General features: G+C 73.1%; 47 protein-coding genes and 1 pseudogene (2 of these 48 cut by a window edge). 26 read left to right on the forward strand and 22 right to left on the reverse strand.

The features are described from left to right. Together ABEA15_RS03800 and ABEA15_RS03805 are read left to right on the forward strand one after the other, a co-directional pair. On the forward strand, window positions 1–1,368 hold the 3' portion of the coding sequence (locus tag ABEA15_RS03800) for an ATP-binding protein (protein WP_345555505.1). The gene continues 267 nt to the left of window position 1, outside the view; only the last 1,368 of its 1,635 coding nucleotides appear in the window; its start codon lies beyond the left edge, outside the window; it ends in the stop codon at window positions 1,366–1,368. Beyond that, the gene (locus ABEA15_RS03805; protein ID WP_344140914.1) at window positions 1,365–2,066 is read left to right on the forward strand and encodes a response regulator; all 702 of its coding nucleotides are present in this window, start codon (window positions 1,365–1,367) and stop codon (window positions 2,064–2,066) included. Before ABEA15_RS03800 ends, ABEA15_RS03805 begins: the two co-directional genes overlap by 4 nt. A 55-nt stretch (window positions 2,067–2,121) precedes the next feature. Here the strand turns inward: ABEA15_RS03805 and ABEA15_RS25610 are convergent, their stop codons facing one another. Then, window positions 2,122–2,607 (reverse strand): MarR family winged helix-turn-helix transcriptional regulator, encoded by a 486-nt coding sequence (locus tag ABEA15_RS25610; RefSeq protein ID WP_425579354.1) that lies wholly within the window; start codon window positions 2,605–2,607, stop codon window positions 2,122–2,124. Window positions 2,608–2,711: 104 nt separating this feature from the next. Then, window positions 2,712–3,389, reverse strand: coding sequence for a hypothetical protein (locus ABEA15_RS03820; RefSeq protein ID WP_345555506.1), 678 nt, complete (start codon window positions 3,387–3,389; stop codon window positions 2,712–2,714). Between the two features lie 602 nt (window positions 3,390–3,991). Between ABEA15_RS03820 and ABEA15_RS03825 the strand changes: the two genes are divergently transcribed. From ABEA15_RS03825 to ABEA15_RS03870, 10 genes are all read left to right on the forward strand, one after another. Continuing rightward, window positions 3,992–5,464, forward strand: coding sequence for a helix-turn-helix domain-containing protein (locus ABEA15_RS03825; protein ID WP_345555507.1), 1,473 nt, complete (start codon window positions 3,992–3,994; stop codon window positions 5,462–5,464). 659 nt (window positions 5,465–6,123) lie between these two features. Then, window positions 6,124–7,071, forward strand: coding sequence for a CPBP family intramembrane glutamic endopeptidase (locus ABEA15_RS03830; RefSeq protein ID WP_344140910.1), 948 nt, complete (start codon window positions 6,124–6,126; stop codon window positions 7,069–7,071). 309 nt (window positions 7,072–7,380) lie between these two features. Further along, window positions 7,381–9,246 (forward strand): PhoX family protein, encoded by a 1,866-nt coding sequence (locus ABEA15_RS03835; RefSeq protein WP_345555508.1) that lies wholly within the window; start codon window positions 7,381–7,383, stop codon window positions 9,244–9,246. Window positions 9,247–9,654: 408 nt separating this feature from the next. After that, a complete protein-coding gene (locus ABEA15_RS03840; RefSeq protein WP_344140907.1) occupies window positions 9,655–10,212 on the forward strand; it encodes a histidine kinase in 558 nt (185 codons plus the stop codon). A gap of 81 nt (window positions 10,213–10,293) precedes the next feature. Next, window positions 10,294–11,088 (forward strand): DUF4097 family beta strand repeat-containing protein, encoded by a 795-nt coding sequence (locus ABEA15_RS03845; RefSeq protein ID WP_345555509.1) that lies wholly within the window; start codon window positions 10,294–10,296, stop codon window positions 11,086–11,088. Between the two features lie 109 nt (window positions 11,089–11,197). Continuing rightward, window positions 11,198–12,160, forward strand: coding sequence for an ATP-binding cassette domain-containing protein (locus ABEA15_RS03850; protein ID WP_345555510.1), 963 nt, complete (start codon window positions 11,198–11,200; stop codon window positions 12,158–12,160). Window positions 12,161–12,162: 2 nt separating this feature from the next. Beyond that, entirely contained in the window at window positions 12,163–12,990 is an 828-nt protein-coding gene (locus ABEA15_RS03855) for an ABC transporter permease (protein ID WP_345555511.1), read from the forward strand. A 450-nt stretch (window positions 12,991–13,440) separates the two neighbouring features. Continuing rightward, entirely contained in the window at window positions 13,441–13,920 is a 480-nt protein-coding gene (locus ABEA15_RS03860) for a GbsR/MarR family transcriptional regulator (RefSeq protein WP_345555512.1), read from the forward strand. Continuing rightward, window positions 13,917–14,783: an SAM-dependent methyltransferase gene (locus ABEA15_RS03865; RefSeq protein ID WP_345555513.1), complete on the forward strand. Its 867-nt coding sequence runs from the start codon at window positions 13,917–13,919 to the stop codon at window positions 14,781–14,783. Before ABEA15_RS03860 ends, ABEA15_RS03865 begins: the two co-directional genes overlap by 4 nt. A 391-nt stretch (window positions 14,784–15,174) precedes the next feature. After that, window positions 15,175–17,862, forward strand: a complete 2,688-nt coding sequence (locus ABEA15_RS03870) for an ATP-binding protein (protein ID WP_345555514.1) — start codon at window positions 15,175–15,177, stop codon at window positions 17,860–17,862. A 131-nt stretch (window positions 17,863–17,993) separates the two neighbouring features. Here ABEA15_RS03870 and ABEA15_RS03875 read toward each other — a convergent pair whose 3' ends face one another. After that, window positions 17,994–18,896: a MerR family transcriptional regulator gene (locus tag ABEA15_RS03875; RefSeq protein ID WP_345555515.1), complete on the reverse strand. Its 903-nt coding sequence runs from the start codon at window positions 18,894–18,896 to the stop codon at window positions 17,994–17,996. Between the two features lie 490 nt (window positions 18,897–19,386). Between ABEA15_RS03875 and ABEA15_RS03880 the strand changes: the two genes are divergently transcribed. Then, window positions 19,387–19,845: a MarR family transcriptional regulator gene (locus ABEA15_RS03880; protein WP_344140894.1), complete on the forward strand. Its 459-nt coding sequence runs from the start codon at window positions 19,387–19,389 to the stop codon at window positions 19,843–19,845. Then, window positions 19,842–21,233: an MFS transporter gene (locus tag ABEA15_RS03885; protein ID WP_345555516.1), complete on the forward strand. Its 1,392-nt coding sequence runs from the start codon at window positions 19,842–19,844 to the stop codon at window positions 21,231–21,233. The genes ABEA15_RS03880 and ABEA15_RS03885 overlap by 4 nt, the downstream gene beginning before the upstream one ends. Before the next feature lie 58 nt (window positions 21,234–21,291). Here the strand turns inward: ABEA15_RS03885 and ABEA15_RS03890 are convergent, their stop codons facing one another. From ABEA15_RS03890 to ABEA15_RS03910, 5 genes are all read right to left on the reverse strand, one after another. Next, window positions 21,292–21,609 carry a DUF4387 family protein gene (locus ABEA15_RS03890; RefSeq protein WP_344140892.1) on the reverse strand — a complete coding sequence of 106 codons (318 nt, stop codon included), beginning with the start codon at window positions 21,607–21,609 and terminating at the stop codon, window positions 21,292–21,294. After that, window positions 21,602–22,978, reverse strand: a complete 1,377-nt coding sequence (locus ABEA15_RS03895) for an acyclic terpene utilization AtuA family protein (protein ID WP_345555517.1) — start codon at window positions 22,976–22,978, stop codon at window positions 21,602–21,604. The genes ABEA15_RS03890 and ABEA15_RS03895 overlap by 8 nt, the downstream gene beginning before the upstream one ends. Before the next feature lie 31 nt (window positions 22,979–23,009). Continuing rightward, window positions 23,010–24,659, reverse strand: a complete 1,650-nt coding sequence (locus tag ABEA15_RS03900; RefSeq protein ID WP_345555519.1) for an FAD-binding dehydrogenase — start codon at window positions 24,657–24,659, stop codon at window positions 23,010–23,012. Window positions 24,660–24,747: 88 nt separating this feature from the next. Continuing rightward, window positions 24,748–25,701 (reverse strand): NAD(P)-dependent oxidoreductase, encoded by a 954-nt coding sequence (locus tag ABEA15_RS03905; RefSeq protein ID WP_345555520.1) that lies wholly within the window; start codon window positions 25,699–25,701, stop codon window positions 24,748–24,750. A 7-nt stretch (window positions 25,702–25,708) separates the two neighbouring features. Next, window positions 25,709–26,986: an MFS transporter gene (locus ABEA15_RS03910; protein ID WP_344140888.1), complete on the reverse strand. Its 1,278-nt coding sequence runs from the start codon at window positions 26,984–26,986 to the stop codon at window positions 25,709–25,711. A gap of 980 nt (window positions 26,987–27,966) precedes the next feature. Between ABEA15_RS03910 and ABEA15_RS03925 the strand changes: the two genes are divergently transcribed. After that, window positions 27,967–28,896, forward strand: coding sequence for a LysR family transcriptional regulator (locus ABEA15_RS03925; RefSeq protein WP_344140886.1), 930 nt, complete (start codon window positions 27,967–27,969; stop codon window positions 28,894–28,896). Window positions 28,897–29,129: 233 nt separating this feature from the next. Continuing rightward, window positions 29,130–30,296, forward strand: coding sequence for an NAD-dependent formate dehydrogenase (locus ABEA15_RS03930; protein ID WP_344140884.1), 1,167 nt, complete (start codon window positions 29,130–29,132; stop codon window positions 30,294–30,296). Between the two features lie 77 nt (window positions 30,297–30,373). On the opposite strand, the gene ABEA15_RS03935 is transcribed toward ABEA15_RS03930, so the two are convergent. Together ABEA15_RS03935 and ABEA15_RS03940 are read right to left on the reverse strand one after the other, a co-directional pair. Next, complete coding sequence (locus tag ABEA15_RS03935) at window positions 30,374–31,630, reverse strand: NAD(P)/FAD-dependent oxidoreductase (protein ID WP_345555523.1); 1,257 nt, start codon at window positions 31,628–31,630, stop codon at window positions 30,374–30,376. 60 nt (window positions 31,631–31,690) lie between these two features. Beyond that, complete coding sequence (locus ABEA15_RS03940; protein ID WP_345555524.1) at window positions 31,691–32,941, reverse strand: M24 family metallopeptidase; 1,251 nt, start codon at window positions 32,939–32,941, stop codon at window positions 31,691–31,693. A 181-nt stretch (window positions 32,942–33,122) separates the two neighbouring features. Here ABEA15_RS03940 and ABEA15_RS03945 point away from each other — a divergent pair, with 181 nt between their 5' ends. Continuing rightward, complete coding sequence (locus tag ABEA15_RS03945; RefSeq protein ID WP_345555525.1) at window positions 33,123–34,466, forward strand: NAD(P)-binding domain-containing protein; 1,344 nt, start codon at window positions 33,123–33,125, stop codon at window positions 34,464–34,466. A 307-nt stretch (window positions 34,467–34,773) separates the two neighbouring features. Here ABEA15_RS03945 and ABEA15_RS03950 read toward each other — a convergent pair whose 3' ends face one another. Both ABEA15_RS03950 and ABEA15_RS03955 read right to left on the reverse strand, forming a co-directional pair. After that, window positions 34,774–35,643, reverse strand: a complete 870-nt coding sequence (locus ABEA15_RS03950) for a cytochrome c biogenesis CcdA family protein (RefSeq protein ID WP_345555526.1) — start codon at window positions 35,641–35,643, stop codon at window positions 34,774–34,776. Window positions 35,644–35,647: 4 nt separating this feature from the next. Then, window positions 35,648–36,220 carry a redoxin domain-containing protein gene (locus tag ABEA15_RS03955; protein ID WP_345555527.1) on the reverse strand — a complete coding sequence of 191 codons (573 nt, stop codon included), beginning with the start codon at window positions 36,218–36,220 and terminating at the stop codon, window positions 35,648–35,650. A 436-nt stretch (window positions 36,221–36,656) separates the two neighbouring features. Here ABEA15_RS03955 and ABEA15_RS03960 point away from each other — a divergent pair, with 436 nt between their 5' ends. Next, window positions 36,657–37,559: a CPBP family intramembrane glutamic endopeptidase gene (locus ABEA15_RS03960; protein WP_345555528.1), complete on the forward strand. Its 903-nt coding sequence runs from the start codon at window positions 36,657–36,659 to the stop codon at window positions 37,557–37,559. 153 nt (window positions 37,560–37,712) lie between these two features. Further along, window positions 37,713–38,300 carry a helix-turn-helix domain-containing protein gene (locus tag ABEA15_RS03965; protein ID WP_345555529.1) on the forward strand — a complete coding sequence of 196 codons (588 nt, stop codon included), beginning with the start codon at window positions 37,713–37,715 and terminating at the stop codon, window positions 38,298–38,300. Between the two features lie 123 nt (window positions 38,301–38,423). On the opposite strand, the gene ABEA15_RS03970 is transcribed toward ABEA15_RS03965, so the two are convergent. Together ABEA15_RS03970 and ABEA15_RS03975 are read right to left on the reverse strand one after the other, a co-directional pair. Continuing rightward, complete coding sequence (locus ABEA15_RS03970) at window positions 38,424–39,068, reverse strand: response regulator transcription factor (protein ID WP_344140875.1); 645 nt, start codon at window positions 39,066–39,068, stop codon at window positions 38,424–38,426. Beyond that, window positions 39,059–40,312 carry a sensor histidine kinase gene (locus tag ABEA15_RS03975; protein WP_345555530.1) on the reverse strand — a complete coding sequence of 418 codons (1,254 nt, stop codon included), beginning with the start codon at window positions 40,310–40,312 and terminating at the stop codon, window positions 39,059–39,061. The genes ABEA15_RS03970 and ABEA15_RS03975 overlap by 10 nt, the downstream gene beginning before the upstream one ends. Before the next feature lie 771 nt (window positions 40,313–41,083). Here ABEA15_RS03975 and ABEA15_RS03980 point away from each other — a divergent pair. Then, window positions 41,084–41,983, forward strand: coding sequence for a DUF5829 family protein (locus ABEA15_RS03980; protein WP_345555531.1), 900 nt, complete (start codon window positions 41,084–41,086; stop codon window positions 41,981–41,983). Window positions 41,984–42,264: 281 nt separating this feature from the next. Further along, entirely contained in the window at window positions 42,265–42,867 is a 603-nt protein-coding gene (locus tag ABEA15_RS03985; protein WP_345555532.1) for a TetR/AcrR family transcriptional regulator, read from the forward strand. A 171-nt stretch (window positions 42,868–43,038) separates the two neighbouring features. Here the strand turns inward: ABEA15_RS03985 and ABEA15_RS03990 are convergent, their stop codons facing one another. Both ABEA15_RS03990 and ABEA15_RS03995 read right to left on the reverse strand, forming a co-directional pair. Continuing rightward, window positions 43,039–43,431, reverse strand: coding sequence for an ester cyclase (locus ABEA15_RS03990; protein WP_345555533.1), 393 nt, complete (start codon window positions 43,429–43,431; stop codon window positions 43,039–43,041). Window positions 43,432–43,546: 115 nt separating this feature from the next. Next, window positions 43,547–44,233 (reverse strand): SDR family NAD(P)-dependent oxidoreductase, encoded by a 687-nt coding sequence (locus tag ABEA15_RS03995; protein WP_345555534.1) that lies wholly within the window; start codon window positions 44,231–44,233, stop codon window positions 43,547–43,549. 140 nt (window positions 44,234–44,373) lie between these two features. Between ABEA15_RS03995 and ABEA15_RS04000 the strand changes: the two genes are divergently transcribed. Next, entirely contained in the window at window positions 44,374–45,258 is an 885-nt protein-coding gene (locus tag ABEA15_RS04000; RefSeq protein WP_345555535.1) for a helix-turn-helix domain-containing protein, read from the forward strand. Between the two features lie 168 nt (window positions 45,259–45,426). Beyond that, a complete protein-coding gene (locus ABEA15_RS04005; RefSeq protein ID WP_345555536.1) occupies window positions 45,427–47,862 on the forward strand; it encodes an alpha/beta fold hydrolase in 2,436 nt (811 codons plus the stop codon). A gap of 114 nt (window positions 47,863–47,976) precedes the next feature. On the opposite strand, the gene ABEA15_RS04010 is transcribed toward ABEA15_RS04005, so the two are convergent. Continuing rightward, window positions 47,977–48,603, reverse strand: coding sequence for a class I SAM-dependent methyltransferase (locus tag ABEA15_RS04010; protein ID WP_345555537.1), 627 nt, complete (start codon window positions 48,601–48,603; stop codon window positions 47,977–47,979). 453 nt (window positions 48,604–49,056) lie between these two features. Between ABEA15_RS04010 and ABEA15_RS04015 the strand changes: the two are divergent. Beyond that, a pseudogene (locus ABEA15_RS04015) lies at window positions 49,057–49,272 on the forward strand (NAD(P)-binding protein); the annotation flags it as partial. A 203-nt stretch (window positions 49,273–49,475) separates the two neighbouring features. After that, window positions 49,476–50,624: an MFS transporter gene (locus ABEA15_RS04020; RefSeq protein ID WP_425579355.1), complete on the forward strand. Its 1,149-nt coding sequence runs from the start codon at window positions 49,476–49,478 to the stop codon at window positions 50,622–50,624. 284 nt (window positions 50,625–50,908) lie between these two features. Here ABEA15_RS04020 and ABEA15_RS04025 read toward each other — a convergent pair whose 3' ends face one another. Continuing rightward, window positions 50,909–51,988 (reverse strand): flavin-containing monooxygenase, encoded by a 1,080-nt coding sequence (locus tag ABEA15_RS04025; protein WP_345555539.1) that lies wholly within the window; start codon window positions 51,986–51,988, stop codon window positions 50,909–50,911. Between the two features lie 60 nt (window positions 51,989–52,048). On the opposite strand from ABEA15_RS04025, the gene ABEA15_RS04030 reads away from it, so the two are divergent. Continuing rightward, a complete protein-coding gene (locus ABEA15_RS04030; protein WP_345555540.1) occupies window positions 52,049–52,402 on the forward strand; it encodes an ArsR/SmtB family transcription factor in 354 nt (117 codons plus the stop codon). A gap of 72 nt (window positions 52,403–52,474) precedes the next feature. Here the strand turns inward: ABEA15_RS04030 and ABEA15_RS04035 are convergent, their stop codons facing one another. The 4 genes from ABEA15_RS04035 to ABEA15_RS04050 all read right to left on the reverse strand — a co-directional run. Continuing rightward, window positions 52,475–53,632, reverse strand: coding sequence for an MFS transporter (locus tag ABEA15_RS04035; RefSeq protein WP_345555541.1), 1,158 nt, complete (start codon window positions 53,630–53,632; stop codon window positions 52,475–52,477). Continuing rightward, window positions 53,629–53,988, reverse strand: coding sequence for an ArsR/SmtB family transcription factor (locus ABEA15_RS04040; protein WP_345555542.1), 360 nt, complete (start codon window positions 53,986–53,988; stop codon window positions 53,629–53,631). Before ABEA15_RS04040 ends, ABEA15_RS04035 begins: the two co-directional genes overlap by 4 nt. A 306-nt stretch (window positions 53,989–54,294) precedes the next feature. Next, window positions 54,295–55,815, reverse strand: coding sequence for a serine/threonine-protein kinase (locus ABEA15_RS04045; RefSeq protein ID WP_345555543.1), 1,521 nt, complete (start codon window positions 55,813–55,815; stop codon window positions 54,295–54,297). Window positions 55,816–55,848: 33 nt separating this feature from the next. Further along, on the reverse strand, window positions 55,849–57,490 hold the 3' portion of the coding sequence (locus tag ABEA15_RS04050) for a type I restriction endonuclease subunit R (protein WP_345555544.1). It continues 1,460 nt past the right edge of the window; 1,642 of the gene's 3,102 nt are visible here — the last part of the coding sequence; its start codon lies off the right edge, out of view; the stop codon is at window positions 55,849–55,851.

The raw sequence follows: 57,490 nt of genomic DNA on the forward strand, positions 1-57,490 counted from the left end.
ATCGCCGGGACGGACATGCGCACGCTGGCCTCGGCCGACCCGCGGCTGATCGGGCAGGAGCTGCCGCGGGGGGACAGCCCGGTCCTCGCCGGGCGCGCGTGGGTCGGCGTCGTGACGCTCGGCGAGCGGCGGGTGCTGACCGCGCACGTTCCGGTGATCGACGACAGCGGCCGCGTGATCGGCGTCGTCGCCGGCGTCCGCGACTACCCGGGGCCGGTGGAGCTCATGGCCGAGGCCGCCCCGACCCTGCTCGTGTACCTGGGCATCGCCTGCGTCCTCGGCGTCGCCGGGTCGCTGCTGCTCTCCCGCCGGATCAAGCGCCAGACCCTGGGCCTGGAGCCCGCCGAGATCGCCGGCCTGGCCGAGCACCGCGAGGCCATGCTGCACGGCATCAAGGAGGGCGTGCTCGGCCTGGACAGCGACAACCGGGTGACCCTGGTCAACGACACCGCCGCGGAGCTGCTCGGGCTGCCCGCGGAGCCGGAGGGGCGCCGGCTCACCGAGCTGGGCGTGGACCCGCAGCTCGTCGAGGTGCTGACCGACCAGGTCCCCGAGCCCGACCGGGTGACCGTGATGAACGACCGCCTGGTGACCCTGAACTGGACGCCGCTGAAGACGCGCGGTCGGCGCATCGGGTCGGTGACCACCATGCGCGACCGCACCGACCTGGTCGCGCTGCGGCACGAGCTGAACATCACCCGCACCACGACCGAGGCGCTGCGCGCGCAGGCGCACGAGTTCAGCAACCGGCTGCACGTCATCAGCGGGCTGCTGAGCCTGGAGGAGTACGACGAGGTGGAGCGGTACGTGGCCAGTGTCGGCGGCGCCCGCGCCCAGTTGGCGGCCGACGTCACCTCGCGGGTCGCCGACCCCTCGGTGTCGGCGCTGCTCATCGCGAAGGCGAGCCTGGCCGCCGAGCAGGGCGGCGAGCTGCGCGTCTCCGAGCGGACCGAGCTGGGCGAGCAGGACGAGCGGCTGTCGGCCGACCTGGTGACCGTGGTCGGCAACCTGGTGGACAACGCGCTGGAGGCCGTCCGCGGCGAGGGCGAGGAAGGCTGGGTCGAGGTCGAGGTGGCCGGGGCCCAGGACGCGGTGCGCGTGCGGGTGCGCGACTCCGGCCGCGGCGTGCCCCCGGAGCTGGCCGAAGAGGTGTTCCGCAGCGGGTTCAGCACCAAGGAGTCCGGGGCGGGCGCCCGGGGCGTGGGCCTGGCGCTCACCCGCCTGGTGTGCAGCCGCCGCGGAGGCGGTGTGGAGGTCGCCGGGTCGGAGTTCACCGCCTGGCTGCCCTGCCGCGATGCCCCGGCTGCCGATGACGCGGACGGCGCGGCCGGAACCGGAGCCGGCGGCGCAGAGGAGGACGCGCGGTGATCCGTGTGCTCGTCGTGGACGACGACTTCATGGTCGCGAAGGTCAACCGGCGGCTCGTGGAGCGGGTGCCGGGGTTCACCGTGGTGGGCGAGGCGCGCACGGGAGCGGAGGCGCTGCGGCTGGCCGAGGAGCTGCGCCCGGACCTGCTGCTGCTGGACATCTACCTGCCCGACATCAGCGGTATCGACGTGCTGCGCAGGCTGCGCGGCGGCGGGTCGCCGCAGGTGGACGCGCTGATGATCACCGCCGCGCGCGAGGCCGCGACCGTCCGCCAGGCGCTCCACGGCGGCGCGGTCCACTACATCATCAAGCCCTTCGACGCCGCCGCGCTGCGGGAGCGGCTGACGCGGTACCAGGAGGCCCGCCGCGCGCTGGAGGGCCCGGGCGTGCCGGGGCAGGACGACGTCGACCGCGTGTTCGGCGGGGCCGCAGCCGCGCCGTCGGGCGCCGGCGCGTCGGGCCCGGCGATGCCGAAGGGCCTGACACCGGAGTCCGCGCGCCTCGTCGAGGGCGAACTGCGCCGCGCCGGCGAAGCGTCGGCCTCGGAGTGCGCCGGGCTGACCGGGCTCTCGCGTGTCAGCGCACGCCGCTACCTGGAGTACTTCGTGCAGGCGGGCAGCGCCGAAGTGCGTCTGCGCTACGGAACCGCAGGCCGCCCGGAGCGCCGCTACAGGTGGGTCGGGCCGCCGGTGGGGTGACGCCGGCGGAGGCCGACCGCGGGGAGGCGGCTCGGGGCGGGCGGCCGGGCAGGCGCTACCCGTTGACCTCGCGGGCCCAGGCCTCCAGGCCCGCGGCGAAGCCCTGCAGCTCACTCGGCGAGAGCCGCTCCAGCACCCGCAGCAGCGGGGCGGCGCGGGAGGCCATGAACCGCTCCATCGGCTCCTGGTAGTCCCGGCCCAGCGCGACGAGCACGCGCCGGCGGTCGCCCGGGTCCGGTCGGCGCATCACCAGTCCGACGCAGGCGAGGTCGCCGACCAGCTCGCTGGCGGTCGACAGGCGCACGCCCAACCGCTCGGCGAGCTCGGTCACGGTCAGCTCCCGGCCGTGGACGAGCTGGACCAGGACGCCCCCGTGCCGACCGGTGAGGCCGTGGCTCCGGAACGTCCGCTTAAGCTCCTCGGGCATCTCGTCGTGCGCGCGCCGGTAGTAGTTCTCCAGCAGCGGGACGAAACGGAGTACCCCCTCGACCAGGTCGGCGTCGGGGAGCCGGGCGTCGTCGGAGTCCTCGGCACCGTGCATAACCCGATACTAGCCTGTTCGGATGTCCGAACTTCTGTTCGGAAACGGGAGTCGGAGGTGCGGGGACCCAGGATTCGGTGCCCCCTTCCGCGGCACCGCGTATTTCACCGAGGGCGGCAGATCAGCGGCAGGGCCGCCATCCCGTTCTCCTTGAGCCGGCCGCGCACGAACCTGTGGAAGCTCGGCCGCAGCAGTTGGTCGGCCATGAAGGCCGCCGCGCCGCCCGGCAGGCGCACGTAGTTGACGAACGCGAAGCGCGCGTCCTCCAGCGGGACGAGGGGCGCGGAGTTGTCGACGCCGGCCTTGGCGGTGTACCAGCCGGCCAGGTCCTCCCACGCGCGGAGCGCGGCCTCGCCGTCCGCGGCGGTGAAGTGGTTGAACAGGTAGGTGCCCGACGCCGGGTCCTCGGTGTCGCCGATCCGCACGCTGTTGTAGGCGGGCATCACCAGGTCGGCCCCGATTTCCTGGAAGGCCTCGTCCGCCCGCACGCCGGGGAGCGCGTCCGGCGCCGCGGCCTCCACGAGCACCAGGACGTCGAACCGGGGCACGCCCTTGAGCGGCGGGATGAGCACCGTCTCGAACACGCGCGCGCGGACCACGTCGGTACGGGCTTCGAGACGCCCGGCCAGGCTGCGGCAGTGCTCCAGCGCGTCGTCGCGTTCGGCGCTGCGCCGCACCAGGGGTGCGCGCGGCGGGTCGACGGAGAGTCCCGCGTAAAGGTAGCCGTACGGGTAGGGATCGGTGAACTCCGGGCTCGGGTAGCCCTCCGCTGAACGGTTCATGGCTTCGCCTTCGGTATTCCAGGAAAAAATACTTCGGACACCCGAATATACTGACCTGAGGGAGCCGTGCAAAGGCCGCGGTGCTCCGCGGTCGGCACCGTCCGGAGGTGCGGCCGCGCTCCGGCCGCGGCTCCGCGGCTCCGCGGCTCCGGGGCGGCGGGACGGGCGCCGGCGCCGATGCGGCGCGGGCGCGCGGAAGTCCTGAGCTGGTCCGGCGCGCGAAACTGCGGGCAGGACGGCTCCTCCGGCGGCGCCGCGCAGGACGCCCGCCGGCCGGTTCGGCGATCACCGGGGCACGCGTCGCGATGCGCACCCGGTCGGCGGTTCCCGCCCGATGGCCGATGATGGCGGAGGGCGCGTCGCGGCCGCGCCCGCCACTGGTGGGGCACGCGGCAAGGTGGTGCGGGACCGCAGCCGTGGACGCCGCGGATTCCGGCCGGTCGCGCGGCAGGGCGCCCCGCCGTCCGCCGCAGGCGGTAATCACGGCATTCGCCGCATTCTCCGTATTAAGTAACCTTTAATCTGAAAGTCTGCCGACGGAACCCGGGGCCGGTCCGCCCGCATCCGACAGGGGCAGCACGGGCCGACGGGTTGGGAGTGCCGTGTCGACATCGCGGATCCTCGACGATCTGCTGCGCCATCTGCGGCTCAGCGCGTCCCAGGACACCGAATCCGAGTCGCGGCGGCTCGCCGACCGGTTGCGGCGGCAGACCGGCGCCGACATCGCCCTGGTCGACGGTGAAGGCGCGGTGGACCTGGCGACCCCGGGGATCACCGCGAACGTGCTCGCGGCCCTCCGGCCGGTGCTGGGGCAGCTCGCGGGCGGGCGGCTCGCCGCGGCCGCCACGCAGACGGGCGAGCTGCACGTGCGGTGCGAGGTCCTGCGGCGGGAGTCGCCGCGGACGGTGCTGGTGGTGGCGGCCCGATCGCCGCTGACACGCGAGACGATCACCCTCGCCTCGCACACCGGGACCGTGATCGACGCGCTGCGCCGCGTCCGCTACGCCGACGAGCTGGCCCACCGCTACAACCGGGCGGCGAGACGGCTGCGCCTCGCCGTCTTCATGGCCCTGATGGCGGGCGACCTCGCGCTGGCCCGCAGGATGACGACCGGCGCCGTCCCCCCGCTGCTGGACGCCGAGCGCGTCCGGCTCCACGTGCTGCACTGCCCGCCCCCGGACCGCGACCGGATCGCCGAGCGCTACCAGGACTCCTCCGGCTACCACGGCCGCAGCCTGATGCTGCGCTGCCCGGTCTACGACTCCCACCTCATCTGCCTCATCCCCGACGGCGGGCGCGAGGACGGCGAGGACGGACTGGGCGGGCTGCTGCGTTCCCTGGTCGGCGACGAGCCGCGGTACGCACTCGGTATCAGCGAGCCGCGGCCCCTCGCGGCGACCGCGGAGGCCTACGAGCAGGCCCGCCACGCCCTGGCCGCCGCCCGCCACACGCCGGACCGCGCCGCCCCCTACCACGGCAGCGCGCCGCTGGCCCGACTGCTGCCGCGCGAGCAGGCCCACGCCTGGGCGCGCACGCTCCTGCGGCCGCTCGAATCGCTCCCCCGGCTCACCGTCGACGTCACCCGCCTCGCGCTGAGCTTCCCGCGCTCGGGGGTCGCGCGCCTGCTGGGTATCAGCCGCAACACGGTCACGGCGCACCTGCGCCGGGTCGAGGAGGCGCTCGGCTCGGACCTGCACGACGTGCACTGCCGCGCCGACCTCACGCTCGCCCTCACCGTCAGCGGACTTCCGGCACCGGGCGGCGCCTCGGCAGGCGAAGGCCCGGCGCCGTCCCTGGACGCGCTGCTGGCCACCGAGGAGGCCGCCACCTGGGCGCGGGCGTTCCTCATGCCCCTGCACGACGGCGGGCAGCGGCACCTGCTCCAGACGCTGCGGGCCTGGGTCGACTCGGACACCGACGCGCAGCGCACGGCGCGAACGCTCGATATGAGCCGCACCACGGTCCGCACCCACCTGCGTGCCGCCGAACGCCTCCTGAACCGGGACCTGCTGGCGTCCGGGCCCGGCACCCACGACCTCGTCCACGCCCTGCGGGTCACCGACTGTGCACCGTGACTAGCCGCCGCCCTCCTGTTGTGCACCGTGCGCATTGCCCAGGCCCGGCCGCACGCTTACTGTCTGCAGCGTCCGTCGGTGGCGGAAGTCGGGCGGCAGGCGGGAGGACGGGGTGCCGTCCCCGGCAGGAAGGGGCTGGGGAGGGGCCGCGGCCGACTCGCCCACGGACCCGGCATCGCCGACTGGCAGCGAGGCGAAGCGCCGGAGTAGCCGAGGTGCCGGACTAGGACGGAGTCCGGCACCTCGGCCGCAGCCGACCCGATTCGACGAACGGATCGCATCCGGCGCGAGTTCCCCCTGCCTCCCCTCCGCGTGCGCCGCACCCGCCTCGCCTCCGCGACCGGGCACGGGTCCGGCGGGACACCTCCCTGCCGCGTCGACCCCCCGCGCCCGCACGCCGCCTCTGCGCCCGCCCCTTCCGGGCCGTCGAGCCGCGCCGCGCCTTCCCGCGGGGCCGCGGAGGGCGCTTCGCGCCCGTCGACCTGGCGGTGGCCGCCTCCTGCCCAGGGCCGTGTGCAGCCTGCCGGACAGAAAGCGGCCCCTTTGCTGGATCGTGGCCGCGTATGCGGTCTCCGTAATGTCAGGGCATCGCGACGGGCGGTTTTCCCAGCGCCCGTCAACCCCTGGTGCGAAGCCGCCCCTGACTCCGAGGACGACGCATGCCCGATTTCCCGCATCCCGACCGCACGCCCGCGTGGCGCCGCTTCGTCAAGCGCCACCCGATGGCGAGCTTCTTCACCTCGGCGATCACCCTGAGCTGGATCGCCTGGACGCCCTACATCCTCTCCGACCACGGCCTCGGGCTGGCGGACATCGAGATCCCCGGCCTGTGGTCCCAGCTCCTGCTGATGCTGCCCGGCGCCTACCTCGGCCCGATCTTCTCGGCGTTCCTCGTCACGGCCGCGGCCGACGGCCGCGAAGGGCTGCGCGTGTGGGCGGGGCGCCTGCTGAAGTGGCGGATCAACTGGCGCTGGTACGCGCTGTCCCTGCTGGGCGTCCCGGCGGCGCTCATCCTCTGCGGCATCCCGTTCTCCGGCGGCGATGTGCAGGTCCCGCCGCTCGTGGTGCTCGCCGCCTACATCCCCGGCCTGGTCCTGCAGTTCCTGACGACCGGCATCGCCGAGGAGCCGGGCTGGCGCGACTTCGCGCTGCCCCGGATGCAGCCGTACTTCGGCCCGCTGCTCGGCACCGTCATCCTCGGCGTCATCTGGGGGATCTGGCACCTGCCGCTGTTCATGACCGAGTGGGGCGGGTTCCCGAACGTCACCTGGGCCCAGCCCGTCGAGTTCGTCGTCTCGTGCGTCGCCATCAGCGTGGTGATGACCTGGGTGTTCAACCGCACCGGCGAGAGCCTGCCGATCGCGATCCTGCTGCACGCCAGCGTCAACAACTTCATGTCGATCGTGCTCTCCTTCCTGTTCCCCTCGATCGGCGACTCGCACGCCGCCGCAGGCCACGTCGTGCTCCTCGCCTTCGGCCTGGCGGCCTGCGCGCTCATCGCGGCGACCCGCGGCAGGCTCGGCTACGACCCCGCGGCGGCCGTCCCGCGGAAGGCGGAGGCCGCGCCCGAGGACGCCCGGGGCACCGGCACGGGAGCCCCGGCCTGATCCTGCGCGTGCGGGCGGCCGGTCCGCGGACCGGCCGCCCGCACGCGGCGGTGGACAGCACCGGCTGGAACGCCCGGCCCCGGCCCGAGCGCTCCGCCCTACCGGCGGCCCGGGCACCGGCGCCGACCCGCGGGCCGCATGCGGCCGCGCGCCCCCGCACGGGGGCGGGCGCCGCACAGGTCGGACGGGGACGGCTCCGCTCGGCGTTCACGTCCGTGTGGCGGGCAGGCCACCTCGGCTCCCTACCGTTGCCAGCGCCCCCGGCCGCGCTGACCTGCGCGGTCCACCTCCCCGCGGTTGGAGCCCCTCGTGCACCCTGAAACGCCGAACACACCCCCGCTCTCCGAGCTCGCCGAGCGCCGGCTGTCCCGCCGGACGGCCATGGCGGGGGGCCTCGCCGCCGCGGCCGGGGCCTTCTTCGGTACCGCGGCGCCCGCGGCGGCGGACGCCCCCGGCGGGGCGGGCGGCGCCGCCGCCCACGGCCCGCGGCGGCGGCTGCTCGGGTTCGAGCCGGTCGAACCCGGCGTCGCCGACGAGGTCGTGCTGCCCGACGGGTACGAGTACCACGTGCTCTTCCCGTGGGGCCACCCGATCGTCCCCTCCGGCCCCGCGTTCTCCGAGGACGCCGGCAACAGCGCGGCCGACCAGGCCCGCCAGGCGGGCGACCACCACGACGGCATGTGGTACTTCCCGCTGAGGGGCAGCCGCTCCGGCCTGCTCTGCGTCAATCACGAGGCCACGACCGAGCGGCTGCTGCACACCGGCGGCGAGGCCGACTGGACGCCGGAGAAGACGGCCAAGTCCATGGCCGCGCACGGGGTCTCGGTGATCGAGGTCGAGCAGGGCCGCCGCGGCGAGTGGAGGCTGGCCGAGTCGCGCTACGCCCGCCGGGTGACCATGTCCACGCCCGCCGAGATCACCGGCCCGGCGGCGGGACACGCCCTGATGCGCACCGGCGCCGACCCCGAGGGCGTGCGCGTGTTGGGCACGCTGAACAACTGCGCCAGCGGGCCGACGCCCTGGCACACCTACCTGACGTGCGAGGAGACCACCAACAAGTACTTCTACCCCGGCGAGGAGGCACCGCCCGCCGGGTCGCCCCAGGAGCGCTACGGCATCGGCTCGGAGAGCCCGTACCCGTGGTACACCACCGACGAGCGGTTCGACATGCGGGCGGAGCCCAACGAGTACCTCCGGTTCGGCTGGGTGGTGGAGGTCGACCCCTTCGACCCGGAGTCCGCGCCGAAGAAGCGGACGGCCCTGGGCCGGATGGAGCACGAGAACGCCGTCGTCGTCCGCGGCCGCCGCGGCGAGGCCGTCGTCTACATGGGCGACGACAGCCAGTTCGACTACTTCTACAAGTTCGTCGGCGCCGAGCCGATCGGCAGGGCGCGCGCGCACGGCCGGAGTCCGCTGGACGAGGGCACCCTCTACGTCGCCAGGTTCGAGGAGGACGGTTCGGGCGCGTGGCTGCCGCTGGTGCACGGCGAACCCGGCCTGACCGAGGCCGACGGCTTCGCCGACCAGGCCGAAGTCCTGGTCTACACCCGGCTGGCCGCCGACGCGGCGGGCGCGACGCCGATGGACCGCCCGGAGTGGTGCACCGTGCAGCCCGGAACCGGAGCGGTGTTCTTCACCTGCACGAACAACACGGCCCGGACCGAGACGGTGAACCCGGCGAACCCGCGGCTGGACAACCGCTACGGCCACATCATGAAGATCGACGAGCACCGCGGCCCCGCCGCCGAGAAGTTCGACTGGGACGTCTTCCTGCTCGCCGGCGACGAGGCCAGCGGCGCCACCGTGCCGCCGGACCAGGCGTTCGGCTCGCCGGACGGGCTCTGGTTCGACGCCGACGGGCGGCTGTGGATCCAGACCGACGGCACCCAGCCGCAGGTCGACGGCGCCGACCAGAACAACCAGATGCTGGCGGCCGACACCCGCAGGGGCGACATCCGCCGGTTCCTGGTCGGCCCGCCCGACTGCGAGATCACCGGCATCACCGCCACGCCGGACGGCCGGTCCCTGTTCGTGAACATCCAGCACCCCGGCGACTCGGGTACCCCGGAGGACCCGCGGGCGGGCTCGAACTGGCCCGACTTCAGCCGGACCGGCCGCCCCCGCTCCGCGACCATCGTCATCACCCGCGAGGACGGCGGGGTGATCGGCGGCTGACCCCGGACCGCGGAAGCGGGCCCGCGCACCCGAAGGGGCGTGCGGGCCCGCACCCGGACCGCCGGCGGTCCCGCCCGGCCGAGGGCTCGGGCGCCGGTCCGCAGGTCCGCGCGCCCGATGTCCATTCCGGGCAGGACGCGGTCCAGCAGGCGCGGTGGCCACCAGGGCGCTCCGCCGATGAGCGCCATCACCGCCGGAACGAGTCCTGGCGGGGAACGCGTCCGCCGGGTCGCCGACCGCCGGGACGCCGTCCGCCGGGGCGAAGGCCGCGGGCTGGATCGCGGCGTCGTCGCCGGCGACGAACGACCCGGCGTGGGGCGAGGCCGGCGCAAGGGTGGCGCCGGGATGGTGTCATATTCATGGGAATGACGCTTGACGTGACGTCATCCATGACGTCATTATGAGGTCATGGATTTGATGCCGTATGTGGACACCCTCCGCCGCCAGCTCGTGGCGGCCGCCGAAGCCGGGGGCGAGGACACCCGGGCGATCGCGGAGCGCCTGACCGCGGCGCTGGAGCCGGCTGCGCGCCTGGCCCTGATGGACGCGCTGTCCGACGCCGCGGACGAGATCACCCGCGACTTCGCGCCGGGGTCGGTCGAGGTCCGGCTGCGCGGGGGTCAGACTGACTTCATCGTGACGTCACCCGCGAACGAGGAGTCGTTCGGCGACTCCGGCCTCGGCCCCGCAACGGCACAGCACTCTCCGGCGGACGCCGCGGCCGAGGCCCGGCCGCCCGCGGGCGCGCTCCCGCCGGACGCCGACGAAGGCGGCACGTCGCGCGTCACCCTGCGGCTGCCGGACCACCTCAAGCCGCGCGTCGAGGAGGAGGCGCGCCGCGAAGGGCTCTCGGTGAACGCCTGGCTGGTACGCGCGGTGTCCGCCGCGCTCGACCCCGGGCCCCGCCGCACCGCTCCGGGCCCGAGCCGCCCGGTCGGGCGCGGCTACACCGGCTGGGTCCGCTGACCGCACCCGGCTTCACCCACCACCACTGACACGTCTCCCACCAGCGGAGACGCCCACCAGCGCCATGAGCGGGAGACACCCATGCCGAATTTCGACACCCCCGAACCGATCACCGCCGAGATCGACCTTGCGGTCGGCACCGTCCAGATCAACGCCGGCGACCGCGGCGACACGAACGTCGAGGTCCGTCCGCGCGACCCGGGGAAGGACGCCGACGTCCGCGTCGCCGAGGAGATCCGGGTCGAGTTCGCCGGCGACGTACTGCTGGTACACGACCCCGGGACCACCGGCCTGAGCCGGCTGCTGCGCAAAGGCGTGGTCGACGTGACTGTCGACCTGCCGGCCGGCTCGCGAATCCAGGCCGACCTCCGCGACGCCGGCCTCCGCTGCGAGGGCCGGCTGGGCGCGGCCAGGATCACCGCATCCACCGGCAACGTCACCCTGGACCGGATGACCGGAAACGCCGAGATCACCTCCACGCACGGCCGGGTCCGCGTCCAGGAGATCGACGGCGCCGCCGCGGTGCGGACGTCCAACGGCGCCATCGCCCTCGGCACGGTGACCGGCAGGCTGCGGACGAACTCCGCCCACGGCGACATCACCGTCGAGCGCGCACTGTCCTCCGTCACGGCCAGGACCGCGCACGGCAGCGTCCGGATCGGCGAGGTGGTCCGCGGCGAGGTCGACCTGGAGACCTCCTACGGGGAGGTGGAGGTCGGCATCCGCGAGGGCACCGCCGCCTGGCTGGACACCGGATCCAAGCACGGCAGCACGACCAGCTCGCTGGAAGCGGCCGAGGAGCCGGGCCCCGCCGAGGAGACCGTCGAGGTCCGCGCCCGCAGCACCTACGGCGACATCGTCGTCCGGCGCGCCTGAACGCGCCGCCGATCCGCCCCGCACGCCGGTGCGCCCCTGCGCACCGGCGGCCCCACACGAACCCGATCACCCCGTCCCGCACCCGCGGGAACCGAGAAGCGAGGCAGCAATGACCCCACACCCGCCCCCGGCGGCCATCACGGCCACCGGCCTGCGAAAGACCTTCGGCGACCACGTCGTCCTGGACGGCATCGACCTGGACGTCCCCGCCGGGACGATCTTCTCGCTGCTGGGGCCCAACGGCGCCGGCAAGACCACCGTCGTGAAGATCCTGTCCACGCTGACCGCCGCCGACGGCGGTCGGGCGCGCATCCTCGGCCACGACCTGGCCGCCGAGCCCGACGCGGTGCGTGCCGCGATCGGCGTCACCGGCCAGTACGCGGCGGTGGACGGGCTCCTCACCGGCGAGGAGAACCTGATGCTGATGGGCAACCTGCACCGGCTGGGCCGCCGGCGCGCCCGGCGGCGCACGGCCGACCTGCTGGAGCGGTTCGACCTGGTCGACGCGGCCGGGAAGCCGGCCTCCACCTACTCGGGCGGCATGCGCCGCCGACTCGACCTGGCGATGACCCTGATGGGCGAGCCCCGGCTCATCTTCCTCGACGAACCGACCACCGGACTGGACCCCCGCAGCCGCCGCGGCATGTGGGACATCACCCGCGAACTGGTCGCCGACGGCGTCACCGTCTTTCTCACCACCCAGTACCTGGAGGAGGCCGACCGGCTCGCCGACCGGATCGCGGTCCTCGACCACGGCAGCATCGTGGCGCAGGGCACGGCCGACGAGCTCAAGCGCCGCATCCCCGGCGGCCACATCCGCCTGCGGTTCGCCGCGGCCCACGCCCTGGACGCGGCATCCCGCACCCTCGGCGGGGCGCGCGACGACGCCGCGCTGGCGCTCCAGGTTCCCAGCGACGGCGGCGTCGAGTCGCTGCGGGCACTGCTCGACCGCGCCGACGCCGCGTCGATCGAGATCGAGGAGCTGTCGGTGCACACCCCCGACCTCGACGACGTCTTCCTCGCCCTCACCGGCCACTCCAGCACCGCGGACAACGAAGCGAAGGCGGCCTGACGATGAACACCCTCACCCGCGCCACCAGCGACTCGGCCACGATGGTCGGCCGCCAGTTGCGGCACATGAGGCGCTACCCCTCACTCACGATCATGCTCGCGGGCATGCCGATCGTCATGCTGCTGCTGTTCGTCTACGTCTTCGGCGGCGCCATGGGCGCTGGACTCGGCGACGCAGCCGCCGGCCCGGGCAACTCGGGCGGCACGGGCGGCGCCGGCGGACGCGCCGCCTACCTCGACTACATCGTCCCCGGGATTCTGCTGATCGCCGTGGCGATGGTCGCCCAGGGGACCGCGATCGCGGTGGCCACGGACATGACCGAAGGCGTCATCGCCCGGTTCCGCACCATGGACATCGCCCGCGTCTCCGTGCTGACCGGACATGTCGTCGGGGCACTCGTGCAGACGGTGGTCGCCGTAACGATCGTCGTCGGGGTGGCGCTGCTCCTCGGGTTCCGGCCGAGCGCCGGCCCCCTGGACTGGCTCGCGGCCGCCGGTCTGCTTGCGGCGGTCGCCTTCGCCCTGACCTGGCTGACGGTCGCGCTGGGCCTGGTCTCCGACAGCGTCGAGACCGCGAGCAACACCCCCATGCCGCTGATGTTCCTGCCCTTCCTCTCCAGCGGGTTCGTGCCCACCGACACCCTGCCGACGGGGCTGCGGTGGTTCGCCGAGTACCAGCCCTTCACCCCCATGAGCGAGGCCCTGAGAGGGCTGCTCATGGGCACGGGGGCCGGCGACAGCGCGGTGCCGGCCCTGGCCTGGTGCGCCGTCATCGCGCTGGCCTCCTACATCTGGGCCAAGCGCCTCTACAACCGCCGCTCCGCCGGTTAGCGGCACACCGCCGGGCCGCCCGCGAACACGGCGAGCGCCCCCGGCCGCGACGGCGGCCGGGGACGCTCGCCGCGCGTTTGCCGGTCGTCCGCGGCCGGTCGCCGCTCCCGCCGGTCACCCGCCCGTTTCCGGGCCGGACGAGGACCTCGGGCACACGCCGTCCGTCCGTCGCCCGACGGCCGGGCGCGGCGCCGGGCTGGAGCGCCCGGGGCTCCGGCGGTTCCGGTCGTTGCGCTCCCTGCGTACCGGTGATGGCGGCTCTCGCCACGGACACCCGCACGCCGGTCCGCTCGGAGGGAGCTTCCGAACCGAGGCGAGGGCTCTTTCATGCGGCCGGGTCCCGTCGGGTCGGCGGCCGGTGCACGCGGTCCGGTGGCAATGCCAGTGGTTGCAATGCCAGTGGTTTCAGCACATACTGAAATTCCTGGCATCTTGAAGGAGGAGAGCGCGGTGTCGGAAAGCGGCTCACCCGGCTGGGAGGACACGCTCGCCTGGGTCGAGCGGGTCGCGACGATCTTCAGTGCGGACGGGATCCCGCCGATCGCCGGGCGGACCCTGGGGTGGCTGATGATCTGCGACCCGCCGGAGCAGTCCGCCGGGCAGATCAGCACCGCGATCGGGGCCAGCCGCGCCTCGCTGACCACGAACCTGCGCATGCTGACGACGATGGAGCTGGTCAGCCGGCGCACCCGCGCCGGCGAGCGCACGGTCTACTACCGCGTCGACGACGACGCCTGGTACAAGGTCGTCCAGCGGCAGATCGCCGGTGTGGCGTCCTATGTGGAGGTCGCCCGGGACGGCATGGACCTGGTCGGCCCCGACACCCCGCGCGCCGCGCGCGTCCGCGAGTCCCACCGGGTCCTGTCCTGGCTGGTGCGGGTGTTCGCCGACGCGCCGCCGCCTCCTTCCGAAACGGAGGACCGCTCATGAGCAGCCCGGAGGCCCAAACCGCGGACGGCCCTATGGCGATCGTCGCGGCCGAGCAGTTCGAGGAGCGCCCGCTGATCCGCGACCCCCTCGCGTACCGGTTCCTGACCGGCGGCGCGCGGTGGTTCGCCGCCGCCAACCGGTGGGGCCCTGTGCGCCGGTGGACGATCCGCAGCATGGAGAAGCGAATGCCGGGGCTGTGGGCGAACATCGTCTGCCGCAAGCGCTACGTGGACGACCGGCTGCTCGAAGCCGCGGAGTCGGGCGTCGACGCGGTGGTGATCCTCGGCGCGGGCTTCGACGACCGCGCCTACCGGCTGGCCGCACTCGAGGGGACGCCGGTCTTCGAGGTCGACCTCCCGGAGAACGTCGACCGCAAGCGGGCCGCGCTGCACCGGGTCTACGGCGCGGTCCCCGCGTCGGTGACCCTGGTCCCCGTCGACTTCCAGACGCAGGCGCTCGCCGACGTGCTCGCCGAGCACGGCTACCGGCCCGAGTGGCGCACCTTCTTCGTCTGGGAGGCGGTCACCCAGTACCTGACCGAGGAGGGCGTCCGGGCGACGTTCGGCTTCCTCGCCGCCGCCCCGGCGGGCAGCCGGCTCGCCTTCACCTACGTGCACCGGGACTTCCTCGACGGGACCGACGCCTTCGGCGCCGGGGCCGCCTACGAGAAGTGGGTGGTGCGGGAGCGGATCTGGCGCTTCGGCATGCGCCCGGAGGAGGTCGGCGGGTTCCTCGCCGAGTACGGCTGGCGCGAGCTGGACCAGGCGGGGGAGGAGGAGTTCGCCGCCCGCTACGTCGCACCGACCGGGCGCGCACTGCGCACCACCGACGTGGAGCGCTCGGTCGCAGCCGAGAAGGCCTGAGGCCCGCCGGGGCGAGCCGGCCGCGTCCCCGACCGCGCTTGCCGGGTGCGGCGCTGCCGGTGTACCCGCCGAGGTCGGATATCAGCTTGGTCAGCTCGGGGTCGGCCTCGTAGCGGCGCCGGTGCAGCGCCGCGATCCTGGCGCCCATCCCGGGGTCCGGGCCGGTCGGCGAACGCCTCTTCCATCGCCGGAAGGCCGGGGCGATGATCGCCGGCGCCATGACCGCCAGTGCGGCCGAGGCGAGGATCGTGCCGCGGGCGAGGGAGGCGGCGGGAGCCGCGCGGTCGGCTCGGATCGCCATGCCCCGACGATCGCCCCGGCGGACCCGCCTTCGCGTCGGCGAGGATCGCCTATCCGCCCGCGCGTCGGCGATCCGCATATCGTTTTTTCTATGCCAACGCCGCCTTCCCCCGCGCTCGTCGGCAGGCGCGAGGAGACCGCCCGCCTCGACACCATGCTCGACGCGGCGGACCGCGGTGCGGGCGGCGTGCTCGTTCTCCGCGGCGATCCGGGCATCGGCAAGAGCGCGCTGCTGGACCACGCCGTCCACACGGCCTCGACGGGCTTCCGGTTGATCCGCGCCTCCGGATCGGAGTTCGAGAGCGAACTGCCGTTCGCGGCGCTGCACCAGCTGTGCGTGTCGGTGCTCGGGCACCTCGACGAGCTGGAGGAGCCCTACCGCAACGCCCTGCGCGTCGCGTTCGGCCTGGCCGGCGGTGCGCCGGACCCGTCCCGCGTCGGCCTCGCCGCACTCGGCCTGCTGGGCGCCGCGGCGAAGGAGCGTCCGCTGCTGTGCGTCGTCGACGACGCGCACTGGCTGGACACCGCCTCGGCGAGGGCGCTGGTGTTCTTGGCCAGGCGCATCGCGGCGGAGCCGATCGCGATGGTGGTCGCGACCCGCGGCGAAGGCTCCGCCCGCGCGCTCGACGAGCTGCCCGAACTGGCGGTCGGCGGTCTGAGCGACGCGGACTCGCGCGCGCTGCTGGCCGCCGGGAAGGCCGGGACGCTCGACGAGCGCGTGCGCGAGCGCATCCTCGCCGAGGCGCGCGGGAACCCGCTGGCGCTGATCGAACTGCCCAAGGCCGGCGGCTTCGCGCTGCCGACCCCGTCGCCGGTCGCGAACCGGATCGAGGCGAGTTTCCAGGCCAGGCTGGCGGGCCTGTCCGCGCAGACGCGGCTGCTGCTGACCCTCGCGAGCGCCGATCCGACCGGCGATCCGGCCCTGTTGTGGACGGCGGCCCGGCGGTCCGACATCGACGTGCCCGCCGCGAGCGGCGCCGCCGAAGCCTCCGATCTGGTGCGGTTCGACACGCGCGCACGGTTCTGCCACCCGCTGGCGCGCTCGGCCGTATACCGCGCGGCCGACCCGGAGTGGCGCCGCGCGGCGCACCTGGCCCTGGCCGACGCCGTCGACCCCGTCGCGGCACCGGACCGGCGGGCCTGGCACCGCGCTCAGGCCGCCGGCGGGCCGGACGAACAGGTCGCCGCGGAACTGGAGTCGTCGGCCGCGCGGGCGCAGTCGCGCGGGGGCGTCGCGGCCGCAGCCGCCTTCCTCGAACGCGCGGCGGCGCTCTCCCGCGACCCCGGCAAGCAGACCGAGCGCGCACTCGCGGCCGCGCGGGCCGCGGTCGAGGCCGGCGAGCCCGACTCGGCGGCGGATCTGCTGGCCGGCATCGGCACCGAGGCGCTGGACGACCTCCAGCACGCGTCCGCCGATCTGCTGCGCGGGCAGATCGCGCTCGTCTCAGGCGCGGACGGGGCCGCCAGCGGGCCGGAGTTCATCCTGCGGGCGGCGCGGCGGCTCGCCGAGGTGGATCCGGAGCGGTCGCGGGCGTGCTACGTGTCGGCGCTGGAGACGGGGCTGGTCGTCAGCAGAGCCGACGGGGTGATGGAGCGCGTGCTCGACGCGGCCCGCTCGGCGCCGCCGGCGTTGCGGCCTCCGGACCTGCTGGACGCGCTGGTGCTGCTGAGCACCGAGGGCCACCACGCGAGCGTGCCGGCGCTTAGGCGGGTTCTCACCGGCGGCGACGCCGGCTGGAGCCGAGTTCCGGCGCTGGCCACGATGGTCGCGGGCGAGCTGTGGGACCTCGACCTGCACGCGTCGATCGTCGAGTGGCTGGTACGGACCGGGCAGGACACGGGATCACCGCTCACCGTCCGGCTCGGTCTGTCGCAGGCGGCGATGTCCGCGGTGCTCACCGGCGACTTCGGCCGGGCGATGGGCGCGATCGCCGAGGAGGAGGCGATCGCCGACGCCCTCGGCGACGTGCCGCAGCTGTATCCGCGGGTGCAGCTGGCGGCGATGCGCGGCCGCCGCCGAGAGGCGCTCGACCTGTTCGCCGACGCGGCGAGGCGGGGGATCGGCCAGCTGGCCGCGAACACCGACGGGGCCGCAGCCGTGCTGTACAACGGCCTGGGCGACTACCCGGCCGCGCTGGACGCGGCCCGGCGCGCCGTGGCGGGCGGCGAGCTCTTCCGGGCCGGCTTCGCGCTGCCCGAGCTGGTGGAGGCCGCGGTCCGGTGCGGCGAGGCCTCCGTCGCGGAGTCGGCGCTCGCGTCCCTGACGGAGCGCACGACGCCCTCGGGAACCGACGTCGCCCTCGGCGTCGCCGCCGGCGCGCGGGCGCTGGTCCGCGGCACGGAGGACGACTACCGGGAGTCCGTCGAGCACCTGGCGCGCAGCCCGCTGGCGCCCGATCTCGCGCGGGCGCATCTGCGGTTCGGTGAGTGGCTGCGCCGTGCGGGCCGCCGCCGCGACGCGCGCGAGCACCTGCGCACCGCACACGAGCGGCTGTCGCGGATCGGCATGGAGGCGTTCGCCCGGCGGGCGGCCACCGAGCTGCGCGCCACCGGAGAGGTGGTTGCGGGCCGCTCGGAGCACGCCTACGACCGCCTGACCATGCAGGAGATGCACATCGCCCGCCACGTCGCCGCGGGAGCGACGACGAAGGAGGTCGCCGCGCGCCTGTTCCTCAGCCCGCGGACGATCGACGCCCATCTGCGCAGCATCTTCCGCAAGCTCGGTATCACCTCCCGCAGGCAGCTCAGGGGCATGCCGGACATCGGAGCAGCGCACTAGAGCCCGCACGACCGGCCGCAGCCCTCACCGAGGACCGCGACCCGCACGGCCGCCTCGCAGCGGACGGCGAACTCGACGCCCCGCCGACCGGCGGCGCGGCCGGCACCGCCGTCGGCGGACTAAGCCGTGTCTCAGGTAGCGGGTGAGTCTTGGGCGGATAGCTCTTCGGCAAGTTCCATGCAGCGCAGGCGGGCCGGGGAGAAGTCGTAGGGCATCTTGCCGGTGGCTTCGAACGCGCTCATGGAGTCGGCCTCCCGCCTGCCGGAGCTGAGGTCGGCCTCGTCATCGGCGGTGGCGGGATGCGACGTGTCCCAGGCGTCGCAGAGGGCATCGTCGTCCTTGCCCAGGCCGGACTCCTCGATGACGGCCTGCAGGGCGCTTTCGAAGGCGTGCCGCTGGACGGCCACGTGAGCCACCCGTGGATCATCGACGGCGACGCTGTCATCGAGTGCCTCCTCGGCGTCGTCGATGCGGTCGGAATCCTCCCGCAGAGTGGGATGCGTGGCCAGGACGACGAAGCGGGTGGCCTGGACGGCCGCGCCGAGCGGGCCGAAGATCCGCTCAGTGACCAGCAGGCTGTCCAGGTCCGCCTGACGCAGGGAGCCCTCGGGCAGCCTCTTGAGGCGTTCGGTGACGACGTCGGAGAGCAGGCCCATCCGGCTGCCTTCGGTGCGCATCCGCTGCACGGCGGTCCGTTGCCGCCGCAGTTCCGCCTCCTGCTCGGCGAGGGTCTCCTCCAACCGTTCCAGGGTGCCCGCGATGCCGTCTCCGCTGTCCGCACCGGCGGACGCCATGCCGATGTCGAAGGCGTCGCGGATGTCGTCCAGGGCGATCCCGGCGTCGGCCATCCTGCGAATCCACAGCAGGCGGATCATGTCCTCGTATCCGTAGCGGCGGCGGTCATCGCCGCCCCGCTCGGGCTCGGGGAGCAGCCCGATCTCGTGGTAATGGCGAATCGCCCGTGGCGTGGTGCCGGCGAAGGCCGCCGCGTCGCCGATCTTGACCCGGCGGGGTGGCATGAAAGACGAGTGCATGAGCAGGGACCTCTCCTCACGGGACCGGGACGTAGGTCCACCGGACCACATGCCGCTACGGAAGGTGCAACCCCATGGGCTCCGCCCCGCGCCGACGCCGGGAAACGCGCCCCTTCCTCCGTGATGAGCGTAGGGCGGTCGTTTTCCTGCTGGGGCATCCGCACGACGGCAGGCCAAGGGTTCACAGCCACTGATGAATCGCCGCGACCCGAACCGTCGCCGGGTTCGAGGACAACGACCCCTGCCTGAAGCAGCACGGGTACTGACTCCGGAACACGGTCACCGGCCCGCCCGCATTCCGTCCGCTGTTCCGTGGCCGGGCCGGGGCCCGGGCGGCGGCCGCCCGCCGCGGGAAGGCCGCAAGGCCGCGAGGCGTACCGCGGCGACGCCCACCGCTCCCGCTTCGTACCGCCGTTCACCACGCGTACGACGGCGGAGAATTTCGACACATAAAGGTGCACACCTTAGGGTGTCGATTTAGGCTGAGTGCATGAACGACACGGAAGACACCATCAGCGAGACCGCGGAGCAGGCCGCCGCCGACGTGTGGGTGGTGGCCGGCCGGCTGCGCCGCCGACTGCGCTCCCTCGAAGGCGTCGACGGAGGCGGCGACCTCTCGGCTGCACAGGCGTCCGTCCTGCGCCGCCTGGTCAAGCAGGGGCCGGCCTCCGCCAGCGCGTTGGCGGCGGCCGAGGGCGTCCGACCGCAGTCGATCGCCAAGATCGTCGTCGTCCTGGAGGACGCGGGCCTCGTCGAGCGCGCCCCCGACCCCGATGACGGCCGGCGCCTGGTGGTCAGCCTGACCGAGGCGGGGCGCGAGTACCGGCAGGACGACCGGCGGGCCAGGCAGGCGTGGCTGGCCCGAGCACTGCAGGAGCACGGCGACGACGAGGAGATCCGGGCCGTGGTCACGGCCATGGCCCTGCTTGACCGCGTGGCCCGGGCGTGAGGAGGTTCCTGCGGCGCCTGCGCCGGGGACGGACCACTGTTCCCGAAAGCTTCGACTACCGCCTGGTCACACCGATGGTGCTGGGCTCGATCCTGAACCCGATCAACTCGTCGATGCTCGCGGTGGCGCTGATCCCGATCGGGCGGGCCTTCGACGCGCCGCCCGCGCAGACCGCGTGGCTGGTCACCGGCCTCTACCTCGCCACGGCCGTGGGCCAGCCGGTCATCGGCCGGCTCGTCGACGCGTTCGGGCCGCGCCGGCTCTACCTCGCGGGCACGGCGCTGGTCGGGTTCGCCGGCCTGGTGGCCGTGTTCGCGCCCAACCTGTGGGTCCTCGTCGCCACCCGGGTGCTGCTCGGGTTCGGCACGTCGGCGGCGTACCCGGCCTCGATGTCCCTGCTGCGCACCGAGGCCGACCGCACCGGCGTGCACAGCCCCAGCCGCATCCTGGCCACACTCACGGTCTCCAACCAGATCGTCACGGTCGCCGGACCGACCCTCGGCGGCCTGCTGGTCGGGGCGGGCGGCTGGCACCTGATCTTCGCGCTCAACGTCCCGCTGGCGGCGGCCTGCCTCGTCCTGGGCACGCTGCGCCTGCCCGCGGGCGGTGCCGTGCCCTCCGGCGTGCGCACCGACGTCCTCGGCATGGTGCTGTTCGCCGGATCGCTCACCGCGCTCATGCTGTTCGTGATGGACCCGGCGGCCGGGCGCTGGTACCTGCCGGCGGTCGGAGCGGCGGCGGGCGCGCTGTTCGTCCGCCGGGAACTCGCCGCCACGCGCCCGTTCATCGACCTGCGGGTCCTCGGCGGCAACCGTCCGCTTCTGGCCACCTACGCCCGGCAGTTCCTCGCCTACACGGTCACCTACACGTTCCTCTACGGCTACAGCCAGTGGCTGCAGGACGGCCGCGGCATCGACCCCGCGTCGGCCGGCCTTCTGCAGTTGCCGATGGCGCTGGCCGCCATCGCGATCACCGTCCCCGCGGGCCGGAACGCGAAGGTGCGCGGCAAGCTGGTGGCCGGATCCCTGATCCAGCTCGCCGGCTGCGCCTGCCTGCTCCTGCTCACCTCGGACAGCCCGGCCTGGCTGCTGCTCGTGCTCGCCACCGTCTTCGGCGTCCCCCACGGGCTCAACAGCCTGGCCAACCAGAACGCGCTGTATGCGCAGGCCGACCCCGAGCGCATGGGCGCGTCGGCCGGGCTGCTGCGGACCTCCACCTACTTCGGTGCGCTGCTCTCCTCGGCGGTGACCGCCGCGTTCTTCCAGGACGGCGCCACCACCGCCGGAATGCACGGCCTGGCCTGGCCGATGATCGGCGCGGCGGCGCTGTTCCTGGTCGCGAGCGTCGCGGACCGGTCGCTGAACCGCGTCGGCCGCGACGCCACCTGAGCCCGTCCGGGTCCGGCGGCGCCGCGGCCGCACGGGGGAGCCGCCGCGCTCCCGCCGGTCAGGCGCCGGGCGGGACCAGCACGGCCAGCGGCACGTGGTGCTGCCCCCTGTGGACGTCGCGGTCCCGGAGCCCGCCCTGGGCAATGGTGCGGGGGAAGGAGATCTTGACGACGTTGAGCGAGGCGATGCGGAAGAACCGGACCTCCTGCGCCGGAACGCCGTAGAGCCGGGCGACCACCTCCTCGTTCAGGAAGTCGGCGTCGGCGGCCGCGGCATAGCCGTCCGCGTCGCGCATGAACAGCTCCACGGTGACCCAGAACGGGCCGGCGTTCTTCGAGCGGACCTCCAGAGCGAGGTCGCCCAGGGTCTCAGGCATCGGCGGTGGCCTTTCGGTACTCGGTGCGGAACAGGGCCGTCGGGCTCTCGGCGTCGACGGTGTGGTTGAGGACGAACTCGTAGGCCGGCCCCCGTTCGGTCTCGGCGGGGGAGAAGGGGAACGCCAGGCTCGGCAGGTAGTCCATGTCGGCGGTGGGCAGGTGCAGCATGAGCGGGTTGGCGACCTTCGCGACGGCCGTGGCCGTGGCCTGGTCCGACGCGCGGACCAGCAGCATCACGCCGACCTCGCGTGCGGGGCCGGTGGCCGGGTCGCGCTCTTGGAGGACCGCGTTGTGCCCGTAGAGCCGGATGTCCACCGCGTAGTCCGCGGGGTCGAGGCCGAGGGTCCGCCCGACGCGGTCGGTGAGCACCTCGTGCAGCAGCGCGGCCCAGTCCTCGATCCCGGCCAGGAGGTGGGGGTCGCGGATCGCGGAGAAGGACATGGTCTCGTAGCCGCTGAGCCGGGCCCCTTCGAGCTTGATCGTGTGCTGCTCGGCCGGCTCGAACACCGAGCCCTCCACCCGCACGGTCCGGTCGTCGACCGCGCGGTAGGTCGCCGCCGTCACGTCGAGCGTGCCGGCCGGCTCGCGCATCCGGAACGGGTCGGCGGTCTCGTAGAGCATGTGGGCCGCCACCGAGTTCGGGGTGCAGGAGACCGCCGGGTCGAGCGGCTCGATGGTGAAACCGTGGTGGTCGACGGTGGCGAACACGCCTCCGGAGCGCGGGTCGGTGGTGGACTGGCCGCCGCATTCGACGATTTTCGCGGCGTGCCAGGTCGGTCCGGGCGGCATGCCGTGCATCAGCGGGTAGGCGGCCGCGAGGGCGGTGTCGGTGGCGCGCCCGGCCAGGACGACGTCGGCGCCGCCGCGCAAGGCGGCCGCGATCGGCTCGTGGCCCATCATGCCGACGATGTGCGTGCACTCGCGCAGCGTGTCCGGCCGGAGGTCGCCCATCGGCGGCAGCGGGCGGATCGCCCCGGCGGCGAGCCGCCCGCTGAGGTGGTCGGGGTCCTGCTCGCTGTAGACGGCGGCGACGGCCAGGTCGAGCCCGTCCTCGGCGATGATGTCGGCGGTGATGCCGGCGACCCAGTCGACGCCGCTGTCGGTCCCGGCGGTGCCGCAGGAGCCGACGATGAGCGGGATGGACGACCGCGCGGCCGCGTTCAGCAGAATCCGCATGTCGGCGGCGACGGCGGCGCGGGTGGTCTTGGGTGTGCCCGACCCGAGGTAGTGGGGTCCGGAGTCGGTGGACCCGCCGTCGATCGCGATGACGTCGGCGCCGAGGGCGAGGCCGCGCTCCACCGTCTCGGGCGGGAACCCCGCCCCCAGCATGCCCGTGGGTACCAGGATGCGCACTGCGGTGTCGTTCACGTGGTCACTCCTTGTCATGGTCGGACGTGGGTCAGCTGGTCGCGGCCGCCGCGGTCCGTCCGGCCGCCCGTCCGGAGAAGAGGCATCCGCCGAGGAACGTGCCCTCAAGCGCGCGGTAGCCGTGGACCCCGCCGCCCCCGAAGCCGCCGGCCTCGCCGGCCGCGTACAGGCCGGGCAGCGGTGTGCCCTCGGCGGTGAGCACCCGCGCGTCGAGGTCGGTCAGCAGGCCGCCCAGCGCCTTGCGGGTGAGAACGTGCAGCCGGACCGCGACGAGGGGGCCGGCCTCCGGGTCGAGCAGCCGGTGCGGAGCGGCGACCCGGGTCAGCCGGTCCCCGCGGTACCGGCGGGCGTTGTGGATGGCGGCGACCTGGGTGTCCTTGGTGAAGGCGTTGCGCATCTCCCGGTCGCGTGCCTCGACCTCGCGCAGGATGTCGGCCGGGTCGAGCAGCGGCGTGTCGGTGAGCGCGTTCATGCCGCGCACCAGGTCGTCGAGCCTGTCGGCGGCGACGAAGTCCTCGCCGTGGCGCTGGAAGGCCGCAACCGGACCGGGATTGCCGGACCTGATCCTGTTCAGGACCATCCGGACGCTCTTGCCGGTGATGTCGGGGTTCTGCTCGGAGCCGGAGAGGCCGAACTCCTTGCCGATGATCTTCTGCGTCAGCACGAACCAGCTGTGGTCGTGGCCGGTCGAGCGCAGGTGGGCGAGCGTGCCGAGCGTGTCCGAGCCCGGGTACAGCGGTGCGGGCAGCCGGCGCCCGAGCGCGTCGAACCACAGTGACGAGGGCCCCGGAAGAATGCGGATGCCGTGGCCGGGCCACACCGGGTCCCAGTTCTTGACGCCCTCGACGTAGTGCCACATCCGGTCCTGGTTGACCAGGCGGCCTCCGGCGGCCTCGGCGATGCCCAGCATCCGCCCGTCGACGTGGGCGGGCACCCCGGTGACCATCTCCCGGGGAGGCGCGCCGAGGCGCTGCGGCCAGTTCCGGCGCACCTCGGCGTGGTTTCCGCCGATGCCGCCGGACGCCACGATCACGGCCTGCGCATCCATCGCGAACTCGCCGGTCGCGGTGCGGTTCGTGGCGGCTCCGCGCGGTGCGTCGGCGTCCGCCAGCACGGTGCCGCGCACTCCCGTCACCGCTCCGCCGGTGACGGTCAGCTCGTCGACGCGGTGCCGGAAGGCCAGCGTGACGCGGCCGCGTTCGGCCGCCTCCCGTACGCGGCGCGCGAAGGGGGCCACGACGCCGGGGCCGGTGCCCCAGGTGATGTGGAAGCGGGGAACCGAGTTGCCGGGGCCCGAGGCGTGGTGGCCCCCGCGCTCGGCCCAGCCGACGACGGAGAAGAAGCGCACGCCGCGCTCGCGCAGCCACGCGCGCTTCTCGCCGGCGGCGAAGCCGACGTAGGCCTCGGCCCAGCGCCGCGGCCACTCGTCCTCCGGCCGGTCGAAGCCGGCGGTGCCCAGCCAGTCCTGGAGTGCCAGGTCGTAGGAGTCCTTGACGCCCATTCGCCGCTGCTCCGGCGAGTCCACGAGGAACAGCCCGCCGAGCGACCAGAACGCCTGGCCGCCGAGGTTGGGCTCGGACTCCTGGTCGAGCAGGATCACGCGGCGCCCGGCGTCGACGAGCTCGGCGGTGGCGACCAGGCCGGCGAGTCCGGCGCCCACGACGACGACGTCCGCCTTCATCGGGTGGCCGCCTTCGGTGCGCGGTCGGCGCGGCGGGAGGGGCGGTGCCCGGGCCGGCCGCCGGGAGGCGGCGGGGTGCGGTCGACGGTCATGTGTGTTCTTCCGTCCCAGAGTGGTCGGTCGGATGGTTGACGGGACTTTCGGGCTCGCCGCGAAGGGCGGCGAGCAGCTCGCGGGCCGCGCCGATCGCGGCCGCCCGGCGGGCGTCGGCGGTCTGGCCGGCCATGTGCGAGTACACGGTGATGCCCGCGACGCCGCGCAGCGGGCTGTCGGGGGGCAGCGGTTCGGTGCCCGTGACGTCGAGCTGCGCACCGGCGATCCGGCCGGTGGCCACGGCCCGCGCGAGGGCCGCCTCGTCGACGATCGCTCCGCGGGCGGTGTTGACGAGGACCGCCGTCGGTTTCATCGCGGCGAGCGCGTCGGCGCCGATCAGGCGGCGGGTCGCCGGTGTGAGGGCCGTGTGCAGGGAGACGTAGTCCGACTCCCGCAGTAGCTCGGCCAGGCCGACGAAGCGGACCTCGCCTGCGTTCTCGTGGGGGTGTTCCGTCGTGCACAGCACCCGCATGCCGAAGGCCCGCGCGAGCGGAACGACGGCGCGCGCGGCCCGGCCGTAGCCGACCAGGCCGAGGGCCGCCCCCCGCAGCTCGCGGCCGCTTTGGCGCGGCCACAGCCCCTGTTCGACGCCGACCGCCGTGTCGACCAGCCGCCGGGAGGCGGCGAGCAGCAGGCCCATCGTGTACTCGGCGACGGCGTTGCTGTTGACGCCCGGCAGGTTGCTCACCCGGATGCCCAGGCGCGTGGCCGCCCCGACGTCGACGGTGTCGTAGCCGACCCCCGCCCGCACGATCGCGCGCAGCGCGGTCGCCCGCTCCAGCACCCGCGCGGTCAGGGGGTTGTTGGCGACGATCGCCCCCTCCACGCCGTCAAGGGCTTCGCCTTCGACGCCCGTGCTGTAGACGACCTCGTGGCCCGCCCCGGTGAGCAGGTCGTGCGCCTCGTCGCCCGGGTGTGCGGAGTCGGTGGTGACCAGGATCTTCGGCATCCGTCCCTCACAGCGCCTTCGTCGCCGGCGCCCGGCGGTTCAGTGCCAGCACGCGCAGCACCACGGCGACCGCGAGCGCGGCGAGCAGTGCGGCGTCGGTCGGCATGAAGCGCCATCCGGTGATGTCCACCATGGCGCCGACCAGCGCCGGGCCGAGGAACCCGCCGCTCATCCAGCCGACCGTGTAGAGGCCGGTGTAGGTGCCGAACGCCCGGGCCGACGGTGCGAGGTTCCACAGGATCACCGCGCCGTTGACCAGGAAGCCTGCGGCGCCTACGACGCCGACGCAAAGGGCGACCACGGCCGCCGCCGGGGTGTTGACCAGCGTGATCATCGTGAGCGAGAGGGCGAACAGCCCCATGCCCATGGCCATCACTCGCAGCCGCCCGATGCGCTCGGACAGCAGCGCCACGGGGAACGCGGCCAGGATGAACGCCACGCCGCTGGGCAGCGTGAGCCCGCCGGCCTCGCCGCGCGAGAGCCCCAGCGCCTCCATCCCATAGGGCGTCATCAGCGACCGGGATGCGGCCCACGCGCAGCCGAACAGCAGGATGGCCAGCAGGACGAGCAGCCTCTCCCGGTTCGGGTCGCGGACGATGTCGGCGAGCATGTCTCGCATCCGCGTCTGGGGCGCGGCGCCTTCCGGGCCCGCGGCCGCGTCCTCGGCGGCGGCCGCCTGGTAGGCGGGCGAGTTGGAGTCGCGTACCCGCCACACGAGCACGGCGGCCGAGACGAGCATCAGCAGGGCCGGTACGGAGAACGACAGCACCGGGTAGGCGTCGACCATGAAGAGGCTGATGAGGGCCGAGACGACGATGGTGAGGCTGGTGGCGGCCTTCACGGCGGCGTTGGCCCTGCTGCGGCGCTCGGGGCGGATGTAGTCCGGCAGCAGCGACTCGGCGATCGGCTTGAAGCTGTTGCACACGAGGGCGTAGGCGAACATCACCGCGATCAGCGCGGGCAGCGACGACGCCAGGGGGATCGTGGCGAACAGCAGCGCCGCGACGGGCATCCCGACGGCCAGGTAGGGGATGCGCCGCCCCCACCGGGTGCGCGTGTTGTCCGAGCGGTTGCCGATCCAGGGCTGGATGAAGATGCCCAGCAGGTTGTCCATGCCCATCAGCAGGCCGATGAGTGCGGCGCTGGCCACGTACTCGCGCAGCAGCGGCGGCACCTGCGCGTCGTAGAAGTTCCACGTCGACTCCTGCGCGAAGACCGCGAGTACGACGAATGCGGTGATCTTGCGTCCCGCCGCCCGGTCGGCGGCGGTGTTCAGTGCCGTCATCGGCGACCTCCCTCACCTGCGGTCGCCTGGGTGTGACGCCGCTCACTACCAGAACAGTAATTTTGCTATAGCAAAAATGTCAAAGGGTGCTTAGGTCGATTGCGACAGATCGGTTATGATCGGACGCATGACTCGCGGGCAATTGCGCACGTTGACGGCCGAGACCCTCGCCGACCGCACCTACCGTGCCGTCCACGACGCCATCAGGACCGGGGAGCTGAAGCCCGGCGAGAAGGTCACCGAACGCGGGCTCGCCGAGCGGCTCTCGGTCAGCCCGACCCCGGTTCGCGAGGCGGTCCGGCGCCTCGAACAGGACGGCCTCCTCGAACGGACCGGGCCTCGGACGGTCGTGGTCTCGGCGATGGAGGACACGGCCATCCAGGAGCTGGCCGAGGTCGAGATCGCGCTGCGGGGCCTGGTCGCGCGCTTCGCCGCACGCCACGCCACAGCCGACCGGCTCGACAACCTCGACGCCATGCTCGACGACGCCGACGACCGCCTCATCGTGATCCAGAAGCGCGCCGGCGACGGCGAGCCGGTCGAGCGGCAGATCAGTGCGCTCTTCGACACGATGCAGCGGTTCAACGACGCCGTCGCCGCCTGCGCCGGCAACCCCGTGCTGGTGCGCCTCCTGGAGCAGTCGGATCGTAGCCATGTCGTTCTGTGAGCCAAGGAGTTGACTGCCTGTTTTGTCTTCCTAAGACCGCTTGGCCTCCGACTTGACCGCTATGCAAGCCACCGCGCCCTCGTCCGTGCCCTGCGCGAGGGCGACGCGCAGGCGGCCGAGCAGATCGTGGTGGAGGACGCCCGCGGGGGCCTCGCGGACCTGCGCCGGGCGCCGGGCGACCCGCCGGCCGCCGGGGACTGAGCTCCTCTCCGCGCGCCGGACCGCCCCGCGCCTCGCGTCCGGAAGCCGCCGGTACACGGCGTAGGTCCGGACGCCCGTGGACGCGGGGCGCCCCCGCGGGCGATGCTGGACCGTGCTCCTACGCCAACTCGAATACCTGGTCGCACTGGCCCGCGAGCGCCACTTCGCGCGGGCGGCCGAGGCCTGCCACGTGTCCCAGCCCTCGCTGTCGGCGGGCATCGTCAAGCTCGAACGGGACCTGGGTGTGCCCATCGTGCAGCACGGCCGCAAGTACGCCGGCCTGACCTCCGAGGGCGAGGTGGTCCTGCGCTGGGCGCACCGCATCCTCGCCGAGTCCGACGGCCTGCGCCAGGAGCTGTCGGCCCTTCGCGGCGGGCTCTCGGGTGTGCTGCGCCTGGGCGCGATCCCCACCGCTCTGACCGCCGCCTCGCTGGTCTCCTCCCCCTTCTGCGACCGCCACCCCCACGTGCGCATCGTCATGGAGTCGCTGTCCTCGCGCGAGATCACCCGCCGGATAGGCGAGTTCGAGCTCGACGCGGCCCTGACCTACCTCGACGAGGTCGAGGACCCCGGCGTGCGCGCGCTTCCCCTCTACGAGGAGCGCTACCTCCTGCTGACACCCGACGACGGCCCGCTGGCCGAGCGCTCCAGCGTGCGCTGGGCCGAGGTCGCCGCGCTTCCGCTGTGCCTGCTCGCACCGTGGATGCGCAACCGGCGCATCCTCGACGGGTTCTTCCGCGACGCCGGCGCAACCGTGGTCCCGGCGATCGAGACCGACACCGTCTCGGCGCTCTACGCCCACGTGGCCACCCACCGCTGGTCCAGCGTCATCGCGCACGCCTGGCTGTACATGTTCGGCGTACCCGCGGGCATGCGTGTCGTGCGGCTGGAGGACCCGGCCCGCCTGCCCCGGATCGGGCTGGTCCTCGCCGCGCAGCGCCCGCAGGCGCCGCTGGTGCGGGCCCTCTTGGACGTCGTCCCCCGACTGGACGTGCGGGGCGAGCTGGAACGCGTGCTCCACCGCTACCTCGACCCCTCCTGAGGCCCCGCCCGGCCCCGCCCGGCCCCGCCCGGCCCCGCCCGGCCCCGCCCGGCCCCGACCGGTCCGCGCGGCCGCGGTGCACGCGCGGCGTCCTCCGCGCCCGCGGTACGCCCCTCCCGGCGGACGCTGCGCGGATAGCCGGCGCCTATGAGGCCATAGCAGCAATCGTTTTGACCGGGGAGAACGCGCGGACGAGGCTCGAACCACAACACACCGCGACTTTGGAGCCAGCCATGGCGAACGTCCTGTGCGTCCTCTACGACGACCCCGCCGGCGGACACCCCTCCTCCTACGCCCGCGACGGCCTCCCCTCGCTGCCGCACTACCCGGGCGGCCAGACGCTGCCCAGCCCCTCGGCCCTCGACTTCGTCCCCGGGCAGCTCCTCGGCAGCGTCTCCGGCGAGCTGGGGCTGCGCCGGTTCCTGGAGGCGCAGGGCCACACCCTCGTGGTCACCTCCGACAAGGACGGCCCCGACTCGGAGTTCGAGCGGCGGCTGCCCGACGCCGACGTGGTGATCTCCCAGCCGTTCTGGCCCGCCTACCTCACCGCCGACCGCATCGCCAAGGCCCCCAACCTGAAGCTGGCCATCACGGCCGGCATCGGCTCGGACCACGTCGACCTCGACGCCGCCATCCGCCACGGCATCACCGTCGCCGAGGTCACCTACTCCAACAGCATCAGCGTCGCCGAGCACGCGGTGATGATGATCCTGGCGCTGGTCCGCGACTACCTGCCCGCCCACCGCATCGTGCGCGAAGGCGGCTGGGACATCGCCGACGCGGTCGCCCGCTCCTACGACCTGGAGGGCATGCACGTCGGCAGCGTCGCCGCCGGCCGCATCGGCACCGCCATCCTGCGCCGGCTGGCCCCCTTCGACGTGCACCTGCACTACACCGACCGGCACCGGCTGCCGCGGGAGACCGAGGAGGAGCTGGGGCTGACCTACCACCCCAGCGCCGAGGACATGGTGCCCGCCTGCGACGTGGTCACCGTGAACGCGCCGCTGCACCCCGAGACCGAGGCACTGTTCGACGACCGGCTGCTGGCGACCATGAAGCGCGGCTCCTACCTCGTCAACACCGCGCGCGCCCGGATCTGCGACCGCGACGCGATCGTGCGGGCGCTGGAGAGCGGGCGGCTGGCCGGTTACGCGGGCGACGTGTGGTTCCCCCAGCCCGCCGGGCCCGACCACCCCTGGCGCACCATGCCGCACCACGGGATGACCCCGCACGTCTCCGGCACCTCTCTGTCGGCCCAGGCCCGCTATGCCGCCGGCACCCGCGAGATCCTGGAGTCGTGGCTGGCCGGCGGCGCCATCCGCGAGGAGTACCTCATCGTCGACGGGGGCGGCCTGGCCGGCGCCGGAGCCCACTCCTACACCGCGACCGCGCAGGGCTGAGCCCGCCGCCCGCGGCGGATCCCGGGAGCCGCCCCCGGGGGTCCGCCGCGCGGCACCGCGGCACCGCGCCCCGGCGCTCAGCGCAGCGGGTCGAAACGCCGCAGCAGCGCCGGGGAGCGGCCGGTCGCCATGGACTCGGCGAGGAGGCGCCCCGTCAGGGGACCGAGCACGATGCCCCACATGCCGTGCCCGCCCGCGACGTGCACACGCGGCGACGACGACGCGCCGACCAGCGGCAGCCCGTCCGGGGTGCAGGGGCGCGAGCCGACCCACTCCTCCTCGCGGGCGGCGAGGTCCACGCCGGACAGCAGGGGGCGCACCGAGTCGACGATGGTCTGGATGCGCCGCGGATCCAGCGGGGCATCGGGCGAGCGGAACTCCATCATCCCGGTGATCCGGAAGCGGTCCCCGAGGGGGTTGCAGGCCACCCGCTGGGCCGGGAAGTAGACGGGGCGGGTCGGCATCTCCCGCGGGCGGACGCTGAAGCTGTAGCCGCGCCCCGCCTGGACGCGCATGCGTACGCCGAAGGGCCGCGCCAGGGCCCCCAGCCGGACGCCGCTCGCGAGAACCGCCGCGTCCGCCCGCAGCTCCCGCCCGGACGCGGCGGCAAGCGCGACACCGGACGAGCCGAGGTCGCGCACCGCGGTCACGTCGAACCCTTCGACGATGCGGCCGCCGCGGACGCGCACGGAGTCGGCCAGCGCGTGCACGAACTCGGGCGGGTTGAGGAAGCGCTGGCCGTGCACGCGCAGGCCGGTGCGCACGTTCGCGCTGAGCGACGGTTCGAGGGCGCGCAGCTCGGCGCCTGTGGCGAGGTCGTAGGAGACCTCGCCGCCCGCGCGGCGCACCGCCGCGAACTCCTCGACGACGTGCCGGCGGTCGTCGACGGAGGTGCACGCGACCAGGAGCGGGTCGGCGGTCTTGACCGGAGCCGTGATCCCGCCCGCGGCGAGCCGGTCGTAGGCCTCCAGGCTGACCCGGTTGACCTCGTCGAACACGGCCATCGCCCGCTTCCACCGGGCCGGGGCGCAGTTGCGGGCGAACGCGGCCAGGAAGGCCCACAGCCGCCGGTCGGGTGTCAGCGGCACGGAGACCGGCGACGACCGGTCGAGCAGCGACGTGAGCCCGCTGCGCAAGAGGGCGGGCTCGGGCAGCGGCAGCGTGAACGCCGGGGCCAGCAGTCCCGCATTGCCCCAGGACGCCTCCGCCGCCGTCCCCGTCCGGTCGAGGACGGTCACCCCGACGCCGTGCTCCTGCAGGAACCACGCCGTCGAAAGTCCGACCATGCCCGCTCCGACGACCGCCACGTGCTCCGGCCCTGACACTGCGCTCACCTCACGTCCCTGCTCTCGGGTGTTCGGAACCGACGGTTCCCTGCCGGGGAGCGCCGCCCATCAGCGGACCTCGGCGACGTCGGCCGGGCCGGGCGTGAGCACCCGGGCGCCCTGCTCCTCCACCGCGAAGGTCTGGCTGAGGCCCACGCCGGAGCGGCCGAACGAGCGGAACGACGCCGGGATGTGGAAGACCATCCCGCTTTGCAGGGGCTCGTGGTTGCCCCGGGCGATGTGGAAGGGGGCGCCGTCCATCCAGTGCGGCTTGTGCGCCAGCCCGACCGGGTAGCCGAAGAGGCCGTGGAACACCACGTCGCCGGGCAGCCGGCCGACGGCCCTCCACGCGTGCTCGGCGACCTCGGAACACGGCACCCCCGGCTTGGCGGCCTCCAGCACCGCGGCGAGCGCGGTGCGGGACAGCTCCGCCAGGCGCCGGTCGCCGGGGGAGAGCCCGCCCAGCACCAGCGTGCGCATGACCGGCGCGTGGTAGCGCTGGTGGGCGCCGGAGAACTCCAGGAAGGTCGGTCCCGGGGCCAGCCGGCGTCCCACCCAGCTCGAATGCGGAATGCCCGCCCGGTTCCCGGTGGCCACCACCGGCCCCCACGCCGAGGGCGAGTCGGCGCGCTCGAACAGCGCCCCGGCGATCGCGGCGGCGACCGAGGAGTCCGTGGCCTCCGGCCTGCGGGCCTCGGCGACGGCCGCGTCGGTGCCCGCGCCGGTGACCGAGGCGGCCTGCTCGACGCAGCCGATCTCCGCCGCGGAAAGCACCAGCCGGACCCGCTCCACCAGATGGTCGGGGTGGACGACGCCGACCTCCCGCGCCCGCAGGATCTCCACCGCCTGCGGCGGGGTGGAGGCGTGCCCCACCTCGACGCCCACGCGCGCTCCCGTCCCGAGTCCTGCAACCGCGTCGTCGAGGAAGGTCCTGAGGCTGACCAGCGCGTCGGTGTAGCCGCAGAAGCGGACGCTCCCCACGCGGGAGGTGGCCAAGGCCCGGCCGACCTCCAGGTCGGGCACGTAGAGGCGGGTGTCGGACTCGGTGACCAGCAGGGGCTGGGGCGCCGTCTCCGCCGTGTGGTAGCCGCACAGGTACTCGACGCTTGAGGGCCGGAACACCAGCAGGGCATCCAGCCCGGCGCCGGCCATCCGGGAGCGGACCTCGTCCAGCCGCGCGCGGTACTCGCCGGCGGTGAACGGGCCCGGTTCGGCCCCGGCGACGGTCGCGGCGGCCTCGGGGGTGAGCCATTCCGGCGCGGCCCCCGAGGCGAGTCCGGCGACGTCCGGCTGGGGTGGTGAATGCTGGTCGCGGCCCATCCCGGTCCTCTTTCCCTGTGGAGTGCGCCCGGCGAATCCGTTCGCGCCGTCCTTCGCCGACTGCTTCGGCAGTCTAGGTTCCGGATTTCCTTCAGGTCATCACGCGGTCGAGCGGTTGCATTAATAGATCGATCTCTATATATTTCCCTTGGATCGACGTAAATCGATGAAGGGGTGCGTGATGGCTGATCGGCTTCCGGTCGCGGTGATCGGTGCGGGACCGGTGGGGCTGGCCGCGGCGGCTGAGGTGGAGCGGCGCGGCCTGCCCGCGGTGGTGCTGGAGAAGGGTGCCGAAGCGGGTGCGGCCGTGCGCGAATGGGGGCATGTGCGCCTGTTCTCGTCGTGGCGGGATCTGGTGTCGCCGGCCGCGGAGAAGCTGCTGGCCGCCGGCGGGTGGACGCGGCCGGACGAGGACGCCTACCCCACCGGCGCCGAATGGGCGCAGGAGTACTTGCGGCCGCTGGCCGCCGCGCTGGGGGAGCGGGTGCGCTTCGGTGCGGAGGTCGTCGGGGTGAGCCGTCTCGGTCGGGGCCGGGTCGTGGACGCGGGGCGGGAGGAGCAGCCGTTCACCGTGCGGGTGCGCACCTCCGCCGGCGAGGAGCTGATGCTCGCCCGTGCGGTGGTCGACGCCTCGGGCACCTGGGGCTCGCCCGGCCCGCTGGGCGGCGACGGGCTGCCGGCACTCGGCGAGTCCGCGGCCGCCGGCCGGGTCTCCTACCGCATCCCCGACCTGGCCGACGCCGACGTGCGCGCACGCTACGCGGGCCGCCGCACGGCCGTGGTGGGCAGTGGCCACTCCGCGCTGACGGCGCTCGTCGCGCTGGCCGGGCTCGCTGAGGAGGCGCCGGGCACCCGCGCTGTGTGGGTGCTGCGCCGCGGCGAGGTGGGCGACGCCTTCGGCGGTGGGGACGCCGACCAGCTCGCCGCCCGCGGAGCGCTGGGCCGGCGCGCGCAGAAGGCCGTGCGGGCCGGGAGCGTCGAGGTGGTGACGGGTTTCCGCACCGCCGAGGTGCGCCACGAGGACGGCGGTGCGGTGCTGGTCGACGACGGCGGCCGGGCCCTCGACCCCGTCGGCGAGGTCGTTGCGCTGACCGGGTTCCGCCCCGACCTGGCGCCGCTGTCGGAGATCCGCCTGGGGCTGGACGCCACGCTGGAGGCGCCGGTGGCGCTGGCGCCGCTGATCGACCCCAACGTGCACTCGTGCGGCACCGTCTACCCCCACGGCGCCGCGGAGCTGTCCCACCCCGAGCCCGGGTTCTACCTGACCGGGATGAAGGCCTACGGCCGCGCGCCGACGTTCCTCGCGCTGACGGGTTACGAGCAGGTGCGCAGCATCGCCGCCGCGCTCGCCGGCGACCACGAGGGGGCCGCGCGGGTGGAGCTGACGCTGCCCGAGACCGGCGTCTGCCAGGGATCGGGGCTCGCCGACGCGGACGCCGGCGAGGAGGAGGCCGCGGGCGGCTGCTGCGGCCCGGCCCCGCAGGCGGTCGAGCTGACACGCCCGCCCCTCGCCGTCCTGGAGTGAGCCGGCGGCCCCGCTTTCCCAGCGCAGCCCGCGGTTCGCCGCCGCCGGCCGGGGCCGGGCGGTGAATCCCGTGTGCTGCACCGAGGCAGGCGTCCGCGTGCACGTGGGGCGTGGGGTGAACGGGCGCAGTGGAGGTCGGTCGCGGTGGTCGTCCGGGCCCGGAACTCCTCGCGCGTGCCGACGTCGTGCCTGATGCCCCTCGGCGTGCTGATCGGGGTCGCGACCACGCCGGTCGGGGCGAGCCCGGTACGGGCGGGGCCGCGGGCGGAACGGGGGACAGCCGAGGCGCCCCGCTCCGAGGCGCCGCTCATCCGCGGCCCGCGTCCGTACGTGACCGTCGGCGCAGCGCCGCTCCGGCGACGGCGGCCGCGGCCAGACCCGCCAGAACGCCCAGCAGCGGAACGGGCCCGGCCTGCTCCAGCGCCCGGACCAGCGCCGACTGGACGCCGACGGCGGCTGAAACCACGGGGTCGGAGGCCGCCTGCCCCGACAGGACCCGCAGCTCGAACCAGCCGTAGTAGGACGCATAGGCCCCGGCGGGAACGAGCAGCGCTCCGCCCGCGCGGTTCACGTACGGCAGCACCCGGCGCATACGTGCGGCGATCCCGTCGCGGGCCAGAGCGGTCGCCACCGTCAGTACCGCCACGACCAGTGCCATGCCGGCGGTGTAGGCGAGGAACACGCCCACCGCGCCGGCCGCGCCGCCTGTGGTGGCCGCGGTGGTCGTCACCGCCAGGAACGGGGCGACGGTGCACGACAGCGACGCGGTGGCATAGGCGGTGCCGTAGGCCGCGGCCCAATGCAGCGAGCGGGTCGCCCGGCCGGGTGCGGGCGCGCGGGGCCCGGGCAGAGCGAGCCGCCTGCCGCTGAGCAGCCAGACGCCCAGAACGACCAGGACCGCGCCGATGACGACGGTCGCCCAGGGCAGGTAGCGCTCCAGCGACAGCGCGAGCGGCGTGGCGACCAGCGCGAACAGGCCGAACACCGCGACGAACCCGCCGGACATGGCGGCGGTGGTGGCCAAGGCGCGCCCGAGGGCGGCCGCCCGCCCGGCCGGCGCGTCGGGGGACGCGGCCACCAGCAGCGCCACATAGCCGGGCAGCAGCGCGAAACCGCACGGGTTGAGTACCGCGAGCATCCCGGCGGCCAGGGCGATCGCGAAGGGGAGCTGCTCCACCGGCTCAGCCCAGCACCTCGGAGGCGACGCGCTCGTCGATCTCCTGCTCGCTCATCGTGCCCGTGTAGGTGAGGAAGCTCCCCGAGGAGCGCAGGAACGAGAAGGAGGGCTGCGTGGTCACCTCGAACCCCGACCAGATGGAACCGTCGCCGTCGATGATGTGGCGCATGCCTCCGGTGCCGGTGGCGTCGACGAACTCCTTCATGGCGGCGGGCTCTCCTTGGCCGGCGACACCGATGAACTCCACCTCGCCCGCATAGCGCTCGGCGGTCTCGGCGACGCCGGGCGCCTCGCCCCGGCACACCGTGCACCAGGGCGCCCAGAACCACAGGACCACCGGTTCGCCCACCAGGTCGGCGCCGTCGATCTCGCCGCCGCCGACAGCGGGCGCGGTGAAGTCGAAGGCGGCCGGCGCACCCTGGCCGCCTCCGCCCTGCCCGGTCTCCGCGCCGGGGGAGGAGGAGTCCGGGCCGCCCGCGGGTTCGCCTCCGCCGTCGTCGGAGGGGGCGGCCCCGCATCCGGCCACGAGCACGGCGGCCGCCGCGGCGGCGAGTGCGGGGGAAAGGGCACCTCTCATGGTCACCTCGGCTGCTCGTCGACGTTGTGATCCCCGGATGCCGCAGCCGCGAGGGCCTGACCACGCGTGCCGGCGGCCGGGTCCTTCAGTCTCCATTCGGAGCCGCCGGCTCCGGGGCGACGTGTCAGTCCCCGCACATCTCGGGCCGGAGGAGCGGGCCCGGTCGGCGGCCCTCGGCGGGCGTCCCGGGCAAGGCGGCTGCATGCTCCCGGTCGGTCGGCGGCGCCAAGTAATGCTCCCCGGCGGTGGCCGGTCGCCGCGGGATGGCGGTGGCCGGGGTGTCCCCCGCCAGAGCTACTCCATGTGTCCTCCAGGAGGTGATGCCCCGCGTCGCCGCCGCTTTCTAGCATTTTCCTGTTACAGCGGCGAACGAGCCGACGGCGGCCGAATAGTGGAGGAACCCGTGTCCCGAGAATCCCGGCGGAGTTCGAACCGTTTGTTCTCCCAGACGCCGCCCGAGCCGCGGCGCCGCGTTCGGTCCGCCTGGGTGCGCCTGGCGGCGATGACGGTGCTGTTCCTCCTGGTCATGGTCGTCGCAGCCGGAGTGCGGGCCGCCGCGGGGCACACCCCCGTCCTTTCGCTGCTTGCGGGCGCCGCGGTCGCGGTCGGAGGGATCGCCGTCTACGCGGCGGTCGTGCGGGCCATGGAGCAGCGCGCCGTAACGGAGCTGGATCCGGCCACCGCGACGTCCGGATTGGGCCAGGGGTTCCTCATCGGGCTCGGCCTCTTCACCGCCACGATCGCGCTCATCTCGACGTTCGGCGGGTACAGCGCCGCGGGCGGCGGATCGTTCGGCGGGATGGCGGCCGTGCTCGGACTGATGGCGGGCGTCGCGGTCACGGAGGAACTGCTGTTCCGGGGCGTCGTCTTCCGCCTTCTGGAGGAGCTCGGCGGAACCACCGCCGCACTCGTCGTCTCGGCGGTGCTGTTCGGGTCCATCCACCTGGTCAACCCGGGCGCCACCGTGTGGGGTGCCGTCGCCATCGCCGTCGAGGCGGGGCTGATGCTCGGTGCGGCCTATGTCGCGACGCGCAACCTCTGGGTGCCGATCGGTCTGCACCTTGCGTGGAACTTCGCCTCACGGGGCATCTACGGTGCCACCGTCTCCGGTGATGATGCCACTCCCACGGGTCTGGTCCAGGGGGTCTTCTCCGGACCCGCCGCGCTCACGGGAGGCGGCTTCGGCCCCGAGGCGAGCGTGTTCGCCATCCTCGTCTGCGCCGTGCCCACGGTCCTGTTCCTGCGGGCCGCGAAGCGGCGGGGCCGCCTGCACACCCGCCGGACCACGGCGACCACGACGTCCGCCGCCGCAGTGAGCGGGGACGCGGCGGGCCGATGAGCCCGGTGGAGCCGAGACGGGCGGCCGGTACGCGCAGCGACCCGGCCGCTGCACCGCAGGAGCACGTCGCCGGAAAGTACGCTTCACCGGCCGCCGCGGCCATCCACGACAAAAGCCTTTGCGGAAAATGCAAAGTTGCGGTGATATGGGGGCATGGGCGAGGAGTTCGAGGCAGTGCTGGCCGCGGTCGGGCCGCGGCTGCGCGCGTTGCGCCGCCGGAGCGGAGCCAGCCTCGCCGCCTTGTCGGAGACCACCGGTATTCCGATCAGCACCCTGTCCCGGCTGGAGTCCGGGCACCGCAAACCGGGCCTGGAACTGCTGCTCCCCCTGGCCAAGGCCTACCAGGTGCCGCTCGACGAGCTCGTCGGAGCCCCCGCCAGCGGTGACCCGCGCGTCTATCTGCGCCCCGCCAGCTACAAGGGAATGACCGTCGTACCGCTGACCCGCAACCCCGGCGGGTTGCAGGTGTACAAGCAGATCCTGCCGGCCGGCTTGACCGACCGCCTCGAACCGGATCCACGTTCACACGAGGGCTACCACTGGCTCTACGTCCTCAGTGGACGGCTGCGGATGATACTCGGCGACCAGGACTTCGTCCTCACGGCCGGCGAGGTCGCCGAGTTCGACACCCACCTTCCGCACTGGTACGGCAACGCCGATGCACACTCCGTGGAGTACCTGAGCATCCTCGGCCCCCAGGGCGAGCGCTTCCACATCAAAGCCCGCTACCAGCGCGACTGAATTCCGGCCCGCCCGAGCGAACGCAGCCGGGGGAGCCGCCCCCAGGCCCGTGACCGGTCGGTTCGCGCCTGCAACGCAGCGCGGCCCGGCCTGCGCCCGCGTCGGACCCGCGTCAGTTCCGCGTCAGGACCGCAGGTAGGCGAGCACCGCGCGCACCCTCCGGTGGTGGTCGGTGTCGTCGACGTACAGGTCCAGCTTCGTGAAGATGCTGCGGATGTGCTTCTCCACCGCACCGTCGCTGACCACCAGGGCGCGGGCCATGGCCTGGTTGGAGCGACCCTCCGCCATCAGCGCGAGCACCTCCCGCTCCCGCGGGCTCAGCGCCGCGAGCGGGTCGTTGCGCCGACGCACCATGAGCTGGGAGACCACCTGCGGGTCGAAGACCGTGCCCCCGGCGGCGACCCGGCGCAGGCCCTCCATGAACTCGTCGACGTCGACCACGCGGTCCTTGAGCAGGTAACCCACCGCCCCCCGCGCGTCGGCCAGCAGGTCGTCGGTATAGGACACCTCCACGTACTGCGAGAGGACGAGCACGGGGCTGCCGGGTACCTGCTGCCGTGCCGCCACCGCGGCCCGCAGCCCCTCGTCGGTGAAGGACGGAGGCATGCGCACGTCCACCACCGACACGTCCGGCCGGTGCTCGGCGATCGCCCGGATCAGGGAGTCGCCGTCGCCGATCTCAGCGACCACCTGGCAGCCGAACTCCTCCAGCAACCGCACGATGCCCGAACGGATCAGCGCGGCGTCATCGGCCACTACTACGCGCACGGGACCTCCACCGCAATCGTTGTCGGGCCTCCCTCGGGGGAGTCGACGACCAACCCGCCTTCGGCCGCCTTCACCCGGTCGGCCAGGCCCGCGAGTCCGTGCCCCTTGGCCACATGCGCGCCGCCCACCCCATTGTCGCCCATGGTGAGCAGCAGGCCGCCGCCGGTTCGCGACAGCACCACCTTCGCCTCGCTCGCACCGCTGTGCTTGGCCATGTTGGTCAGGCCCTCCGCAGCGGCGAAGTAGATCACGCTCTCCACCGAGGCCGGGAACCGCTCCTGGACCTGGGCGTCCAGGGTCACCGGAATCGGACAGCGGGCGGTCAGTGCGGCAAGCGCGGGAGCCAGCCCGCGGTCGGTGAGTATGGGCGGGGCGATGCCCCGAGACAGCGCGCGCAGCTCGTCCAGGGTCTCCCGGGTGGCGCCGATCGCACCGGCGAGCGTGCTGCGCGCCGCGGCGGGGTCGCGCTCCATCTGCCGCTCGACCCGGGAAAGCTCCATCGCCAGGTGCACCAGCCGCTGCTGGGGGCCGTCGTGGATGTCGCGTTCCAGCCGCCGCAGCGCTCCGGCCTCCGCCGAGACGGCCGCCGCGCGGCTCTCCGACAGGTCGACGATGCGCTCCTGCATCTCGCCGACCGCGGTGAGCAGGATCCGGCCGAGCTGGGCCCGGAGCAGGGCGCACCCGCGGACCAGGAACGGCAGGAGCGGCGCCAGCACCAGTCCCACGGCGAAGTAGAACAGTGAGGACGCGATGGGCGTGTGCGGCAGGCCGATCATTCGGGGCACGTCGTTGTAGTCCTCGCCCGCGACACTGCCGACGTACCAGCCGTAGAGCGGGGAGGTGACGGCGGCGAGAGTCGTCGCCGAGAACACCGCCGCCACCGCGGTGGCGGCGATTGACACCGGAAGGATCAGCAGCCCGTAGAGCAGGTCCAGCCAGCTCTGCCCCGCACGCAACGGGGTGGTCAGCATGCGGACGATCCCGGCGTCCGGCGGGGTGGGCGGATAGCGCGGCCGGGCCACGGCATGGCCCAGAACACCGGGCAGGGCGCGGCGTTCGATCTCGGCCAACCCGCGGGCGAGGACCAGGCTCTGCGCCAGCACCGGCACTCCGATCCCGATCGGCAGCGTGACCAGGCCGGCCGCGAACGTCACGACGAGTAGGACGAACCCGACCAGCGTGAGCGGGAGCGAGGCGACGAGGTAGACGAGGTCGGCGGCAACGCGACGCGGCGTGGCTGGCATAGCCAACATGTTAGGGATGGACCCGTACGCGAACGTGCCCGCACACGTGCCTGTTCCGCGTGGTGCCACCCCCACCTCGGGGGGAGGGGCGACCACCCGCCGGCCGGCTGCGCGCGGCGTACCCGGGTACGGACACGGCCCCCGGGTCGCGGCGCCGGCCCGCACGGAATTCGGCGCGAAGGCCCGTCGGCGGTGGCGAACGCCCTCGGGGCGGTCGCCTCGGCGGTCCGGCGACGCACGACGGCCTTCCGGGCAGCCGGACATTGCGCCGGGGCAGCCGAACGCATCGGCGTGGTGCTCGCACCCACCCCCGCGCGGTGCGCGCGGAACAGCTCGTGCAGGTCCTGCAGGGCGGCGGCCGACGCAGCGGGGGTGCCGTTCTCGATGCTCGTCCGGGCGTACTCCTCCGGTGCGGGTGCGGCGAACTCGACGCGCCGCCCCAGTGTCTCCGCGAGGATCTGCGCCTGCTCGCGGGCGGTGAGCGACTCCAACCCGGTCAGGATGTAGCCGCGGAAGGCGCCAAGCGGAATCGGGCCATACGCGAGAACAGCGGTGCGGCGCGTGATCGTTTCCGTCCGAGCCTCGCGCCGCCAGTGCGAATATGCTGGAGAAACGATCAGCGAAGGCGACGACGGCCGCTGATCAATCGGCGAACCGGGCTTACTCCGGAACACGACTTCCAGAAAGGAATTCCGGATAGATCGAGTGGCTCACGCACCTCTGCCGCGGCGGTCGACACGCTACGATTCCCGCATGCTGAGCCGTCGCCGTATGTTGCAGGCAGTCGTCGCCGGAGCCACCGCCACCACCGCCGCCGGGCTTGCGCCGGCGAGCGCCCACGCCGCCGCGTCGACGTCGCGAAAGCGCCCGTTGACCTACTACAACCACAGCTACGCCGTTCTCGACCGGGCGACCGCGGACGCGGTCGAGCATTCCGACTATCTGCATACCTTCGCCGATTTCCAAATCCGCGAGACGACCGGTGAGCAGGGCACCTGGATCGGTCGCTACCTCCTCGGCCGCGAGACGTACTTCGAGTTGTTCGGTGTGGGGGATCTGCCCGGGAAGGACGGAGAGCTCGGCGCGGCGGGTACGGGTGTATCCACCGAGCGCGACGGCGACCTGGCCGAGGTGATCGCCCGCCTGCCCGGCGAGGGCGTCCCCGACCCGGTCGAGTTCCAGCAGACCCGGGATTTCGGGGATGGCCGACCGGTGCCGTGGTTCGACGCGGTCTTCACGACTCAGCAGTACGACACCTTCGGCGCCTGGGCCATGGAGTACCGGCCGGAGTACTTCGCCGACCCGCGCAGCGACACCGAGCCTCCCGGCTTCCCCGGGGATGTGGGCCGGGAGCGCTACCTGTCCGACGGCTACCGCGACCGCCTGATGCGTGACGTCACCGGAGTGCACCTCGCCGTCACCGGGTCCGACCTGGCCAACACCGTCCCGCTGCTCCGCGCAGGCGGCATGCGCGTCAAGACGCGGCCGGACGGAGCCGTGGCGAGCGACGGATACACCACGGTCAGGTTCGACGCCGTGCCGCAGGACCGGGTCGGCCTGCGGCGCGTGCGGATGTGCTTGAACCGTCCGCCCGGGACACGGCATCGTGAGCGGCTCGGCACCTCGACGCTGCTCGTCGGCCCGGGCCCGAAGGCCGTCTGGACGTTCTAGCACCCCGGCGTAAGGCCAGGCCGCCGGGCGCCCGCCGCCCGGCGGCGCGCGCCGCGCGCCCGCGGGACCGCCGCGAAGGCGAGCGGACCCGCTTCCGCTTCCACGCCGAGGTGCCGCCGCGCCTGCGCCTTCTCGTCCGGGAAGCACCGTGCGCACCGCCCGCGGCAGCTCTGTCCACTGCGGTCGGCGGGCGGTATAGTTACCAGTACGTCTACATGGTGGAGGTGCGCTACCCTGAGCGTCGGCGCAACCGGATCCAACGTGGTCTAGCGGAGGGGACGATGCACGCAGACGCAACCGGAGTCGCGGCGCGCGCAACGTCGGGCGCCGACACACGTGCGCGTATCCTCGCCGCGGCAAGCGAGCTGTTCTACGCCCACGGAATCCGCGCCGTCAGCGCCGATCGCATCATCGAGCAGGTCGGCATCACGAAGGTCACCTTCTACCGCCACTTCCGCACCAAGAGCGACCTCCTCGTCGCCTATCTGGAACAGCAGGCGGCCGCCGAACGGCAGTGGATGGAGAGCATCCGCCGTGCGGGAGACCCGGCCGGCTCGCTGCGCACACTCGCCACCGACATCGGCGCGGCAAGCTGCAGCCCGGGGTTCCGGGGGTGCGCCTTCATCAACGCCGCAGCGGAGTTCTCCGATCCCGACGACCCGGTCAGAGGCGCCGTCGACGCGCACCGTCGCTGGATGCTCGGCCTCTTCGCCGAACTCGCCATGGAAGCAGGCGTGCAGAACATCGACGCCACCGCGAGGCAGCTGATGATCCTCCGCGACGGAGGCATGGTCAACGGATACCTGGGCGACTCGGCGGCCCTCGCCGACACGCTCGGGGCGGCGTTCACCGCGATCCTCGCGCCCGCGGCGGCCACCGGGTGATCATCCTGAGCCCGCGCAGCGACCTGCGGCCCCCCGACCGCGTTCGAGGCCGTGCGCACCAAGCCCCTCGCCGCAGCGCAACGCCGCGGCGAGGGGCCTCGGGCACCTCGGCGCGGTCAAGCACCGACGGTGCATGCCCCCGGCGCCTCCGGCCCGGTCGGTAGGCACGGGTCAGCCCGCCAGCTGCCGCTTCAGCCCCGAGGCGTCGTGCAGGGCCGTCATGTGCGCGAACCGCCCCTCGCGGATCTGGTAGATGGCGTACTCGACGATCTCGAACGAGGCACCGGTGGGAGCCACACCGAGCCACTCCTTCGCGGGGGTGCCCGTGTTGATCGCCCGGACGGCCGCCCGGTCACCGTCGACGAGGAACTCCTGGACCTCCCAGTGGAAGTCCGGCACCGCGTCGATGTCCGCCTTCTGGACCGCGACGACATCGTCCCGGGTGCCCGGTTCGCCGTTCAGGGTGACCTCGTCATGGATGAACCGGTCCATGCCGTCGAACCTGTGGGCGTTGAGCTCCTCGACGTAGCGGCGGTAGAACTCGTGGATGTCGAAGTCAGCCATGATGATCGCCTCTCTCCGCCCCGGACCGGGGCTGGTACTCGGGTCGTGATGATCGGGGACGCGCTCGTCGGTTGGCGGCCGTCGCCGCTGCGTTCCCGTGCCGGTGCTGACGCGCTTACCAGGGCAGTTCCCCGTTCTCGTCCTGGAAGGTTCCCGTGGGGCCGTCCGCGTCGAGGGTCGCGAGGCGCACGACGGTCGCGGCGCTCTCTTCGGGCGGCCGTCCGATTCCGAAGGCCGCGGTCATGTCCGTGGCGGTGGGGCCGGGCTCCAGCGCGTTGAACTTGATGTCCGGCTGGGACTTGGCGTACTGCACCGTCAGCATGGTGGCCGCCGCCTTCGACGCGGAGTACAGCGCGAACGACAGGTCGAACTCGGGCCGGTCGGGGTTGGTCACCGCCCAGAACGACCCGGCGCTGCTCGAAACGGTGACGACGGTGGGATTCGCGGACTTGCGCAGCAGGGGAAGCGCCGCCTCCGTGACCCGCACGATCCCCACCGCGTTGGTGTCGAAGGCTCGCAGGGCCGAGGGACCGTCGACCTCTCCGGCCGCCAGGATGCCCGCGTTGTTCACCAGGACGTCGAGCCGGCCCTCGGCCGCACCGATCGTCGCCAGCGCATTGTTCACCGACGCGTCGTCGGTCACGTCGAGCTGCACGGATCGCGCGCCGATCGCGGCCGCGGCTTTCTCCCCCCGTTCGGCGTCGCGCGCGCCGATGTAGACGGAGTGGCCCAACGCCTGCAGCTGTTTGGCCGTCTCGAAGCCGATGCCCTTGTTCGCTCCGGTGATGAGTGTGACTGTCACGGGGTCTCCTTACGAATACGTGGCCCGAGCGGACCGTCAGGAACGCTATGCGGGCCCGCTCTGCGGGGCCCAGAGCCCTGTCGAGCCGGGGGTGTGACAGGACCCCCGCTATTCGCTTCAGGGCGATCTAGGCTGGCGGCATGAGCGAGAAGACGAACGCCCTCGGTGCGTACCTGCGCGCTCGGCGCGAGCTGGTGACGCCTGAGCAGGCGGGCATCCCCAACATCGGGGTGCGGCGTGCTCCCGGGTTGCGGCGGGAGGAGGTCGCCATGCTCGCCGGCATCAGCGCGGACTACTACCTGCGGTTGGAGCGGGGCCGCGATCGCAACCCGTCCGTGCAGGTGCTGGAGGCGATCGCGCGGGTGCTCCAACTCGACGACGACCACTTCGCCCACCTGCTGGACCTGGTCTCCGCGGCGGCCCGGCAGCGCAGGCGCCGAGTGCGCAAGGAGACCGTGCCGCCCGGCGCGCTCAAGCTCCTGGACTCCCTCGTCCAGCCCGCCTTCATCGAAGGCCGGTACTTCGACATCCTGGCCTCGAACTCCCTCGCCAAAGCCCTTGATCCCCGACTCGTCGTGGGCGGCAACCAGTTGAGGGACATGTTCTTGGATCCGGGCCAGCAGAGGCTGTATCCGGAGTGGGAGAACGTCACGGAGTGCTTCATCGCGAACCTGCGGCAGTCCGTGGGCAACGACGTCGAGGACCCCCGCTTCGCCGATCTCGTCGGAGAGCTCTCACTGGCGAGCCCCCTGTTTCGCCGACTCTGGGCCCGCCATGAAGTACGCGGACAGCGCGGGACGCCGATCCGGCTGGACCACCCGCAGATCGGGGAACTCACGCTCAACCGGGAGCGGCTGAGCGTGGGAGGGGCCGAGAACCTGAAACTCGTCGTGTACCACCCGGACGCCGGATCCGACGACGCGGGCAAGCTGGCCCTTCTGGCCTCGGCCGATCTGCCCGCCCGGACACCGGACGGCGACGGTTCCGCACCGATACGTGAGGCCGACGGCGCCGCCAACGAGTGATCCCTGTTCGCGCGCCGGACGTGGCGCACGGCGCAAGACGGCGACCGGGTCTGGCGCGTGTGGGAAATCGGCGGGAATACTCACAGATTTCCGGGCTGAGAGCGGCCCGAAAGCGTCCGCGTCAGTGAAAGACTCCGGTTGACTCGCGCGGCGACGAAGGGAACGCATATGGGCGCCGGCCACCAGCCACGGCACACGGCCGACTACGACGCCGTCGTCGTGGGCGCCGGTTTCGCCGGCCTGTACCAGCTCTACCGCCTGCGGGAGCAGGGTCTGAGCGTACGGGTGTTCGAGGCCGGCGGCGGGGTGGGGGGAACCTGGTTCTGGAATCGCTATCCCGGTGCCCGTTGCGACGTGGAGAGCGTCGACTACCAGTACTCGTTCTCCGAGGAGCTGCGGAGCGAGTGGCGGTGGAGCGAACGCTATCCCCGCCAGGAGGAGCTGCTCCGCTACCTCGATCACGTGGCCGACCGGTTCGGCCTGCGCCCGCACATCCAGCTCGGCACGCGCGTCGAACGGGCCGTCTTCGACGAGGAGAGCGGCCATTGGACGGTCGGAACCGACCGGGGCGACCTCGTCCGGGCGCGCTACTGCGTTATGGCCACCGGGTGCCTCTCCGTCCCATGGATGCCCGACCTGCCCGGGTTGGAGGACTTCGCGGGAGAGTGGCATCACACCGGCGCATGGCCGGCCGAGAACGTCGACTTCACCGGTAAGCGCGTGGCGGTCGTGGGGACCGGATCCTCGGGCATCCAGGTCACCCCCGTCGTCGCCGAGCAGGCGGACGAACTGTTCGTCTTCCAGCGCACGGCGAGCTTCAGCGTCCCGGCGTTCAACCTCCCCGCGGGCGAGGAGGATGCGGCCGAGACCAGCGCGGAGTTCCACCGGCGCCGCGAGTTCGCCCGGCACTCCGTGTTCGGTTTGTCGGTGCCCGTCAACAAGCAGTCGGCGCTGGCGGTTTCGGCCGACGAGCGCCGGCGCGAGTACGAGGCCCGGTGGCGGATGGGCGGGCTGCCCATGTACGGCGCGTTCGCCGACCTCCTCATCGACCGGGCCGCCAACGACACCGCGGCCGAGTTCCTGCGCGGCAAGATCCGGGAGAAGGTCCAGGATCCGGACGTGGCCGAGCGCCTGCTTCCCAGGGGCTATCCCCTCGGCGGCAAGCGGATCTGTGTGGACACCGGGTACTTCGAGGCGTTCAACCGGTCCAACGTTCACCTCGTCGACATCAAGGACACCCCTATCGACGCCATCACGCCGCGCGGGCCGCTGGTCGACGGCGTCGAGTACCCGGTGGACGTCATCGTGTTCGCGACCGGCTTCGATGCGATGACCGGTGCCCTGTCGCAGATCGAGATCCGCGGACGCCACGGAGCCGCTCTCAGCGAGAAGTGGGCCGCCGGACCCGCGTCCTATCTCGGGCTGGCGGTGGCCGGCTTCCCCAACCTGTTCCTCGTCACCGGGCCCGGAAGCCCCGCGGTCTTCGGCAATGTGGTCGTGTCGATCGAACACGCCGTCGACTGGATCTCCGACGCCGTCGCCCACCTTCGCCGGCGGAACCTGGCACTGATGGAGGCGACGGCCGACGCCGAGGACGCCTGGGTCCGGCACGTCAACGAGGTCGCCGGCTTCACCCTGCTGGGCGACGTCGACTCCTGGTACACCGGCGCCAACGTACCCGGCAAGCCACGCGTGATCCTGGGCTATGCCGGCGGTGCCGGCGAGTACCGCCGGCGCTGCGACGAGACCGCCCGTCAGGGCTACACCGGTTTCGCGCTCAGCCCGGAGCCGCCGCGCCGTATCCCGGTCGGTGACGGCGCCCGACTCGAGATCAGCGAGACCGGGTCCGGCACACCACTCGTGCTGGTGTGCGGAACCGGACAGGATCACCGGATGTGGGCTCCACTGCTGCCCGCACTGGCTTCCCGGCACCGAGTGATCACCTACAACCACCGCGGCATCGGCGGCTCCGAGCGCGGCGAGCGGGCTGTCACCACGGCCGACCTTGCCGACGATCTCGCCGACCTGCTCGGCGGACTCGGCGCCGCCCCCGCGCACCTGCTGGGCTGGTCGCTGGGTAGCGCCGTCGCCCAGGAGCTCGCGCTGCGCCACCCCGATCTCGTCGCCTCGCTGGTGCTGTGCGGCACCTGGGGGCGTACGGACGCCTTTCAGCGGTCCCTCTTCACCGCGCTGGCCCATCCCTGGCGCACCGGACACCGGGACAGGGCGCTCACCGCGCTCGGCATCATCTACTCGCGGGAACTGCTGGACTCCGAGGCGTTCGGTCCGCTGACGGCACAGCTCGAACCGCTGCTGCCCAGTACGGAGGAGCAAGTCGCCACGGTCGCCGAACAATGGGACGCGGACCTCGCGCACGACAGCCTCGACCGCCTCGGCGGCATTACGGCGCCCGCGCTCGTCGTCGCCGGGGAGCAGGATCTCCTGACGCCCGCCTACCAGGGGCGCATCGTCGCGGAGACGATCCCCGCGGTCTCGTTCGAGCTGTTCACCGGCCCGGGGTCCAGCCACGCGCTGCTCATGGAACGCTCGGAAGAGTTCGCCGACCTGGTCCTCAAGTTCCTCACCGACCTCCCCCCGACCTGAGCGAGGCACGGACGAGAAGGCGTCGGCATGCCGACGTGCGGTTCCCCTGGCAGGCTTGTCCTCGTGCTCAACGCGTCGGTGCGGGCCGCAACAACGGGGGCGACGGTCGCGCGGTTATCGGGCCTCGGCCCGGTGGCCGAGGACGTTGAGGAACGGTGAGTACTTGCCTTGGCTCGACCAGACCTCGTCGACCACCCACCCCGCGTGGTTCACGACCCCGCGCAGTTCCGCTTCGCGCCAGTCGGTTCGGTGGTACCGCGATCCGGTGCGGCCGGCTTCACGCCCGTGCCCGTCGCCCTCGGTGACCGAGAGGAAGATCAGACCGGCCGGCCTGGTCACGCCGGCCAACCGGCCGAGGACTCTGGGGAGGTCGCCGCGGTCCACGTGCATCAGGCAGGCTTGGGCCCAGACCGCGTCGTAGCGGGCACCCGGGTTGCGCGGATCGTCGAGGCCATCGGTGAGCGGGTCCAGCAGGTCGGCCTCGAACCCCTGTCCTCGGAGGATCGCGACGAATCCGGGGGTGATGTCGGTGCGCCGCACGCTGAGGCCGTACTCCTCCAGCGCCCGGGCGTCGCGACCGCCGCCGCTGCCGATCTCAAGAACCCGGCCCGACCCTGCGAGCAGCCGGGCGAACCGCGCGCACGTGGTGCGGATAGCGTCGGGCAGTCGAGCCGTCTCGGTGGCGTATTCCACGGCCGCGGCGTCATAGGCCGCGATGGTCTCCTGCTTTCGGCTGTCCACGTGCACATCCTGCCAGTGCTCTACGACAGGACGGTTTTCATTGAACAACGATGCACCTGCCAGCGCACGCCGAGCCGAGGACAGAACCACATCCGGGGCCCTATGAGTTCGCTGAAGCATGGGTTGTCGTCGGTTCCGGCGAAGTGAAAGCCCGCGGGTACGGCCCCCGCAACGTCGGCATTCTCCGCCGCTTCGAGGCGTGTCCCCCGCGCGTGCGGATGGTCTTCGCGATCCCGCCAGCGGCCGCCGACCGTGACGGAGCTTGACGCGGAGACGCCGGTGTGCAGCCGGACCTGGGCGGGTTCGGGCAGGGAGGCGAATTAGGCGGCGTCGGCAGCGCGGCGGTGTGCGGCGTGTCGGGCACACTTCAATTATCGACCATGATCGATGGTTGCATTCATTGACTGGGGTCGATAGCGTATCGATCGATTCCAATCGATTAAAAGGTGAGAGATGGCTGATCGGCTTCCGGTCGCGGTGATCGGTGCGGGACCGGTGGGGCCGGCCGCGGCGGCTGAGGTGGAGCGGCGCGGCCTGCCCGCGGTGGTGCTGGAGAAGGGTGCCGAAGCGGGTGCGGCCATGCGCGAATGGGGGCATGTGCGCCTGTTCTCGTCGTGGCGGGGTCTGGTGTCGCCGGCCGCGGAGAAGCCGCTGGCCGTCGGCGGGTGGCTCGCCGAGGCGGCCGCCGGCGAAGGGGAGGGCGCGGGCGGCTGCTGCGGCAGTGCTCCGGATCCGGTGGAGCTCGCGCACCCCGCCCTGCCCGTCCTGAAGTGAGGCAGGGGGCGGATACCTCGCCGGTCGGGCCCGCGGAGACCCCGCCCGTCGGGCCCGCGGGGGCCGTCGCCCCGCGGGCCCGACGGGCGCTGATCGCGTTGTGCGTGACCGTGACCACGAGCTACGGGGTGCTGTTCTACGCCTTCCCCGTGCTGGCTCCGGCGATCAGCATGGATACCGGATGGCCGCTTGCGCACCTGACGGCGGCGTTCTCGGCGTCCCAAATCGTGGCTGGGCTGGGCGGCGCCCTCGTGGGCCGCTGGATGGAGCGCTCCGGCCCGCGGGCCGTCATGACGTGGGCGGCCGTCGTCGCCGTCCCCGCCCTTGCCGGCATCGCGTGGGCCCCGCGACTGTGGGGCTTCTTCGCCGCGTGGCTCGTTGCGGGGGCGGCGATGGCCGGGTTGTTCTATCCGCCCGCCTTCGCCGCCCTGACCCGCTGGTACGGGCCCCGGCGCACCAAGGCGCTGACTGTTCTGACGTTGGCGGCCGGGCTGGCCAGCACGATCTTCGCCCCGCTGGCTGTGGCGCTGGAGCAGGCGCTGGGTTGGCGCGGAGCCTACCTGGCGCTGGCTGCGGTGCTCGGGGGCGTGGTTGTCCCGCTGCACGCCTTCGCCCTCACCGCGCCCTGGCAGAGCACCGGTCCAGCGAGCCGCGCGCGGGCGCATGCGGACGCGGTCGGGCCGGTGGTCGCGGGGCGGGCGTTTCTCGCACTGACCGCTGCGCTGACACTGGGCGCTTTCGGGGTTTATGCGGTCGTTGTCAACCTGGTCCCGCTGCTCGACGCCCGGGGTTTCGACGCCACCACCGCGGCGTGGGCACTGGGGATCGGCGGGATCGGCCAGGTGCTGGGACGACTGGTCTACGCGCCGCTGGAGCGCCGGGCCGGACCGGTGGCCCGGGCGGTGCTCGTGCTCGCTGCATGCGCACTGACGACCGGTCTCCTCGCCGCCGTGAGTTCCCCGGTGGCGCTGCTGATGGCGATCGCGCTGCTGGCCGGCATGGCCCGCGGCATCTTCACCCTGCTGGAGGCCACTGCTGTGGCCGACCGGTGGGGGGTTGAGCGCCACGCCACGCTGAACGGTGTTTTGCACACCCCGCTGATGCTGGTCCTCGCCCTGTCGCCGTGGGCCGGTGCGGCGCTGGCCGGGCCGCTCGGCGGCTACCCTGCCGTGTTCGCCGCATTGGCGGCCATCGGTGCCCTCGGCGCGGTCGCGGCCGTGTTCACGCGGCCGAAACGAGGTGGGTAGTGCCTGCGCCGAGCCGCGGTGCCGCGACGTCAATGAGGCGGCGCAGGCGGTTGGGTCGGGCATTGCGCTCGGCCGGGCGGCGGCCCGCGTCCGCCTCAGCGACGCGAAGGGCAGCTGCCGGGCCCGGCGCCACCGCCCCAAGTCGTCCGTTCGACAAGGGTGCAGGTTGCCGGGCCCCAGGGGTCGTCGGCCGTCGGGCAGGACCGCCCGGAACGTGACGTGGCGGCCGCCCGACCGGTGCCGGTCGCCGTCCGGGCGGCGGCCGCTGCATGGTGGACGCCCGTTCAGAGCCCGGCGGCGGCCGGGGCCTTGCGCACATGGGCGGCCAGCGGAGCGACGACGTGCGCGGCGTCGCGGTGGACGCCGCGCAGCGTGTTGGAGGAGAACGAGCGCTGGAACTCCAAGCCCACGTAGGCCAGCCCGGGGTGGGTGGCCGAAACCCCGCCGGTGTGCAGGGGCGCGCCGTCGTCGCCGAGCGCGCCCAGTGGGCCCAGGTAGCCGAGGGCGGGCCGGTAGCCGGTGGCGAAGATGACGGCATCGACCGGTTCGGGGTGGCCGTCGGCCCAGACGACGGCCTCGCCGTCGAAGGCGGTGAACATCGGCCGCCAATCCAGCCGCCCGGAGATCAGGGCCTGCTCGTAGTCGCCGGTCTCCATGACGAGCGTGCCGCCGACGTAGTGGACCAGCCATTCGGGCGGGAGGCGGTCGAATCCGGTCTCCACCAGCCAGTCGTGCAGGTCGCGGCCCCCGCGGCGCTGCTGGAGGAAGCGGATGGGCAGGCGGGACGCCAGCGTGACCGACGCCGTCCCAGACAGCTCGTAGCCGATCTGGACCGCGGAGTTGCCGCCGCCGACCACGACGACGCGCATGCCGGAGAAGGGGGCGGGGGTGCGGTAGTCGGCGGCGTGTAGCAGTCGCCCGGTGAACCCGTCCTGACCGGGCAGCGCGGGCAGGCGGGGGTTGGCGAAGGAGCCGCTGGCCGCGACGAGGCCCGCCGCGCTCAGGGTGCGGCCGTCGGCGGTGCGCACGGCGAACCCGGCGCCGTCGGCCTCGACCGCCTCCACCGCGGTGCCGGTACGGATCTCCACGTCCAGCCCAGCGGCGTAGCGCTCCAGGTAGGCGGTGACCTCGTCGCGGTGCGGGTAGCGGTCGGGGTCGCCGGGGAAGGGCGCACCGGGCATCGCGCTGTGGCGGGCGGGGGAGAAGAGGGTGAGGCTGTCGTAGTAGTGCGGCCAGGAGCCGGCGGCGCGGTCGCCGGCTTCGAGGACGAGGGGGCGCAGGCCCGCGGTGCGCACGGCGTGGGCGGCGGCCAGTCCGGACTGGCCGCCGCCCACGATGACCACGGTGTCGTCAGGGGTACTCATGACCTGATCATATCGTAAAATCGTGAAATTACGATATGACGATGTGGGAGTATGGGGCCCATGAGCGAGTCGGCGGGCGTGCGGGAGTGCGAGGGCCTCGGAGTCGAGGGATGCGGGGCGGCGACCCCCTCCGGCCTGGGCGAAGCCACACACGACTTCCTGAAGGCGCTGGCCAGCCCGACCCGCCAGCGCATCATGCTGCTGTTCGCCGAGGGAGCCGAGCTGTCTGTCGGCGAGGTGGCCGAGCGCGTCGGCATCGGCCAGTCCACGGCCTCCCAGCAGCTGGCCCTGCTGCGCCGGGGCGGCATCCTCGCCTCCCGCCGCGAGGGCAAGATCGTGCTCTACCGCACCGACCGCGACCGCAGCCTGGCGGCGCTGGACGACCTCCGGGCCTACCTGCGCTACTGCTGCTGACGACGTGGGGCGGTCACCGGCGCCGCGGTGCCGGAGCCCGCCCGCTGTATGTGCGGCACCGCGCGGGCGGGGTCAGGCGCGGCGCTGCCGGAGCAGGGCGAGGACCACGACCAGCCCGGCGGCGGCCAGAACGGCGGCGACACCGCCGTAGCCCGCCGTCTCGGCGATCGGGCCGCCGAGCAGGGGCGCGAGCAGATAGCCCGTGATCCCCAGCTGCGACCACAGCACCATCGCCGTGACGATGCGCCGGGCGGGCACCGCTTCGAGGAGTACGCCGATCGACCCCGTGTTGGCCATGCCGATGCCGACACCGCCTACCGCCAGCGCCGCCATCCAGACCGGCACGGACGCGACGGTCCCCGCTCCGCCGAGACCCGCAACAACCAGAACCGTCGCGACCAGCAGCGCAACGCGAGGGCGCATCCGTGCGGCAAGTGCGGCGGCCGCGGCCACCACCACTGACGTCGCGGCGTAGAACACCCCGATCTGCCACTGGCTCAGCTGTGAGCCGAAGTGCAGCGGAAGTACCCCTTCCAGCATGCCCAGCGCCATCACCGCGAACGCGATGCCGGCGCACGCCGCCCAGAACCCGGGCGAGCCGATCGCCTTGCGGTCGCCGGTGAACCCCTGACCGCGGGCGGGCAGCCGGCGCCGCAGCAGTACCACCGCGACGGCCATGAGCAGCGCGGCGAGCAGGTAGGCGGCGAAGGGGCCGCGGACTCCCGGGACCGACCCCAGCAGCGGTCCCAGCAGCCCGCCCGCGGAGTAGGCGGCGAAGATCCGGCTCATGCACACATAACTCTGAGTCGGCCAGTAGGACAGGGTTGCGAAGGTGACGCCGAGCCACAGGCATCCCGACCCCACTCCCATCACCAGGCGGGCGGCGGCCAGAAGCGGTGCCTCGGAGGCGGTGAGGAAGCCGCCGCAGCCGGCGCAGATCAGGACGAGACCAGCCAGCACGACCCGCAGGGGGACGCTACGCCGCATCGCGGCGCCGCCCAGAGCGAATCCCGCGACCATGCCCAGAGGGAAGGCCGCCACAATCAGGCCCATGACCGCGGGCCCGGCGCCGGTGCGCTGCGCCAGCGCCGGCAGCACCGGGGCGATCACGCTGTAGCCGGCCGCGTCCAGGACTCCCAGTGCGATGAGGATCCCATAGGCGGCGCCCGAGCCCCGCCCCGTGAGGTCCCCGGCTCCGCCGGGGACGCCGGCTGTGGCAGGGGCGCTCACCGGGGTCGGCCCCAGCGTCCGGTGCCCGACCGCCCGCCCGCCTGTACCGGGGCGGGACGGCCCATCACCACGTCGGCGGCCGAGGGGAAGGCCTCCACACACTCCTCGTTGAGGCGGTAGCGGCTGTAGGCGCCCTCATGGTCCACGAGCACGAAACCGGCCTCGGCCAAGGCCTTGAGATGGTGCGACACCGTCGACTGGCCCACGTCCACCGCCGCAACGAGCTCGCCGACACTCAGCGTTGCGCCCCGGCGGGCGAGCAGCGTGACGATCTGGATCCGCGTGGCGTCGGCCAGCGCCTTGAACCAGTCGGCGTAGCGCTCGGCTTCACGTCGATCCACCACATCATCACTCATCGGTAATCGACGATAATCGATAACCTTCCGGGGTTCAACCCCTCGGCCGGAGAGGCGCTCACAGCGCCCCTGGATGAACCGGTCAGAGCCCGAGAGGACCAGGACACCACCCATGGCCGCGAGGCGGCGCGGCCCAAGGAGTCGCCCGACGAGTGCGACCGCAAGGCCGGCCCAGCATCGCGCCGCGCTGGAGGCCGGCGCCGATCCGGTCTTGCTGACCGAGTGAACGGAGGTGAGTAGTGCTCGACCATCCGTGGCGTTGGCTGGGGTGGGCGCTGATACCTCTCCCGCAACGCCGATTCCCGTTCAACGTTGACGCGGCAATCGCTGCACCTTCTTGGTGAGGGGGTGGTCGGGGCCCAGGACGCGCACGGCGTCGTCGCGGAGGTCGCGCAGCCGGTTCCGGGCGTTGTCGAGTTCGCCCAGAGCCGCGTAGCAGCGGGCGAGTTCGAGACGGACCTCAAGGGCGTCCTGTGTCTCCTCCTCGCCGAGCGCGCGGTAGTTGTCCAGCAGGTCGAGCAGCACCTCGACGGCCTCGGCGCAGCGGTCCAGGTCGACCAGGCACGCGGCCAGAGCGTGCCGGCAGTCGATGACGTCGGTCGCCCCCTCTCCGTGATGCTCGATGAGCAGTGGGAGCAGCCGCCGGTACTCCCGTTCGGCCTGGTCGACGCGGCGGGCGGAGATCCAGGCGTCGGCCCGCATATGCGTGAACCGCAGACAGACGTCGTCGGGCAACTCCTCCGGATTGGCGAGCGCGTCGGAGAGGACGTCGCCGGCCTGGACGAAACGCTGGTTCTCCACGAGGCGAGCAACCTCGTCGTACACCCGATCCGGGTCGATCGGCCCGGTCGGGTTCGGCGCGGGGAAGGGGGACGTGGCCGCCCGCGCGGGGTCGCTGCCGGTCCTGGAACGGGAGGCGAACGGGTACCGGAACGGGTGGCTCGGGTCGTGCTCCCCGCCCGTGTCGGGGGTTCCCACGGGTCGCGGGGCCGGCAGAAGGGGCGCCAGTCGGGTGAGAACCTCGTCGGCATCGGCCGGACGGTCGGCCGGCTCCTTGCTGAGGAGGTCGGCCACGAGTGCGGCGAGCGGCGCGGGCACGTCGTCGCGGAGCTCGCCCAGCGGGGGCGGTGGGGTGTGCACCTGGTCGTAGATCACCGCCTCGGTGCGCGCGCCGGTGAACGGGGGACGTCCGGTGAGCACCTCGAACAGCAGGCAGCCCAGCGCGTAGAGGTCGGTGCGCGCGGTGGCGTCCCCGCCGATACACAACTCGGGAGCTATGTACGGTGCGCTGCCGAGGGCCTCGTGGCTTCGGGTGAGCCGGGAGATGCTCGGATCAAGCAGGATCGCGATACCGAAGTCGAGGAGCTTCACCGTGCCGTCCGGGCCCACCATGACGTTGGGGGGCTTGATGTCGCGGTGCACCAGGAACCCGGCGTGAGCTGCGGCGAGGACGGAAGCGAGCTGCGCCCCGACGGCGGCCGCGCCCTCCACGGGCAGCGAGCCCCGCTGCGCGAGGAAATCACCGAGGTTCTGCCCCTCCACGAGCTGCATGACGAGGTACAGCTCCCCGTTCTCGGTTCCGGCGTCGTAAACGGCCGGAACGCCCGGGTGCTCGACGCGGGCGGTCATCCGGGTCTCCCGCAGGAAGCGTTCGACCAGCACGTCGGCCTGCGTGCCGGAGGCGCTCAGGTGATTCCTGCTCACGAGTTTCACGGCGATCCGCCGGTCGAGCCGGCGGTCGTAGCCGCGGAGGACCACGCCCATGCCGCCCTGGCCTAGGGGGGCGGTCAGTTCGTAGCGGTCGGCGATGACGCGTTGCTGGAACATCGAAGGGCCGTGTTTCCGTGGAGCAGGGGGTGGTCAGGCGGCGTCGCGGCGCAGCCGCCGGTAGGCGCGCCCGCGGGCTTTGCGCACGAACTCCTCCCGGAATTCGTCGTTGTCACTGAACATCCGGAGGAAATCCGTTCTGCTCTGGGCGATCTCGTACACCTTGTCCTCGAAGGCGGTGTCGAAGACCAGGCCGAAGTCCTCCTCGCCGTTGGCGTCGGCGGCGTTGGCCATCTCGGGTTCGCCGACGAGCGCGTCGAGGGGGTCGCCCATGTCGCCGGGGTGCGCGTGCCCGCCGTACTTCTTGTTGAGTTCGTCGATGAGCTCCTGCAGGGAACCCGTTTCCGGTTCCCTCGCGGCGCCGCTCCCGCCGTCGGAGAACCCGGGCAGCACCTGTGCGCCCTCGGAGGCCAGGCGTTCGTCGTGCACACCGGTCCGCTTGAGCCGGAACTGCTCGACGGCGGTCCCGGAGAGGTCGATGTCGGATTCCTCCTTGCGGTTGGGCAGCCGGTTCAGCAGCAGCTTGCCGTACTGGAAGAGCCGCTCCAGCCCGCTGTCGGTGAACGGCACGATCTGGGCGAGGAAGGCGTACATCCGGACGAAGTCCCGCAGAGCGGTGCGGAAGGACTCCGCAGCATCGGGGTCCTCTTCCTGCAGTCGGACGAACCGCTTCGCGGCGGGTTCGGTGTGCCGGTTCATCTCCGCGTGCAGGCGCTGCCGTTCGCGGCCTTCGGCGGGGGAGCGGTCGGCGGCCGCGAACGCTTCGGCGAAGTCGGCGAGTTCGTGCTCGACCAGCAGTTGGTGCTCCATGACCTCGCGCTCGGCCGAGTAGAGCAGGTTCGGGTCGGTGGGGGTGGTCAGGGTGGTCTCGTAGTACCGCTGGAAGGATTCGCGGATGTCCTCGGCGTCGTTGGCGAAGTCGAGGACGAATAGGTCGTCCTGGCTCTTGGCGGGGTGGGTGCGGTTCAGCCGCGACAGGGTTTGTACCGCCTGCACGCCGGTGAGTTTGCGGTCCACGAACATCGTGGTGAGGAGCGGCTGGTCGAAGCCGGTCTGGTACTTGTCGGCCACGATCAGGATGCGGTACTCGGGTTTGCCGTTCGCCGGGGCGTCGGGGTCGTCGGCGCGCGTGTAGCCGAACCGTTCGGGGAGTTCCTTCTCGCCGAACCCGTTGAGGGTGGTTTCGGTGACCTTGTCGTCGGAGTTGCCGTCGACCTCCAGTTCGCCGGAGATCGCGACGAGCGCCTTGCAGTCGCCGTATCCCAGTGTCGCCGCGTACTCGGTGATGGCCCGGTAGAGCTTCACGGCGTGGTTGCGCGACCCGGTGACGACCATCGCCTTGGCGCGGCCGCCCATGCGGTGCCGGGTGTCCCGGTGGACGTGCTCCACGATCACTTCGGCGCGCTGCTGCATGCTTTCCGGGCTCAGCATCGCGAACCGCACCAGCGCCGAGCGGGCTTTCTTGGTGTCGACTTCGTGGTCGTCCGTGTCGGGCCCGGCAAGTCGGAAGTAGTTGGCGTAGGTGATGTAGTTGCCGAGCACGTCGAGGATGAAGCCTTCCTCGATGGCCTGGCGCATCGAGTAGGTGTGGAACGCCTCGGGGTTGCCGGTGACCGGGTCGGGGGTGCCGAACAGTTCGAGGGTCTTGGGTTTCGGGGTGGCGGTGAACGCGAAG

It is taken from the genome of Streptomonospora halophila, assembly GCF_039542725.1.
GTDB lineage: Bacteria > Actinomycetota > Actinomycetes > Streptosporangiales > Streptosporangiaceae > Streptomonospora > Streptomonospora halophila.

Coding starts and splice junctions, on each gene's coding strand:
- ABEA15_RS25610 (WP_425579354.1), bottom strand. CDS start 2,607: ATGCACGGTGCCGAGGACTCCGACGACGCCCGGCTCCCCGACGCCGAC.
- ABEA15_RS03820 (WP_345555506.1), bottom strand. CDS start 3,389: ATGAACCGTTCAGCGGAGGGCTACCCGAGCCCGGAGTTCACCGATCCC.
- ABEA15_RS03830 (WP_344140910.1), top strand. CDS start 6,124: ATGCCCGATTTCCCGCATCCCGACCGCACGCCCGCGTGGCGCCGCTTC.
- ABEA15_RS03840 (WP_344140907.1), top strand. CDS start 9,655: ATGGATTTGATGCCGTATGTGGACACCCTCCGCCGCCAGCTCGTGGCG.
- ABEA15_RS03845 (WP_345555509.1), top strand. CDS start 10,294: ATGCCGAATTTCGACACCCCCGAACCGATCACCGCCGAGATCGACCTT.
- ABEA15_RS03850 (WP_345555510.1), top strand. CDS start 11,198: ATGACCCCACACCCGCCCCCGGCGGCCATCACGGCCACCGGCCTGCGA.
- ABEA15_RS03855 (WP_345555511.1), top strand. CDS start 12,163: ATGAACACCCTCACCCGCGCCACCAGCGACTCGGCCACGATGGTCGGC.
- ABEA15_RS03865 (WP_345555513.1), top strand. CDS start 13,917: ATGAGCAGCCCGGAGGCCCAAACCGCGGACGGCCCTATGGCGATCGTC.
- ABEA15_RS03870 (WP_345555514.1), top strand. CDS start 15,175: ATGCCAACGCCGCCTTCCCCCGCGCTCGTCGGCAGGCGCGAGGAGACC.
- ABEA15_RS03875 (WP_345555515.1), bottom strand. CDS start 18,896: ATGCACTCGTCTTTCATGCCACCCCGCCGGGTCAAGATCGGCGACGCG.
- ABEA15_RS03880 (WP_344140894.1), top strand. CDS start 19,387: ATGAACGACACGGAAGACACCATCAGCGAGACCGCGGAGCAGGCCGCC.
- ABEA15_RS03890 (WP_344140892.1), bottom strand. CDS start 21,609: ATGCCTGAGACCCTGGGCGACCTCGCTCTGGAGGTCCGCTCGAAGAAC.
- ABEA15_RS03900 (WP_345555519.1), bottom strand. CDS start 24,659: ATGAAGGCGGACGTCGTCGTCGTGGGCGCCGGACTCGCCGGCCTGGTC.
- ABEA15_RS03905 (WP_345555520.1), bottom strand. CDS start 25,701: ATGCCGAAGATCCTGGTCACCACCGACTCCGCACACCCGGGCGACGAG.
- ABEA15_RS03910 (WP_344140888.1), bottom strand. CDS start 26,986: ATGACGGCACTGAACACCGCCGCCGACCGGGCGGCGGGACGCAAGATC.
- ABEA15_RS03930 (WP_344140884.1), top strand. CDS start 29,130: ATGGCGAACGTCCTGTGCGTCCTCTACGACGACCCCGCCGGCGGACAC.
- ABEA15_RS03940 (WP_345555524.1), bottom strand. CDS start 32,941: ATGGGCCGCGACCAGCATTCACCACCCCAGCCGGACGTCGCCGGACTC.
- ABEA15_RS03945 (WP_345555525.1), top strand. CDS start 33,123: ATGGCTGATCGGCTTCCGGTCGCGGTGATCGGTGCGGGACCGGTGGGG.
- ABEA15_RS03955 (WP_345555527.1), bottom strand. CDS start 36,220: ATGAGAGGTGCCCTTTCCCCCGCACTCGCCGCCGCGGCGGCCGCCGTG.
- ABEA15_RS03965 (WP_345555529.1), top strand. CDS start 37,713: ATGGGCGAGGAGTTCGAGGCAGTGCTGGCCGCGGTCGGGCCGCGGCTG.
- ABEA15_RS03975 (WP_345555530.1), bottom strand. CDS start 40,312: ATGCCAGCCACGCCGCGTCGCGTTGCCGCCGACCTCGTCTACCTCGTC.
- ABEA15_RS03980 (WP_345555531.1), top strand. CDS start 41,084: ATGTTGCAGGCAGTCGTCGCCGGAGCCACCGCCACCACCGCCGCCGGG.
- ABEA15_RS03985 (WP_345555532.1), top strand. CDS start 42,265: ATGCACGCAGACGCAACCGGAGTCGCGGCGCGCGCAACGTCGGGCGCC.
- ABEA15_RS03990 (WP_345555533.1), bottom strand. CDS start 43,431: ATGGCTGACTTCGACATCCACGAGTTCTACCGCCGCTACGTCGAGGAG.
- ABEA15_RS04000 (WP_345555535.1), top strand. CDS start 44,374: ATGAGCGAGAAGACGAACGCCCTCGGTGCGTACCTGCGCGCTCGGCGC.
- ABEA15_RS04005 (WP_345555536.1), top strand. CDS start 45,427: ATGGGCGCCGGCCACCAGCCACGGCACACGGCCGACTACGACGCCGTC.
- ABEA15_RS04025 (WP_345555539.1), bottom strand. CDS start 51,988: ATGAGTACCCCTGACGACACCGTGGTCATCGTGGGCGGCGGCCAGTCC.
- ABEA15_RS04030 (WP_345555540.1), top strand. CDS start 52,049: ATGAGCGAGTCGGCGGGCGTGCGGGAGTGCGAGGGCCTCGGAGTCGAG.
- ABEA15_RS04040 (WP_345555542.1), bottom strand. CDS start 53,988: ATGAGTGATGATGTGGTGGATCGACGTGAAGCCGAGCGCTACGCCGAC.
- ABEA15_RS04045 (WP_345555543.1), bottom strand. CDS start 55,815: ATGTTCCAGCAACGCGTCATCGCCGACCGCTACGAACTGACCGCCCCC.